55 protein-coding genes and 1 rRNA gene (1 of these 56 cut by a window edge) are annotated in these 56368 nt (G+C 55.0%); 40 read left to right on the forward strand and 16 right to left on the reverse strand.

Annotation, left to right across the window (positions count from 1 at the left end; all coding sequences use genetic code 11):
* Positions 1-130 precede the first annotated feature (130 nt).
* Both rrf and ACMVME_RS18200 read left to right on the forward strand, forming a co-directional pair.
* Positions 131-246: ribosomal RNA gene (gene rrf / locus ACMVME_RS18195) — 5S ribosomal RNA — on the forward strand.
* 255 nt (positions 247-501) lie between these two features.
* Positions 502-1797 carry an MFS transporter gene (locus ACMVME_RS18200; protein ID WP_068794878.1) on the forward strand — a complete coding sequence of 432 codons (1296 nt, stop codon included), beginning with the start codon at positions 502-504 and terminating at the stop codon, positions 1795-1797.
* On the opposite strand, the gene ACMVME_RS18205 is transcribed toward ACMVME_RS18200, so the two are convergent.
* The 5 genes from ACMVME_RS18205 to trxC form a co-directional block, all read right to left on the reverse strand.
* A complete protein-coding gene (locus ACMVME_RS18205; protein ID WP_020882992.1) occupies positions 1794-2117 on the reverse strand; it encodes a YfiM family lipoprotein in 324 nt (107 codons plus the stop codon). The two genes, ACMVME_RS18200 and ACMVME_RS18205, sit on opposite strands and share 4 nt — an antisense overlap.
* Positions 2118-2162: 45 nt before the next feature.
* Positions 2163-3518 carry a CDP-diacylglycerol--serine O-phosphatidyltransferase gene (gene pssA / locus ACMVME_RS18210; protein ID WP_414743477.1) on the reverse strand — a complete coding sequence of 452 codons (1356 nt, stop codon included), beginning with the start codon at positions 3516-3518 and terminating at the stop codon, positions 2163-2165.
* 110 nt (positions 3519-3628) lie between these two features.
* Positions 3629-6292 (reverse strand): bifunctional acetate--CoA ligase family protein/GNAT family N-acetyltransferase, encoded by a 2664-nt coding sequence (locus ACMVME_RS18215; RefSeq protein WP_025203442.1) that lies wholly within the window; start codon positions 6290-6292, stop codon positions 3629-3631.
* Positions 6293-6327: 35 nt separating this feature from the next.
* The gene (gene tapT / locus ACMVME_RS18220; RefSeq protein ID WP_020882995.1) at positions 6328-7026 is read right to left on the reverse strand and encodes a tRNA-uridine aminocarboxypropyltransferase; all 699 of its coding nucleotides are present in this window, start codon (positions 7024-7026) and stop codon (positions 6328-6330) included.
* 69 nt (positions 7027-7095) lie between these two features.
* Entirely contained in the window at positions 7096-7515 is a 420-nt protein-coding gene (gene trxC, locus ACMVME_RS18225) for a thioredoxin TrxC (protein ID WP_014171226.1), read from the reverse strand.
* A gap of 204 nt (positions 7516-7719) precedes the next feature.
* Between trxC and ACMVME_RS18230 the strand changes: the two genes are divergently transcribed.
* Complete coding sequence (locus ACMVME_RS18230; protein ID WP_068794877.1) at positions 7720-8805, forward strand: tRNA/rRNA methyltransferase; 1086 nt, start codon at positions 7720-7722, stop codon at positions 8803-8805.
* Between the two features lie 45 nt (positions 8806-8850).
* Here ACMVME_RS18230 and ung read toward each other — a convergent pair whose 3' ends face one another.
* Positions 8851-9540 (reverse strand): uracil-DNA glycosylase, encoded by a 690-nt coding sequence (ung, locus tag ACMVME_RS18235; RefSeq protein WP_025203444.1) that lies wholly within the window; start codon positions 9538-9540, stop codon positions 8851-8853.
* Positions 9541-9854: 314 nt separating this feature from the next.
* Between ung and grcA the strand changes: the two genes are divergently transcribed.
* Entirely contained in the window at positions 9855-10238 is a 384-nt protein-coding gene (gene grcA / locus ACMVME_RS18240; RefSeq protein ID WP_013098327.1) for an autonomous glycyl radical cofactor GrcA, read from the forward strand.
* 53 nt (positions 10239-10291) lie between these two features.
* On the opposite strand, the gene srmB is transcribed toward grcA, so the two are convergent.
* On the reverse strand, positions 10292-11620 hold the full coding sequence (gene srmB, locus ACMVME_RS18245) for an ATP-dependent RNA helicase SrmB (RefSeq protein WP_020882998.1): 1329 nt from the start codon (positions 11618-11620) through the stop codon (positions 10292-10294).
* 132 nt (positions 11621-11752) lie between these two features.
* Between srmB and trmN the strand changes: the two genes are divergently transcribed.
* Positions 11753-12490, forward strand: coding sequence for a tRNA(1)(Val) (adenine(37)-N(6))-methyltransferase TrmN (gene trmN, locus ACMVME_RS18250; RefSeq protein WP_032680478.1), 738 nt, complete (start codon positions 11753-11755; stop codon positions 12488-12490).
* Here trmN and nadB read toward each other — a convergent pair.
* Positions 12475-14094: an L-aspartate oxidase gene (gene nadB / locus ACMVME_RS18255; RefSeq protein WP_020883000.1), complete on the reverse strand. Its 1620-nt coding sequence runs from the start codon at positions 14092-14094 to the stop codon at positions 12475-12477. The genes trmN and nadB overlap by 16 nt on opposite strands.
* Positions 14095-14518: 424 nt before the next feature.
* Here nadB and rpoE point away from each other — a divergent pair, with 424 nt between their 5' ends.
* The 11 genes from rpoE (at position 14519) to acpS (ending at position 23890) form a co-directional block, all read left to right on the forward strand.
* A complete protein-coding gene (gene rpoE / locus ACMVME_RS18260) occupies positions 14519-15094 on the forward strand; it encodes an RNA polymerase sigma factor RpoE (protein WP_006176728.1) in 576 nt (191 codons plus the stop codon).
* A 31-nt stretch (positions 15095-15125) separates the two neighbouring features.
* Positions 15126-15776 carry an anti-sigma-E factor RseA gene (gene rseA / locus ACMVME_RS18265; RefSeq protein WP_025203448.1) on the forward strand — a complete coding sequence of 217 codons (651 nt, stop codon included), beginning with the start codon at positions 15126-15128 and terminating at the stop codon, positions 15774-15776.
* Positions 15776-16729, forward strand: a complete 954-nt coding sequence (rseB, locus tag ACMVME_RS18270; protein WP_047955969.1) for a sigma-E factor regulatory protein RseB — start codon at positions 15776-15778, stop codon at positions 16727-16729. The genes rseA and rseB overlap by 1 nt, the downstream gene beginning before the upstream one ends.
* Entirely contained in the window at positions 16726-17202 is a 477-nt protein-coding gene (rseC, locus tag ACMVME_RS18275; protein WP_014171217.1) for a SoxR-reducing system protein RseC, read from the forward strand. The genes rseB and rseC overlap by 4 nt, the downstream gene beginning before the upstream one ends.
* A gap of 185 nt (positions 17203-17387) precedes the next feature.
* Positions 17388-19187 carry a translation elongation factor 4 gene (lepA, locus tag ACMVME_RS18280; RefSeq protein ID WP_014171216.1) on the forward strand — a complete coding sequence of 600 codons (1800 nt, stop codon included), beginning with the start codon at positions 17388-17390 and terminating at the stop codon, positions 19185-19187.
* Between the two features lie 15 nt (positions 19188-19202).
* Positions 19203-20177: a signal peptidase I gene (gene lepB / locus ACMVME_RS18285; protein WP_014171215.1), complete on the forward strand. Its 975-nt coding sequence runs from the start codon at positions 19203-19205 to the stop codon at positions 20175-20177.
* A 222-nt stretch (positions 20178-20399) separates the two neighbouring features.
* Positions 20400-21080 carry a ribonuclease III gene (rnc, locus tag ACMVME_RS18290; protein ID WP_003860711.1) on the forward strand — a complete coding sequence of 227 codons (681 nt, stop codon included), beginning with the start codon at positions 20400-20402 and terminating at the stop codon, positions 21078-21080.
* On the forward strand, positions 21077-21982 hold the full coding sequence (gene era / locus ACMVME_RS18295; protein WP_014171212.1) for a GTPase Era: 906 nt from the start codon (positions 21077-21079) through the stop codon (positions 21980-21982). The genes rnc and era overlap by 4 nt, the downstream gene beginning before the upstream one ends.
* An 11-nt stretch (positions 21983-21993) precedes the next feature.
* Positions 21994-22701 (forward strand): DNA repair protein RecO, encoded by a 708-nt coding sequence (gene recO / locus ACMVME_RS18300; protein ID WP_014171211.1) that lies wholly within the window; start codon positions 21994-21996, stop codon positions 22699-22701.
* 77 nt (positions 22702-22778) lie between these two features.
* Positions 22779-23510, forward strand: coding sequence for a pyridoxine 5'-phosphate synthase (gene pdxJ, locus ACMVME_RS18305; RefSeq protein ID WP_014171210.1), 732 nt, complete (start codon positions 22779-22781; stop codon positions 23508-23510).
* Entirely contained in the window at positions 23510-23890 is a 381-nt protein-coding gene (acpS, locus tag ACMVME_RS18310) for a holo-ACP synthase (protein ID WP_014171209.1), read from the forward strand. Before pdxJ ends, acpS begins: the two co-directional genes overlap by 1 nt.
* Here acpS and ACMVME_RS18315 read toward each other — a convergent pair.
* Together ACMVME_RS18315 and ACMVME_RS18320 are read right to left on the reverse strand one after the other, a co-directional pair.
* The gene (locus ACMVME_RS18315) at positions 23887-24147 is read right to left on the reverse strand and encodes a YfhL family 4Fe-4S dicluster ferredoxin (protein WP_020883006.1); all 261 of its coding nucleotides are present in this window, start codon (positions 24145-24147) and stop codon (positions 23887-23889) included. The genes acpS and ACMVME_RS18315 overlap by 4 nt on opposite strands.
* A gap of 56 nt (positions 24148-24203) precedes the next feature.
* Complete coding sequence (locus ACMVME_RS18320) at positions 24204-25052, reverse strand: MurR/RpiR family transcriptional regulator (RefSeq protein WP_014171207.1); 849 nt, start codon at positions 25050-25052, stop codon at positions 24204-24206.
* A 118-nt stretch (positions 25053-25170) separates the two neighbouring features.
* On the opposite strand from ACMVME_RS18320, the gene murQ reads away from it, so the two are divergent.
* Genes murQ through tadA form a run of 4 tightly spaced genes read left to right on the forward strand, consistent with a single transcriptional unit; the run spans position 25171 to position 28640 of the window.
* Positions 25171-26064 carry an N-acetylmuramic acid 6-phosphate etherase gene (gene murQ, locus ACMVME_RS18325; RefSeq protein ID WP_014171205.1) on the forward strand — a complete coding sequence of 298 codons (894 nt, stop codon included), beginning with the start codon at positions 25171-25173 and terminating at the stop codon, positions 26062-26064.
* 11 nt (positions 26065-26075) lie between these two features.
* The gene (locus ACMVME_RS18330; RefSeq protein ID WP_025203450.1) at positions 26076-27437 is read left to right on the forward strand and encodes a PTS transporter subunit EIIC; all 1362 of its coding nucleotides are present in this window, start codon (positions 26076-26078) and stop codon (positions 27435-27437) included.
* 3 nt (positions 27438-27440) lie between these two features.
* Positions 27441-28076 (forward strand): phosphatidylglycerophosphatase C, encoded by a 636-nt coding sequence (gene yfhb, locus ACMVME_RS18335; RefSeq protein ID WP_414743464.1) that lies wholly within the window; start codon positions 27441-27443, stop codon positions 28074-28076.
* A 24-nt stretch (positions 28077-28100) separates the two neighbouring features.
* Positions 28101-28640 carry a tRNA adenosine(34) deaminase TadA gene (gene tadA / locus ACMVME_RS18340; protein WP_068794876.1) on the forward strand — a complete coding sequence of 180 codons (540 nt, stop codon included), beginning with the start codon at positions 28101-28103 and terminating at the stop codon, positions 28638-28640.
* Here tadA and mltF read toward each other — a convergent pair.
* A complete protein-coding gene (gene mltF / locus ACMVME_RS18345) occupies positions 28528-30078 on the reverse strand; it encodes a membrane-bound lytic murein transglycosylase MltF (protein WP_068794875.1) in 1551 nt (516 codons plus the stop codon). The genes tadA and mltF overlap by 113 nt on opposite strands.
* 267 nt (positions 30079-30345) lie before the next feature.
* Here mltF and purL point away from each other — a divergent pair, with 267 nt between their 5' ends.
* The 5 genes from purL (at position 30346) to glnB (ending at position 38699) form a co-directional block, all read left to right on the forward strand.
* Complete coding sequence (gene purL / locus ACMVME_RS18350) at positions 30346-34233, forward strand: phosphoribosylformylglycinamidine synthase (protein WP_068794874.1); 3888 nt, start codon at positions 30346-30348, stop codon at positions 34231-34233.
* A 534-nt stretch (positions 34234-34767) separates the two neighbouring features.
* Positions 34768-36195: a two component system sensor histidine kinase QseE/GlrK gene (gene qseE, locus ACMVME_RS18355; protein WP_025203453.1), complete on the forward strand. Its 1428-nt coding sequence runs from the start codon at positions 34768-34770 to the stop codon at positions 36193-36195.
* Position 36196: 1 nt separating this feature from the next.
* Positions 36197-36946, forward strand: a complete 750-nt coding sequence (gene qseG, locus ACMVME_RS18360; RefSeq protein ID WP_025203454.1) for a two-component system QseEF-associated lipoprotein QseG — start codon at positions 36197-36199, stop codon at positions 36944-36946.
* A complete protein-coding gene (glrR, locus tag ACMVME_RS18365) occupies positions 36943-38280 on the forward strand; it encodes a two-component system response regulator GlrR (RefSeq protein ID WP_014171196.1) in 1338 nt (445 codons plus the stop codon). The genes qseG and glrR overlap by 4 nt, the downstream gene beginning before the upstream one ends.
* Positions 38281-38360: 80 nt before the next feature.
* Entirely contained in the window at positions 38361-38699 is a 339-nt protein-coding gene (glnB, locus tag ACMVME_RS18370) for a nitrogen regulatory protein P-II (RefSeq protein ID WP_003860685.1), read from the forward strand.
* 95 nt (positions 38700-38794) lie between these two features.
* Here the strand turns inward: glnB and hmpA are convergent, their stop codons facing one another.
* Positions 38795-39985, reverse strand: a complete 1191-nt coding sequence (gene hmpA / locus ACMVME_RS18375; RefSeq protein ID WP_068794873.1) for an NO-inducible flavohemoprotein — start codon at positions 39983-39985, stop codon at positions 38795-38797.
* Positions 39986-40289: 304 nt separating this feature from the next.
* Here hmpA and glyA point away from each other — a divergent pair, with 304 nt between their 5' ends.
* Entirely contained in the window at positions 40290-41543 is a 1254-nt protein-coding gene (gene glyA, locus ACMVME_RS18380) for a serine hydroxymethyltransferase (RefSeq protein WP_020883014.1), read from the forward strand.
* Between the two features lie 54 nt (positions 41544-41597).
* Here glyA and ACMVME_RS18385 read toward each other — a convergent pair whose 3' ends face one another.
* Entirely contained in the window at positions 41598-42020 is a 423-nt protein-coding gene (locus ACMVME_RS18385) for a DoxX family protein (RefSeq protein ID WP_014171191.1), read from the reverse strand.
* A 173-nt stretch (positions 42021-42193) separates the two neighbouring features.
* On the opposite strand from ACMVME_RS18385, the gene ACMVME_RS18390 reads away from it, so the two are divergent.
* Complete coding sequence (locus ACMVME_RS18390; protein ID WP_020883016.1) at positions 42194-43333, forward strand: 3-phenylpropionate MFS transporter; 1140 nt, start codon at positions 42194-42196, stop codon at positions 43331-43333.
* Here the strand turns inward: ACMVME_RS18390 and csiE are convergent, their stop codons facing one another.
* Positions 43334-44611, reverse strand: coding sequence for a stationary phase inducible protein CsiE (gene csiE / locus ACMVME_RS18395; RefSeq protein WP_014171189.1), 1278 nt, complete (start codon positions 44609-44611; stop codon positions 43334-43336).
* A 125-nt stretch (positions 44612-44736) separates the two neighbouring features.
* Here csiE and ACMVME_RS18400 point away from each other — a divergent pair, with 125 nt between their 5' ends.
* Both ACMVME_RS18400 and ACMVME_RS18405 read left to right on the forward strand, forming a co-directional pair.
* Positions 44737-45375 carry a DUF1007 family protein gene (locus ACMVME_RS18400; protein WP_020883017.1) on the forward strand — a complete coding sequence of 213 codons (639 nt, stop codon included), beginning with the start codon at positions 44737-44739 and terminating at the stop codon, positions 45373-45375.
* Entirely contained in the window at positions 45366-46346 is a 981-nt protein-coding gene (locus ACMVME_RS18405; protein WP_025203459.1) for a nickel/cobalt transporter, read from the forward strand. The genes ACMVME_RS18400 and ACMVME_RS18405 overlap by 10 nt, the downstream gene beginning before the upstream one ends.
* A gap of 52 nt (positions 46347-46398) precedes the next feature.
* Here the strand turns inward: ACMVME_RS18405 and suhB are convergent, their stop codons facing one another.
* Positions 46399-47202 (reverse strand): inositol-1-monophosphatase, encoded by an 804-nt coding sequence (suhB, locus tag ACMVME_RS18410; protein WP_020883019.1) that lies wholly within the window; start codon positions 47200-47202, stop codon positions 46399-46401.
* Between the two features lie 130 nt (positions 47203-47332).
* On the opposite strand from suhB, the gene trmJ reads away from it, so the two are divergent.
* The 11 genes from trmJ (at position 47333) to sseB (ending at position 56008) form a co-directional block, all read left to right on the forward strand.
* A complete protein-coding gene (trmJ, locus tag ACMVME_RS18415) occupies positions 47333-48061 on the forward strand; it encodes a tRNA (cytosine(32)/uridine(32)-2'-O)-methyltransferase TrmJ (RefSeq protein ID WP_032669904.1) in 729 nt (242 codons plus the stop codon).
* 165 nt (positions 48062-48226) lie between these two features.
* On the forward strand, positions 48227-48718 hold the full coding sequence (iscR, locus tag ACMVME_RS18420; RefSeq protein WP_020883021.1) for a Fe-S cluster assembly transcriptional regulator IscR: 492 nt from the start codon (positions 48227-48229) through the stop codon (positions 48716-48718).
* Positions 48719-48837: 119 nt separating this feature from the next.
* Positions 48838-50052 (forward strand): cysteine desulfurase, encoded by a 1215-nt coding sequence (gene iscS / locus ACMVME_RS18425; RefSeq protein ID WP_020883022.1) that lies wholly within the window; start codon positions 48838-48840, stop codon positions 50050-50052.
* 23 nt (positions 50053-50075) lie between these two features.
* Entirely contained in the window at positions 50076-50462 is a 387-nt protein-coding gene (gene iscU / locus ACMVME_RS18430; protein ID WP_003860661.1) for a Fe-S cluster assembly scaffold IscU, read from the forward strand.
* Positions 50463-50475: 13 nt separating this feature from the next.
* Positions 50476-50799, forward strand: a complete 324-nt coding sequence (gene iscA, locus ACMVME_RS18435) for an iron-sulfur cluster assembly protein IscA (protein ID WP_003860659.1) — start codon at positions 50476-50478, stop codon at positions 50797-50799.
* A 76-nt stretch (positions 50800-50875) separates the two neighbouring features.
* Positions 50876-51391, forward strand: a complete 516-nt coding sequence (hscB, locus tag ACMVME_RS18440) for a co-chaperone HscB (RefSeq protein WP_014171181.1) — start codon at positions 50876-50878, stop codon at positions 51389-51391.
* A gap of 14 nt (positions 51392-51405) precedes the next feature.
* The gene (gene hscA, locus ACMVME_RS18445; protein WP_020883023.1) at positions 51406-53256 is read left to right on the forward strand and encodes a Fe-S protein assembly chaperone HscA; all 1851 of its coding nucleotides are present in this window, start codon (positions 51406-51408) and stop codon (positions 53254-53256) included.
* Position 53257: 1 nt separating this feature from the next.
* Positions 53258-53593, forward strand: a complete 336-nt coding sequence (gene fdx / locus ACMVME_RS18450) for an ISC system 2Fe-2S type ferredoxin (protein ID WP_014171179.1) — start codon at positions 53258-53260, stop codon at positions 53591-53593.
* 1 nt (position 53594) lies between these two features.
* A complete protein-coding gene (iscX, locus tag ACMVME_RS18455) occupies positions 53595-53795 on the forward strand; it encodes a Fe-S cluster assembly protein IscX (protein ID WP_014171178.1) in 201 nt (66 codons plus the stop codon).
* 53 nt (positions 53796-53848) lie between these two features.
* Entirely contained in the window at positions 53849-55135 is a 1287-nt protein-coding gene (pepB, locus tag ACMVME_RS18460) for an aminopeptidase PepB (RefSeq protein ID WP_020883024.1), read from the forward strand.
* Between the two features lie 96 nt (positions 55136-55231).
* Positions 55232-56008, forward strand: coding sequence for an enhanced serine sensitivity protein SseB (sseB, locus tag ACMVME_RS18465; RefSeq protein ID WP_068794871.1), 777 nt, complete (start codon positions 55232-55234; stop codon positions 56006-56008).
* A gap of 17 nt (positions 56009-56025) precedes the next feature.
* On the opposite strand, the gene ACMVME_RS18470 is transcribed toward sseB, so the two are convergent.
* Positions 56026-56368, reverse strand: the final stretch of a protein-coding gene (locus ACMVME_RS18470) for a MurR/RpiR family transcriptional regulator (protein WP_014171175.1). The gene runs 428 nt beyond the window's last position; 343 of the gene's 771 nt are visible here — the last part of the coding sequence; its start codon lies off the right edge, out of view — the gene reads right to left on this strand; its stop codon occupies positions 56026-56028.

The following is a 56368-nucleotide window of genomic DNA, read 5'->3' on the forward strand; positions in this document are numbered from 1 at the left end:
TCGGGTGTGTAAGCGCAGCGATGCGTTGAGCTAACCGATACTAATGAACCGTGAGGCTTAACCTTACAACGCCGAAGATGTTTTGGCGATGAGAGAGACGATTTTCAGCTGATACAGATTACAGAATTTGCCTGGCGGCTTTAGCGCGGTGGTCCCACCTGACCCCATGCCGAACTCAGAAGTGAAACGCCGTAGCGCCGATGGTAGTGTGGGGTCTCCCCATGCGAGAGTAGGGAACTGCCAGGCATCAATTAAAAGAACCCCGTACCGTATGGTGCGGGGTTTTTTGCTTTGGGTTTTTCCCGCAGCCGGAGACGGCATCAGACTGTATACCGCCACACCAGCCAACGACCCTTAGTCTTTATCCTATAACTTACCTTGCTAACAGAAAATGTGATCTTACTCTCAATGTTATTTATAACAAAATAATAACATTTGCTTTACAAGATCGTGAGTTCTCAGGACTCAGCATGCCGTTTTTATGGCAGGAGCATAATCACAATGACAGAAAGCATAACATCGAACGGGACGCTGGCTGCCAGTGATTCCCGTAGAAGGGTATGGGCAATCGTCAGTGCCTCTTCAGGGAACCTGGTGGAATGGTTCGACTTTTACGTCTACTCATTCTGTTCACTTTACTTCGCACATATCTTCTTCCCGTCCGGAAACACCACCACACAGCTTCTGCAAACGGCTGGCGTATTTGCTGCGGGCTTCTTAATGCGCCCCATTGGTGGATGGTTGTTTGGACGGATCGCAGACCGTCGAGGACGTAAGGCATCCATGCTGATTTCGGTCTGCATGATGTGCTTTGGCTCGCTGGTGATCGCCTGTCTCCCCGGTTATGACGCTATCGGGACATGGGCGCCGGCTCTTTTGCTACTGGCTCGTCTGTTCCAGGGACTTTCTGTTGGAGGAGAATACGGTACCAGCGCCACTTACATGAGTGAAATTGCCCTTGAGGGCCGGAAAGGGTTTTACGCCTCTTTCCAGTACGTCACGCTTATTGGTGGCCAGCTTCTGGCCATTCTGGTGGTGGTTATTCTGCAGCAGGTCCTTACCGACAGCCAGCTTCATGAGTGGGGATGGCGAATTCCTTTCGCGATGGGCGCTGTACTGGCGGTCGTCGCACTCTGGTTGCGTCGTCAGTTGGATGAAACCTCGCAAAAAGAGGTCCGGGCGCTGAAGGAGGCGGGGTCGTTTAAAGGGCTGTGGCGTAACCGCAAAGCTTTCCTGATGGTTCTCGGGTTCACCGCGGGCGGTTCTCTCAGCTTTTACACCTTCACCACCTACATGCAAAAATATCTGGTGAACACCACGGGCATGCACGCCAACGTCGCCAGCGCTATCATGACCGTCGCGTTGTTCGTCTTTATGCTGATTCAGCCACTTATTGGCGCGCTCTCCGATAAAATAGGGCGTCGCACGTCAATGCTGATTTTTGGCGGCATGTCCGCGTTATGTACTGTTCCCATTTTAACTGCGCTTCAGCACATTTCCTCACCGTATGCCGCTTTTGGTCTGGTCATGCTGGCGATGGTCATTGTCAGTTTTTACACATCGATCAGTGGGATCCTGAAGGCTGAGATGTTCCCGGCACAGGTACGCGCTTTGGGGGTAGGGCTTTCTTATGCGGTCGCCAATGCGCTGTTCGGTGGCTCTGCGGAGTACGTCGCGCTGTCGCTTAAATCATGGGGAACGGAAACAACCTTCTTCTGGTACGTGACGGTGATGGGGGCACTGGCCTTTATTGTCTCCCTGATGCTGCATCGAAAGGGTAAAGGTATTCGTCTCTAATAGCGAGCCATCTGCCACACGGCATAGCCGGTCGTGGCACCGGCTACGTCCCAGGCAAAGTCTTTCCAGCTCCAGCCGCTCCCCGCGGGGCGGCTATCCCACAGTTCTTTTGAAGCCCCAAGGCTTACAGAGAACATCAGGCCGATTGCCGCACTACGATCCCGACTGTACCCTTGATGTTGTGCATACTCATTACCGGCAGCGGACAACATCGCGGAGGCGAGAAAGTGTTGCGCTTTATCCTGCCCGGACCAGCTATCGTTAGCCATGTGGCTACAGCCACTGAGAAAGAGAGCACTCAGCAAGAGAAGAACACGCATTAGCGGACTCCAAAAAAAAGCCCTGTCGCTGACAGGGCCTGGACATCACAGAATACGGCTGATAAGTCTGTCAATACGGATTCGACGCAGGCGACGAATAAGCTTGCGGACTTTCACCGGGTAATCGGCAATGCTCTGCAGTTCACGGTAATGCTGAACCACAGTGGTATGCGTGCGAATAAGCTCAAGCTCACGTTCACGACTGGTCGCTAACTCATGTTTCGGGTCATGGATCAGGATGGCATTTTCGAGATCCAGACGCCAGGCGCGAGGGTTCAGGTTATTGCCCGTAAGCAGCATCCATTCATCATCGACCCACATCCCTTTCAGATGATAACTGTTGTCTTCATCTTTCCACAGACGCACGACCAGCTGGTCAGTGTTAACGTAATACTGTAAACGGCTCAGGAAACGGCGCAGGTTAATCTCATAGAGATAAGGGAGGGCACCGATAATCTTGAACGGTTGATCTTCAGGAATAAAGAAGTCGTTAGCCGTTTTGTCACCGACGATAATTTCAACTTTTTTACCATCACGCAGCAGCTGAATGATATTACGCACCAGCACGGCGGGAAGGTTGAAGTAAGGGGTGCAGATGATGAGTTTCTGCTCCGCACACGGCATCAGGTGGAAAATCGTTTTGTTCAGCAAGCTTGATTTGCCTAACCCCACCAGCGGTGTAACAGATAGCTCTTCGTTATTGGCATCGCCCTGGAAATGGTAGACCGCATCACGCAGTTCCTGGCGGAACGCGCGGATATCATTTTTAATTTCCGGGCTTTTAGGACGGTGTGGATCGTCAAGACGATTTACGCCGCGACCCTGTACTAAGTTCTTATCAACCCAGTTAAACATGATATCCGCCATCTGCGGATTACGAACCAGATGATAACGGTCATATCGATATTTATCGAGCTGATGAAGGTAAACATCATTCAGGCTCGCGCCGCTGTACAGCACGCTGTCATCAATGATGAACCCTTTAAAATGAAGGACGCCGAGCGCTTCTCGGGTATTTACAGGTACGCCGTAAACGGGCACATCGACGCCAGGATTTTCCTGCGCCGTGCGGCAATACCAGTCAGCATTGGTGTTTGAAGCAGCAGCGCCTATACGGCCACGCTGAGCGCGGTGCCAGTCGACCAGCACGCGAACATCCAGTTCCGGACGTTGACGCTTGGCTTCATAGAGCGCATTTAAGATCGCGCGCCCACCTTCATCTTGTTCAAGATACAGGGCCACAATGCAAATGCGACGCGTGGCACTGGCAATCTTTTCCAGAAGCGTCTCCCGAAATTGGGCGGGAGCGTAAAAGAACTCTACATCATCAACTGACTGAGAAATCTTCGGTAGTTGAGCAAGGTGTTGTTGATGTTTATTACGCTTAAATTTTGACAACATCACAGTGCGTTTCTTCTCTGTTCATTGAAGGGTTGTCTGTACCATGCAAACAACATAAGCGGACAATGATACCACCAGTCCCGTCCAAAGTGGGTAACATTTCCAGTAGCTTACTCGGCTTTATCCGCTGATATCAGGCTCAGGGATAAGGCCACAATACCTTCGTCCAGCTGAATATCAACGTCAAATCCAAGTTTTCGCGCCAGGGTCACCATACCGCGATTGTTAGGCATAGTAATGCCATTGAGGCGTAACAATCCGTGATCTCGCGTATAACTGATGAGTTTTTCCAGCAGCCGTCGCCCCAGACCCAACCCTTTCAGATCGGAGCGCACCAGCACAGCAAACTCCGCATCAACATTATCCGGGTCGGAAATAGCACGCGTAACGCCGAGGATCTCATCGCCCTTATCGGAACGACGAACGGCGACAAATGCCATTTCTCGATCGTAGTCGATCTGGGTCATATTGGCTAAATCATCGTGGGTAAATTCGTTGATTTCGCTAAAATAGCGATAGTAAAGATCCTCTTTCGTTACCTGAGAGATGAACGTGCGCAGCTGCGGTTCATCTTCCGGCAGGATAGGGCGGAACAACGCGCGCTCTCCGTTTTTCATCTCCACCCACTCCTCCAGTTGCAGAGGATACGGGCGGATCGCAAGGCGGCTCTCTCTGTCACCCTCGAAAGGCGCGATATCCAGCGTGACGTCCAGGGCCGTAAACTCACTGCCGGAGGCGAGCAGCGGGTGGATGTCCAGCCGCTGGATCTCCGCGCAATCAACAATCAGGTTAGACACCTGCACCAGGAACTGACTCAACCCGGCAATATCAAGAGGGCGCAGCGCGCTTCGGCCCCGGATTTTTTTGCTTTTGATGGCCTGAATGATCAGATAGCGCGCCAGGTTCATGTTCAGTGGTGGCAAAGCCACGACCGCCTGCTCCTCAGGACGCCACTCGACGCCGCCTTCCCCCAGCATGATAAGCGGGCCAAAGACAGGATCGTATTCAACCACCACGCGCAGCTCCTGAGCGCCCGCGCGATTAGCCATGCTTTGCACCAGCAGCCCGTGGATCCGCGCCTGAGGCCAGGCCATTTTGACCCGGTCGAATATGGCATCAGCGGCTTGCTGTACCTCGGTCGCAGTCCGCAGGTATAACATCACTCCCTGGACATCAGACTTATGCGGGATATCCGGTGAGCGAAGCTTGAGGGCAACGGGATAGCCAATCTGTTCGGCAATATGCACGGCTTCGGCGCTGTCGCCGGCAATCCAGGTGGGCAGGGTTTGCATCCCGTAACTGCCCAGAATCGGCTGCACTTCGTGCGTATCAAGCGAGGTGGCTCCCTCTTCGATAGCCTGCTGTAAAAGCCGATGAACATCGGCGGTGTTCGCCGTCAGGTTACCCGGTAAAGCCGGGGTTTCACGGAGCTGCTTCTGGTTGCGGCGATACTCAACCATATGCATAAACGCCGTAATCGTGCCTTCCGGAGTGCGGTAGGTGGGCAGACCGGCTTCACTGAACAGGCGTCGTGCCTCCTGGGAAGAGAACTCACCGCACCAGTTGGTCAGCAGAGTGACATATTTACCACGAGGATGGTTCCGGACGGCGTCAATCAGTGCGCGCGCGCTTTCACTCCCGGGAGCGACCGCGCTGGGGGAGTGAATAATCATCAGCGCGTCGAAATCCTGGCTATCCAGTAAAAGGGAGATCGCCCTGATATAGTGATCGCTACTTGCGTCATCGCGCAAATCGAGGGGATTGCCTGGGCTAACGCTTGCCGGCAGCGCCTCTTTCAGGCGTTGTAGCGTCTCCTCACCCAGGGTGGCCAGCTTGCCATTGCGCAGCCACAGTTCATCCAGTGCAAGTGCGGCAGGAGCCGCGCCATTACTGACAATCATTAACTTCTCACCGCGTAATGGACGCATATGGCTTAACGTCTCGACGGCGGAAAAAAGCTCGTGTGTATCCTGAACCCGTAACAAACCTGCGCGTTGAATCGCGGCATCCCAGGCGGGATCCATGCCGGAATGCGACTGCAGCAGACGCTGGGCGGCGGGGCTACGCCCGCTTTTGATCACCAGAATCGGTTTGTTACGGGACGCGCTACGGGAAGCTGATACAAAACGACGGGCGTCGCTCAGGTGCTCAAGATAAAGAAGAATGGCGCTGGTTTTGCTGTCGCGAGCCAGAAAATCGAGCAGTTCATCAACGTCGATGTCCAGGCTGTCACCCAGAGCAATGAAGTAGGAAAACCCCATCTCACGCTGTTGCGCCCAGTCGAGGATCGTGTTCGATACCGCAGCCGATTGCGAAATGAAAGCGAGTTTGCCTTTGCGGATAGGGACCGGGGAGAAGCTGGCATTCAGCCCCTGCCACGGGGCGAGCAGGCCCAGACTGTTTGGCCCAAGAATGCGCATCTGGTAGCGACTGGCGCATGCCAGAAGCTCCGGCTGCTGTTCGGGCGGAGACGAGAGAATAATGCAGGTTTTACATCCTTTCCTGCCGAGCGACTCCAGCAGGGCTGGATTACGTTTCGCATTTGTACACAGGATGGCAAGGTCCGGTATGAAAGGCAGGCTCTGCACGTCCGGCCATGCCAGCACCCCCTGAACAGCCTTATAGGCAGGCGTAACGGGCATGACGGGGCCATTAAATCCGCCAGCCAGCAGGTTACGCATCATCAGATAGCCTGCGCGATCCGGTTTCATTGATGCGCCGATAACGGCAATGGATTTAGGACGAAGTAGCGCTTCTAACCCTCGCTGGCTCATGCAGGCCTCCTGTGAATGCAAGCGACCTGATGATTTTAAACGTTTTCTGTCTCAGTTGCTGTGACGCTGCCCTTATGAACGGTTTTTCCTGCCAGGTAACGTTCACGAAAGCGGGAGAAATGGCTCCCCAGCGCACCTGCCGCGACGGTATCTCCCGCTAAATCCAGAAGGGCAATCGCCACTTCAGCAGTACAGTACTGCCCGTCAGCATGCGCTTCTCGCAGGCGGTAGGCCGAGACGCGGGAAAGGTCGACCGAAATCACCGGCAATGAATCGAGATAAGGACTTTTGCGGAACATTTTTCGCGCTTCGGTCCAGGTTCCGTCTAGCATAATAAACAGCGGCGGTTTACCAGATGGCGGTGCCGAAAGCACCTGGCGATCTTCGCCAGCATACGAGGCCGGAAATACGACCATTGGTTGATAGTCCGGGTTTGCCACTAAGTCGAGCAGGGCTTGAGGCGGTTCCGTGCGTGACCACTGAAATGCCGCGGTATCCGGCAGAATGTCGGCAATAAGGCGTCCGGTATTGCTGGGTTTCATTGGTTCGGTATCGAACATGACCAGGCAAAAACGACTCTTCGCGGTGCTCGGCGCAAGGGTCTCGCACAGACAAACTTTTAGCGGCAGCAGACAACGCTGACAGCGGCGAACACGATTGCCGCGGGCAAGAAAAGGGCGAGTCGCGCGGGCCAGGCGTGCGGCGCGCAGTTGAAGAACAGCGTTATCAGTCATGGGCGAAGTGCAGGAAAAACCCTATTTTCGCAGAGGAAGGAACGGGGCACAAGATGCGCCCCGTTAATGTTACAACGATTCGTTTAACCAGCTATCAAACGGTGCTTTAGGAACGGCACCGTTAAGCATGTCGATCACTTCACCATTTTTGAAAATCATGATGGTTGGGATGCTGCGAATGCGAAAGCGTGCGCTCAGCTCACGTTCTGCTTCGGTATTGACCTTAACAAAACGCATTTTGCCGCTACGTTCTTCGGCAACATCTTCGAAGACTGGCGCGAAGCTACGGCACGGACCACACCACGGTGCCCAAAAATCGACAACCACCGGAAGATCGTCCTTGAGGAGTTTGTCCAGCGTAGCACCCGTAGCGTTGATAACATCGCCATCAAACAGTTCATGGCCACAACGCCCGCATTTCGCACCATCTTCAATCCGATCGTCCGGAATGCGATTAAGAGCCTGACAGTTGGCACATACGGTATTCATAACTAACCTCTGATAGAGCCGTGGGACAGCGGCAGAATGCCGATAATGTTTCTAATATGTTACATATTATCATTCAGCCTGTTTGAAACGACAATGCGTTTTATTCAATGAGAACAATAGTCACAGGCTTTTGTACGAATTTATGGCTATGAGCTTGCACATCGGGTAATCTGCGCGCTTCGCGCAGCGCTGGTGGAGAAAAGCATGAACGACGAAATGAAAAACAAAAGCGGCAAGGTCAAAGTGATGTATGTCCGCAGTGATGATGACTCTGATAAACGCACCCAAAATCCGCGTACCGGAAAAGGTGGCGGGCGTCCGGCGTCTTCTCGTGCAGACGGTGGCCGTCGCCCCGCCCGCGATGACAGAAATAACCGCGGTGATGACCGCAAACGTGATGACCGCAAGCGTGACGATCGCAAACGCGATGATTTCTCGCGCGAGGGTTCATCACCCTGGCGTACCGTTTCTCGCGCCCCTGGTGATGAGGCGCCTGAAAAAGCCGATCACGGCGGCATCAGCGGGAAAAGCTTTATTGACCCGGAAGTGCTGCGCCGTCAGCGTGCAGAAGAGACCCGAGTCTATGGCGAGAACGCCTGCCAGGCGCTGTTCCAGAGCCGTCCTGAGTGCATCGTTCGCGCATGGTTTATCCAGAGCGTAACCCCGCGCTTTAAAGAAGCGCTGCGCTGGATGGCGGCAAACCGTAAAGCCTACCATGTGGTGGATGACGCTGAGCTGACGAAAGCATCAGGCACTGAACACCACGGTGGCGTGTGCTTCCTGATCAAAAAACGTAACGGGACTACCGTACAGCAGTGGGTTAGCCAGGCGGAAGCCGATGACTGCGTGCTGGCGCTTGAAGATGTGGGCAACCCGCATAATCTGGGCGCAATGATGCGTAGCTGCGCGCACTTTGGCGTGAAAGGCGTGCTGTTACAGGATGCCGCGCTGCTGGAATCGGGTGCCGCGATCCGTACCGCAGAGGGCGGGGCAGAGCATGTTCAGCCGATCACCGGCGACAGCGTTCTGGATGCTATTGAGCAGTTCCGTAATGCGGGATATGTCATCGTCACAACCTCCAGCCATGCCGCTACGCCGCTGTTTAAAGCAACACTGCCGCGTAAAATGGTACTGGTGCTGGGTCAGGAGCGTGATGGCCTGTCGGATGCTGCGCTTTCCAGCGCGGATCTGAGCGTCTCTATCGACGGTACAGGCAATGTTGAAAGTCTGAACGTTTCCGTTGCGACTGGCGTACTGCTGGCGGAATGGTGGCGTCAGAATAAAGCATAATACTGTGCGTCGGATGTGCCCGCTAAAACGGGCACATCCGCTGCGTTACTCACTCTCAGCCGGTAACACTGGCATCCAGTCAATTGGCGTTTCGCCACGTTTTTCCAGCCACTCGTTCGCCAGAACAAAATGATTACAACCAAAGAAACCACGATGCGCTGACAGCGGTGACGGATGCGGTGCCTTCAGGACATGATGACGCTGCCTGTCGATAATCGCCCCTTTCTTCTGCGCGTGGGAACCCCACAGTAAAAACACCACCCCTTCACGATGCTCGTTGATAAGGCTGATGACTTTATCGGTAAAGGTTTCCCAGCCCAGGCTGGCGTGAGAATGTGCCTGACCGGCACGTACGGTGAGTACCGTATTCAGTAACAGCACGCCCTGGCGCGCCCAGCTTTCCAGATAACCATGAGTGGGCCGGGTAAACCCGGGCACGGTCTTTTCGAGTTCTTTGTACATGTTCAGAAGCGAAGGGGGGATAGCAACCCCAGGACGTACAGAGAAAGCAAGCCCGTGAGCCTGTCCCGGTCCGTGGTAAGGATCCTGACCGAGGATAACAACTTTCACATCGCTGAGTTCGGTATAGCGAAACGCGTTGAAAACATCTTTTTGTGGCGGATAAATCGTCTGGCCAGACTGCCGCTCTGCCGCAACGGTGCTGAGGGTGTTAATAAAATAGGGCTGCTGTTTCTCTTCTGCCAGCACATCGTGCCAGGTCAACGGTGTCGTCATCTCGCTCTCCTGCGAATCACATTCTGCGCCTAGCTTAACCGCTAAAACCCGGGGTGCAAAATCCCAGGCATAAAATCACCGTAAGTCATTCAATTTATTTTGAATAGATGCGAAAGGAGTTGAGCTGGCAAAGCAATGAAATTGATCTGGAGCAATAAAATCAAACCACACTCTTTGTGTGGTTGGTGTTTTTGTTGATTTAAATCAATAAATGACCGGGGTGCGAGTGATATATATACACACAAGAAACAATGGTTTTACCAATTGGCCGCGCGAGGCCGACACCAGTTAATGTAGCCTAAGGGAGGCAATACATGATTACAGGTATCCAGATTACTAAAGCTGCAAATGACGACCTGCTCAACTCTTTCTGGCTGCTGGACAGCGAGAAAAATGAAGCGCGCTGTGTAGTAGCGAAAGCGGGTTTTGCTGAAGATGAAATCGTTCCAGTGAACAAACTGGGCGAAATTGAATACCGTGAAATCCCAATGGAAGTAAAACCGGAAGTGCGCGTTGAAGGTGGTCAGCACCTGAACGTGAACGTGCTGCGTCGTGAAACGCTGGAAGATGCGGTTAAGCACCCGGAAAAATACCCACAGCTGACCATTCGTGTATCAGGTTATGCAGTACGTTTTAACTCTCTGACCCCGGAACAGCAGCGCGACGTTATTGCGCGTACCTTTACTGAAAGCCTGTAAGGTTTCAGTCTCGGGGGTGGAATAAAAAAGCCGGGGTTTTCCCCGGCTTTTTTTTACTCTTCAGTTTTCGTCTCTGGTGCGGCAGAGCTTGGTTTACGGCGCTTACCAATATTCTTGGTATCGCGGTGGCGCTGCTTCACGCGCGGCTTCTCTTTTTCTTTCTCTTTTTTCTCAGCACGTTTTGCGAGCGCTTTTTTAGACGGTTTGCCCGTCATTTTTTCACTCGGTGCACGTGTGGTCGGGCGAAGCTCATCAATAACGCGTGCTTTCAGTGGCTCATCAACGTAGCGGCCAATTTTCTGCAGCAGCAGGTAGTCATGCGCTTCGACCAGAGAGATCGCGATACCTTTGCGTCCGGCACGGCCGGTACGGCCAATGCGGTGCAGATAGGTGTCGCCGCTGCGTGGCATATCGAAGTTAATGACGTGACTGACGTCCGGAATGTCGATCCCGCGTGCAGCAACGTCTGTTGCGACCAGCACGTTCACGCGACCATCAGTCAGACGTTTAATCCCTTCGGTACGCTTAACCTGCGCCATCTCGCCTTCGAGATAGCAGTTATTGATTCCGGCATTACGCAGCATTTCAGCCAGTTCATGCACACGCTCGCGCTTACGCACAAAGACGATGGTACGGGTGGCATCGTCCTGCTTCAGCAGGTGCTTAAGTAACTCAACCTTGTGTTCAAGGTTATCTGCACGGTAATACCACTGGTGGATCTTCTTGCGTTCGCGCGTGGACGGCGTCGCGGAAACTTCCACCGGATCTTCCAGCAGGCGCTCTGCGAAGTCTTTGATCGCGTCCCCTTCAAGGGTGGCAGAGAACAGCATCGTCTGGTTACGCCAGCGCGTCTCACCCGCGATATGTTCGATATCCTGCGCGAAGCCCATGTCCAGCATGCGGTCAGCTTCATCCAGAATCAGTGTTTCTACCGCGCGGCAGTCGAAGTTCTCTTCTTTAATGTACTGCAGCAGGCGACCGGTCGTCGCAACGACGATGTCCTGGTTTTCGCTGAACACTTCGGCGTGGTTCATATACGCAACGCCGCCAGTGATCGTGGCGATATCCAGATGGGTATTGGCCGCCAGCTCGCGGGCGTGATCGGCAACCTGCATCGCCAGCTCACGCGTCGGCGTCAGGATCAAAATACGCGGCGGGCCTGATTTTTTACGTGGAAAATCGAGCAGATGCTGCAACACAGGCAGCAAGTAAGCTGCTGTCTTCCCCGTGCCGGTTGGCGCAGAACCGAGCACATCGCGGCCCTCAAGCGCAGGCGGAATGGCCGCTGCCTGAATGGCGGTCGGGCGTGTAAAGCCTTTGCTCTCAAGTGCATTGAGCAGGCTTTCATCGAGTTCAAGTTCGGAAAAAGTCGTTACAGTCATGTTCTACCTCTGTGTGGGGCGCTGATTATAGACGTTACGGCTGTAATCTTCATCTGTTTGTATGGATATCGCTTTGCGGCCACTTCGCTTTCCCCTATGCTACTCCAGTTTCACTTAGAAGGTTGCCCTGACATGTCTCAACTCAAAGCGCAGTTGCGCCGCGATGGTTTTACGTTTAAACAATTTTTTGTCGCTCACGATCGCTGTGCCATGAAAGTCGGTACAGACGGTATTTTACTGGGTGCCTGGGCACCTGTCGCAGGTGTAAAGCGTATTCTGGATATTGGGACGGGCAGCGGGCTGTTGGCGCTGATGCTGGCGCAACGTACCGAAGCGCATGTCACCATAGATGCGGTGGAGCTTGATGCACAGGCGGCGGAGCAGGCGAGTGAAAATGCGGCTGAATCTCCGTGGGCCGCCCGGATTAACGTAGAATGTGCAGATGTGCTCGACTGGACGCCGGAGCAAACCGCGCGTTACGACCTGATTGTCAGTAATCCTCCCTACTACGCGCCCGGTGTTGAGTGCGGAACGCCTGAGCGTGAACAGGCCCGTTATACCGGCTCCCTCGACCATAAGGCGCTGCTGATCAGTGCCGCAGAACTTATTTCAGAAGAGGGTTTTTTCTGCGTGGTTCTGCCAGAAAGCACCGGCAATGCGTTTATTGGCATAGCGCAAGAGATTGGCTGGAAATTACGTTTACGCACCGATATTGCAGATACCGAAGGGCGATTGCCGCACCGTGTGCTGCTGGCGCTCTCACCCAAAGAAGGTGAATGCTTTAACGACCGAATGGTGATCCGTGGGCCAGACCAGCGTTATTCCGAAGATTACACCGCTCTGACCCAGGCGTTTTATCTGTTTATGTGAACCTGCGGGGAGAGGATCGACGGGCCGGACTCGGCCAGTTGATCGGGGTAGTCGAGGGTATAGTGCAAACCGCGGCTCTCTTTGCGCATCATCGCGCAGCGAACAATCAATTCGGCAACCTGAACCAGATTGCGCAGCTCCAGCAGATTATTGGATACGCGGAAATTGGCATAATATTCATCGATTTCCTGCTGCAGCATCGTGATACGGCGTAATGCGCGTTCAAGACGTTTCGTGGTCCGCACAATCCCGACGTAGTCCCACATAAACAGCCGCAGTTCGTGCCAGTTATGCTGAATAACGACCAGCTCATCCGGGTTCTCCACGCGGCTTTCATCCCAGGCAGGCAGGTTTTCAGTCTGACGGGCGTAAGGCATGCGCTTCGTGATATCTTCCGCGGCAGACCAGCCGTAAACCAGACACTCCAGCAATGAGTTCGACGCCATCCGGTTCGCGCCATGAAGCCCGGTATAACTTACTTCACCGATAGCATACAGGCCATCCACGTCGGTGCGACCGTGATCGTCAACCATTACGCCCCCGCAGGTATAGTGGGCGGCAGGCACGATAGGCACCGAATCGCGGGTTAAATCAATCCCCAGACCCAGCAGCTTTTCGTAGATCATCGGGAAATGCTGGCGGATAAACTCTGCCGGCTTATGGCTGATGTCCAGATACATGCAGTCCACGCCAAGACGCTTCATTTCATGGTCGATGGCGCGGGCAACGATATCGCGCGGTGCCAGCTCGCCCCTGGGGTCAAAGTCCGGCATAAAGCGGGAGCCGTCAGGACGTTTCAGGTATGCGCCTTCACCGCGCAGGGCTTCCGTCAACAGGAAATTACGCGCCTGAGGATGGAACAGGGCGGTCGGGTGAAACTGGTTGAATTCAAGGTTTGCCACGCGACAACCGGCGCGCCAGGCCATGGCGATCCCGTCTCCGGAGGCAATATCGGGGTTGGTGGTATACTGATACACTTTGGATGCACCGCCAGTCGCCAGCACTACGGCCTTCGCCTGACAGGTCTCAACCTTCTCTTTATTGCGATTCCAGACCCAGGCACCCACGACACGACGCGTACCCGGAAGGCCAATCTTGTCGGAAATAATCAGGTCAACGGCATTGCTGCGCTCAAGGACCCGAATGTTAGGATGGCTGAGGGCTTTGCTGACCAGCGTGGTTTCGACTTCTTTACCGGTAGCGTCTGCGGCATGCAGGATACGGCGGTGGCTATGCCCGCCTTCGCGGGTCAGGTGGTAGCTCTCTTCACCGTTTGGCTGTACCTGTGTATCAAATAATACGCCCTGATCGATTAACCACTGCACGCAATGACGGGCATTACTGGCCACAAACTCTGCGGCATGTGCATCCACGATCCCGGCCCCGGCAATCAGCGTATCGTCGACATGCGACGCAATGCTGTCTGTCTCATCAAACACGGCGGCAATACCGCCCTGGGCATAAAACGTAGAACCTTCACTTATCGGCCCTTTGCTCAGAACGATAACGCTCTGATGTTCGGCCAGACGCAGTGCCAGGGAGAGACCGGCAGCGCCGCTACCGATGATCAGTACATCACAATGCAGTTCAGGTGTTGTGTTCATGATTTTTGTTTAATTTACTAAACAGTGTTTGGTCAGAATAGCATCCGAATGCGAGATATCGCACGTTTTTTTTGATGTGAGTTGTAACCGCTAAACTCGAGGCGGAGGATTAAAACCACGTAAAAGAAAGAAAATATTTTGCGAAGCAGATCGTTAGCGTCAGATTTTGTGGTGAAATAAAGACTGGGTTGCGTTACTCTTCTGGCGGGAAAAGAGATGTTTCTTGTCATAAAGTGGTGCGTATCGTGAACAGACTTATAATGAGAGAAAATGAACAGTCTGCGGCGCGATGAACAAAAACAAAGGCGTTACGGAACTTATTGAAGATCAGACACTCTAATTCGGTGCTTGCTCAAAGTGCGGTTTTTTAAGAGTGGCGTTTCGATAACGCGTGGAATTTAGGTTTGGGGAGACATTACCTCGGATGAGCGAGCAGTTAACGGACCAGGTCCTGGTTGAACGGGTCCAGAAGGGAGATCAGAAAGCCTTTAACTTACTGGTGGTGCGCTACCAGCATAAGGTGGCGAGCCTGGTTTCCCGCTATGTACCGTCAGGCGATGTGCCTGATGTAGTACAAGAGTCTTTTATTAAGGCCTATCGCGCGCTGGATTCATTCCGGGGAGATAGTGCTTTTTATACCTGGCTGTACCGTATTGCGGTCAATACGGCAAAGAATTATCTGGTCGCTCAGGGCCGCCGTCCGCCTTCAAGTGATGTGGACGCAATCGACGCCGAAAACTTCGAAAGTGGCGGTGCGCTGAAAGAAATTTCGAACCCTGAGAACTTAATGTTGTCAGAAGAACTGAGACAAATCGTTTTTCGCACGATCGAGTCGCTCCCGGAAGATTTACGCATGGCAATTACGTTACGGGAGTTGGATGGTCTGAGCTATGAAGAGATAGCCGCCATCATGGATTGTCCGGTCGGCACGGTACGTTCACGTATTTTCCGTGCGCGAGAAGCAATTGATAATAAAGTTCAACCGCTTATCAGGCGTTGACGATAGCGGGATACTGGAAAAGGTATTAGGCATGCAGAAAGAAAAACTTTCCGCTTTAATGGATGGTGAAACGCTGGATAGTGAGCTGCTCAATGAGCTGTCTCATTCTCCCGAAATGCAAGAGACCTGGGAGAGTTACCATCTCATCCGTGACACCCTTCGCGGTGACACCGGCGAGGTTCTCCATTTCGATATCTCAGCTCGCGTGATGGCGGCCATTGAAAATGAGCCTGTCCGTCAGACCACTCCGCTGATTCCTGAAGCTCAACCTGCGCCTCACCAGTGGCAGAAAATGCCGTTCTGGCACAAGGTGCGTCCGTGGGCCAGCCAGCTCACCCAAATGGGTGTGGCTGCATGCGTATCGCTTGCAGTTATCGTTGGCGTCCAGCACTATAATACTCAGTCTGAAACTAATCAGCAGCCAGAAGCGCCAGTGTTCAACACACTGCCGATGATGGGCAAAGCCAGCCCGGTAAGTTTGGGTGTTCCGGCTGATGCATCCGCCAGCGGCGGCCAGCAACAGCAGGTTCAGGAGCAACGCCGTCGCATTAATGCGATGTTGCAGGATTACGAGTTGCAGCGTCGTCTGCACTCTGAACAGCTTCAGTTTGAGCAGGCACAAACCCAGCAAGCGGCTGTGCAGGTGCCCGGAAACCAAACTTTAGGAACGCAATCGCAGTAATGAAGCAACTTTGGTTCGCCATGTCTCTGATGGCGGGTAGCCTGTTCTTCTCTGCCAACGCCTCGGCTGATGTTTCATCCGGGGCGTTGTTGCAGCAAATGAATCTGGCCAGCCAGTCACTCAATTACGAGTTGGCATTTATCAGTATCAATAAGCAGGGCGTCGAGTCGTTACGATACCGCCATGCCCGTCTTGATAACCAGCCGCTCGCCCAGCTTTTACAGATGGATGGCCCGCGTCGGGAAGTTGTCCAGCGTGGTAACGAAATCAGTTATTTCGAACCCGGTCTGGAGCCTTTCACGCTGAATGGCGATTATATCGTCGATTCTCTGCCATCGCTTATCTACACCGACTTCAAACGTCTTGCGCCATACTATGATTTCATTTCAGTAGGGCGTACGCGCATTGCTGACAGACTGTGTGAGGTGATCCGCGTTGTTGCCCGTGACGGAACGCGCTACAGCTATATCGTCTGGATTGACGCCGAGACCAAGCTGCCAATGCGTGTAGACCTGCTTGACCGTGATGGTGAAACGCTGGAACAGTTCCGCGTTATCTCCTTTAGCGTGAACAATCAGGTGGGTAATAGCATGCAGAATCTGGCGAAAGCCAGCCTGCCGCCGTTGCTTTCTGTACCGGCGGGTGATTCCGTCAACTTCAACTGGGTTCCTTCCTGGATCCCGCAAGGGTTTAGCGAAGTCTCCAGCAGCCGCCGTCAACTGCCAACCATTGAAACACCGGTTGAATCGCGTCTTTATTCCGATGGTTTGTTCAGTTTCTCGGTGAACATTAACCGCGCATCGGCAAACAGTTCTGAACAAATGCTTCGTACCGGACGTAGGACGGTCAGCACCACGGTTCGCGATAACGCAGAGATCACCATTGTGGGTGAATTACCGCCACAAACGGCGAAGCGTATTTCCGACAGCATTAAATTCAGGACTGCACAATGATTAAAGAGTGGGCTACGGTCGTATCGTGGCAGAATGGCATTGCGCTGGTGAGCTGTGATGTTAAGGCCTCATGCAATAGCTGTGCTTCCAGAGCCGGTTGCGGTAGCCGCGTGCTGAATAAGCTCGGGCCGCAAACCTCGCATACCATTTCCGTGCCAAGCGATCGGCCGCTGATGGTGGGGCAAAAGGTGGAGCTGGGAATTGCAGAAGGTAGCTTGCTCACGTCCGCCATGTTGGTTTATCTCTCTCCGCTGGTGGGGCTGTTTGTTATGGGCGGCGTATTCCAGATGCTGTTTGGTACCGATGTGGCCGCCATGTGTGGTGCGGCATTGGGCGGCGTAGGGGGATTCTGGCTGGCCAAAGCTCTCTCCCCGAAGCTTGCCGCACGCGAAGAGTGGCAGCCTGTTATTCTCAGCGTTGGGCTGGCACCCGACCAGCTTCGTGTTGAGACGCTCTCTTCTGAGGCCCGGTGATCCATCGGGCTTTGTCCTTTTTTACGTCCTAAAACAGAAAACGTCATTTCTTCACGCTATACCTGGCGCTAAGTACATTTCCAGGTAACGGGGATGTAGTGTAGAATGCGGCGTTTTCGCACTGAAAAACGTCAGGCTAAGAACAGCGGCCTCCAGGAATTCGTAAGGCATAATTATTTAACTATATGAAGAACATACGTAACTTTTCGATCATTGCTCACATTGACCACGGTAAGTCGACGCTGTCTGACCGTATTATCCAGATTTGCGGTGGCCTGTCTGATCGTGAAATGGAAGCCCAGGTTCTGGACTCCATGGACCTGGAACGCGAACGCGGTATCACCATCAAAGCGCAGAGCGTTACGCTTGATTACAAAGCGGCTGATGGCGAAATCTACCAGCTGAACTTTATCGACACCCCAGGCCACGTTGACTTCTCCTATGAAGTTTCACGCTCGCTGGCGGCCTGTGAAGGCGCGCTGCTGGTTGTGGATGCCGGGCAGGGCGTTGAAGCCCAGACCCTGGCAAACTGCTACACCGCGATGGAAATGGATCTCGAGGTTGTGCCGGTTCTGAACAAAATTGACCTGCCAGCTGCCGATCCTGAGCGTGTAGCGGAAGAGATTGAAGATATTGTCGGCATCGACGCGACCGATGCGGTGCGCTGCTCCGCTAAAACGGGCGTGGGCGTGACCGACGTGCTGGAACGCCTGGTGCGTGATATCCCGGCACCAGAAGGTGACCCGGATGCCCCGCTGCAGGCGCTGATCATCGACTCCTGGTTTGATAACTACCTGGGCGTTGTCTCACTGGTGCGTATTAAAAACGGCACCATGCGTAAAGGCGACAAAATCAAGGTAATGAGTACTGGTCAGGTTTACAACGCTGACCGTCTGGGTATCTTCACGCCAAAACAGGTTGACCGTACCGAGCTGAAATGTGGCGAAGTAGGCTGGCTGGTCTGCGCCATTAAAGACATCCTCGGCGCGCCAGTGGGCGATACCCTGACCGGTGCACGTAACCCGGCAGACAAAGCGCTGCCAGGCTTTAAAAAGGTTAAACCGCAGGTTTACGCGGGTCTGTTCCCGGTCAGCTCTGACGACTATGAAAACTTCCGTGATGCGCTCGGCAAGCTGAGCCTCAACGATGCTTCCCTGTTCTATGAACCAGAAAGCTCTACGGCGCTGGGCTTCGGCTTCCGCTGCGGCTTCCTTGGTCTGCTGCACATGGAGATCATCCAGGAGCGTCTGGAGCGTGAATACGATCTGGATCTGATCACCACGGCACCGACCGTTGTGTACGAAGTGCAGACCACCAACAAAGAGATCGTCTACGTCGATAGCCCGTCCAAGCTGCCGCCGCTGAACAATATCGAAGAACTGCGCGAGCCCATTGCAGAGTGTCATATGCTGCTGCCGCAGGAGTTCCTGGGTAACGTTATTACGCTGTGTATTGAGAAGCGTGGCGTACAGACCAACATGGTTTACCACGGTAATCAGGTTGCGCTGACGTACGAAATCCCTATGGCGGAAGTGGTCCTCGACTTCTTCGATCGTCTGAAGTCTACCTCTCGTGGCTATGCGTCACTGGATTACAACTTCAAACGCTTCCAGGCGTCTAACATGGTGCGTGTGGACGTGCTGATTAACGGCGAGCGTGTGGATGCGCTGGCACTGATCACTCACAACGACAATGCGCCATACCGTGGCCGTGAGCTGGTTGAGAAGATGAAAGAGCTGATCCCGCGTCAGCAGTTTGATATCGCGATTCAGGCCGCCATCGGTAACCACATTATTGCCCGTTCTACTGTGAAACAGCTGCGTAAAAACGTTCTGGCGAAATGCTACGGCGGTGACGTCAGCCGTAAGAAAAAGCTGCTGCAGAAACAGAAAGAAGGTAAGAAGCGTATGAAGCAGGTCGGTAACGTCGAACTGCCGCAGGAAGCATTCCTTGCCATCCTTCATGTTGGTAAAGACGGCAAATAACCCTAAGGAGTTGGCATGGCGAACATGTTTGCCCTGATTCTGGTCATTGCTACCCTGGTGACAGGTTTGTTGTGGTGTCTGGATAAGTTTATTTTCGCCCCAAAACGCCATGAACGTCAGGCTGCCGCACAGGCAGCCACTGGCGATGGGCTGGACGCGAAAACCCTGAAGAAAGTCGGCCCGAAACCGGGCTGGCTGGAAACCGGGGCATCGGTATTTCCGGTGCTGGCGATTGTGCTGGTTGTCCGCTCGTTTATTTACGAGCCGTTCCAGATCCCGTCTGGTTCAATGATGCCAACGCTGCTGATTGGCGATTTTATTCTGGTTGAGAAGTTTGCCTACGGGATTAAAGATCCGATCTACCAGAAAACGCTGATCGAAACCGGTCATCCGAAACGTGGCGACATCGTGGTGTTTAAATACCCGGAAGATCCGCGTCTGGATTACATCAAGCGTGCAGTGGGTCTGCCGGGTGATAAAGTCACCTACGATCCGGTGGCGAAAGAAGTTACCGTTCAGCCTGGCTGCAGCTCCGGTACCGCGTGTGAAAACGCGCTGCCAATCACTTACTCAAACGTTGAGCCAAGTGATTTTGTGCAGACCTTTGCTCGCCGTAACGGCGGTGAAGCGACCAGCGGTTTCTTCCAGGTGCCCAAAGGCGAGACCAAAGAGGACGGTATTCGCCTGGTTGAACGTAAAGAGACGCTGGGTGATGTGACCCACCGTATCCTCACCGTGCCAATCGCGCAGGATCAAGTGGGGATGTACTACCGGCAGCCGGGCCAACAGCTGGCCAGCTGGATCGTACCACCGGGACACTACTTCATGATGGGTGATAACCGCGATAATTCCGCGGACAGCCGTTACTGGGGCTTTGTGCCGGAAGCGAATCTGGTAGGTAAAGCGACCGCTATCTGGATGAGTTTTGAGAAGCAGGAAGGCGAATGGCCGACCGGCGTTCGCCTGAATCGTATCGGCGGGATCCATTAATTCTCATTAAATGAACGCGTAGCCGCGTTAATTAGCGGCTACGTGAATTATTTCAGCGATAAATCTCTTTGGACTAACGACATCCCCTGTCGTTGTGTATAGAATATTCCCCCGAAGTTTAAGGTTGGCCCTGCAAGGGTGCCACGGCACACGAAACCGCGTTGGTCTTCTCAGGTCGGTTTCGTGTGCTGCATTTTTGACGCATTCATTTACTGGTATCGCATGAACCCCATCGTAATTAATCGGCTTCAACGGAAGCTGGGCTACACTTTTCATCATCAGGAGTTGTTGCAACAGGCATTAACCCACCGCAGTGCCAGCAGCAAGCATAATGAGCGCCTCGAGTTCCTGGGTGACTCTATTTTAAGTTTCGTGATCGCGAATGCGCTTTATCATCGTTTCCCACGTGTGGACGAAGGTGATATGAGCCGCATGCGCGCGACGCTGGTTCGGGGGAATACCCTGGCGGAAATCGCTCGTGAATTTGAACTGGGCGAATGTCTGCGACTTGGGCCGGGTGAACTGAAAAGCGGCGGCTTCCGTCGTGAATCTATTCTTGCCGACACGGTCGAAGCATTAATTGGTGGTGTGTTCCTGGACAGCGATATTCAGACCGTAGAAAAGCTGATCCTTAACTGGTATCAAACCCGTCTGGACGAAATCAGTCCGGGCGATAAACAAAAAGATCCGAAAACGCGTCTGCAGGAATATTTGCAGGGTCGCCACCTCCCGCTGCCATCCTATCTGGTGGTGCAGGTGCGGGGCGAAGCGCACGATCAGGAATTTACCATCCATTGCCAGGTCAGTGGCCTGAGTGAACCGGTGGTCGGCACAGGTTCTAGCCGTCGTAAGGCTGAACAGGCTGCCGCCGAACAGGCGTTAAAAATGCTGGAGCTGGAATGAGCGAAGAAAAAACGTATTGCGGGTTTATTGCCATCGTCGGACGTCCGAACGTTGGCAAATCTACCCTGTTGAATAATCTGCTTGGGCAGAAAATTTCCATTACTTCCCGTAAGGCGCAGACCACGCGTCACCGCATCGTCGGTATCCACACGGAAGGCGCCTATCAGGCGATCTACGTTGATACCCCGGGCCTGCACATGGAAGAGAAGCGCGCCATCAACCGCCTGATGAACAAGGCGGCGAGCAGCTCGATTGGCGACGTAGAGCTGGTGATTTTCGTGGTGGAAGGCACCCGCTGGACGCCTGACGACGAAATGGTGCTGAACAAACTGCGCGACGGTAAAACGCCGGTGATCCTTGCGGTCAACAAAGTGGACAACGTGCAGGAAAAAGCCGATCTGCTGCCGCACCTGCAGTGGCTGGGAAGCCAGATGAACTTCCTTGATATCGTCCCGCTGTCTGCCGAGACCGGTCTGAACGTCGATACCATCGCAGGCATCGTGCGCAAACATCTGCCGGAAGCGATTCATCACTTCCCGGAAGATTACATCACCGATCGTTCTCAGCGCTTTATGGCCTCTGAGATCATCCGTGAAAAACTGATGCGTTTCCTTGGCGCGGAACTGCCGTACTCCGTAACGGTTGAGATTGAACGTTTTCAGACCAACGAACGCGGCGGCTATGACATCAACGGCCTGATCCTCGTTGAGCGTGAAGGGCAGAAGAAGATGGTGATCGGCAACAAAGGTGCCAAGATCAAAACCATCGGCATTGAAGCGCGCAGAGACATGCAGGACATGTTTGAAGCCCCGGTTCACCTTGAACTGTGGGTGAAGGTGAAATCAGGCTGGGCCGATGATGAGCGTGCATTGCGCAGCCTCGGTTACGGCGACGACGTCTAAGACTGAACATCGTGGATGGATGGCAGCGTGCCTTTGTCCTCCATAGCCGTCCGTGGAGCGAGACCAGCCTTATGCTGGACGTTTTCACGGAAGAGTCGGGCCGTGTGCGCCTTGTTGCTAAAGGCGCACGTTCCAAACGCTCCGGCCTGAAGGGCGCCTTACAGCCTTTCACTCCGCTGCTGGTACGCTTCGGCGGGCGTGGGGAAGTCAAAACCCTGCGCAGTGCCGAAGCCGTCTCTCTGGCGCTCCCCCTTTCTGGTATCACGCTGTACAGCGGTCTCTATGTCAACGAACTCATCTCACGTGTTCTGGAGCATGAGACTCGCTTCTCTGAACTTTTCTTTGATTACCTGCACTGTATCCAGGCGCTGGCCGGCGCTACCGGTACGCCCGAACCTGCCCTGCGTCGTTTTGAGCTGGCGCTGCTTGGACACCTGGGCTATGGGGTCGATTTTTTGCATTGTGCAGGGAGCGGAGACGAGGTAGAGGATGCGATGACCTATCGCTACCGTGAAGAAAAAGGCTTTATCGCCAGCGTCGTGATAGATAACAGCACCTTTACCGGGCGACAGCTTAGAGCGCTGTATGCGCGTGAGTTTCCCGATCAGGATACCCTTCGCGCAGCAAAACGCTTTACCCGGATTGCGCTCAAGCCGTATCTTGGCGGCAAGCCCTTAAAGAGCCGCGAATTGTTCAGGCAGTTTATGCCGAAACGTTAACGTATCAGACCCTCGCTCCAGCCCTCTCACTGAGGGAGAGGGAGGCAGGGACACGAACTAAAATACCGAGGATTGTCATGGCTGAATTACTGTTAGGCGTCAACATTGATCACATCGCCACGCTGCGTAATGCACGCGGCACGGCTTATCCCGATCCGGTTCAGGCGGCGTTCATCGCTGAGCAGGCTGGCGCCGATGGCATTACCGTTCACCTGCGTGAAGACCGCCGTCATATTACCGACCGCGATGTGCGCATTTTGCGTCAGACGCTGGATACCCGCATGAACCTGGAGATGGCGGTCACGGAAGAGATGCTGACGATTGCCTGCGAGACGAAGCCGCATTTCTGCTGCCTGGTACCGGAAAAACGTCAGGAAGTGACCACCGAAGGGGGCCTGGACGTGGCGGGTCAACGCGACAAAATGCGTGATGCCTGCAAGCGTCTGGCTGAGGCGGGTATCCTGGTCTCTCTGTTCATCGACGCCGATGTAGCACAGATCAAAGCGGCTGCCGAAGTGGGCGCGCCCTATATTGAAATTCATACCGGCTGTTACGCTGATGCGAAAGACGAAACTACGCAGGCCAAAGAGCTGGAGCGTATCGCCAATGCGGCCACCTATGCCGCGAGCCTGGGGCTGAAAGTTAACGCCGGGCATGGCCTGACCTACCATAACGTCAAGGCCATTGCAGCCCTGCCAGAAATGCATGAGCTGAATATCGGCCACGCTATTATTGGCCGTGCGGTAATGAGTGGCCTGAAAGAGGCGGTCTCAGAAATGAAACGCCTGATGCTGGAAGCGCGTCAGTAATGGCTATTCTGGGCTTAGGCACCGATATCGTTGAAATAGCCCGCATTGAAGCGGTGATCGCCCGTAGCGGCGATCGCCTGGCACGACGCGTGTTGAGCGATAACGAATGGGCCATCTGGGAGACGCATCAGCAGCCGGTACGTTTTCTGGCCAAGCGCTTTGCCGTCAAAGAGGCGGCAGCCAAAGCCTTCGGCACCGGTATTCGTAACGGTCTGGCGTTTAATCAGTTTGAAGTGTTTAACGATGAGCTGGGTAAACCGCGCCTGCGTTTATGGGGTGAGGCGCAAACGCTGGCAGAGAAACTCGGCGTAAATCACATGCACGTGACGCTCGCCGATGAACGCCACTACGCCTGCGCGACGGTGATTATCGAAAGTTAAAGTTTGTCCGCGTGATGCAGCAGGACAAACTTATCCCAAAGCTGCTCTTCGCTCTCGACGTGTGCCGGATCCTTCAGGATGGTATTGGGGATTGGGCACACTTTCTGACAGGTCGGCGTTTCGTAGTGGCCGATGCATTCAGTGCAGCGGTCGCTGTTAATCTCATAAATGCTCTCGCCCATCGAAATCGCCTGGTTCGGGCATTCCGGTTCGCACATATCGCAATTGATGCATTTTTTGGTGATTAACAGCGCCATCAGGAAATTCTCAGAAACAACACAAACAGGGCGGGCATTATACGCTCATTACCTGTTCAAACCAGTTTTTTTACCAGCTCTTCACTGTGCCGGATACGCTCTGGCGCGTGCTCCAGATCCTGTTGCACCAGGGCCATAAACAGCAGGTCGGTCAACATCATTTGCGCACTTGTCGAGGAGATCGCCGCGCTGCGCGTGGCCTGCTCTTCCGCGATCGTATATAAACAGCGCGTAGCCCGCTGCTGCAGCGCGTTGGGAGTAAACCCGGTGATGGCCAGAATCTTACCGCCTACGCGTAAGGCTTCATCGGTAGCCATATTGATCTCACGGCGTTCGCCGGAATAGGAGATCGCCAGCAGCAGATCGTTAGCATCCATCGCCTGCACGGTCGCCAGCAGGGCGTGCATATCCTGCTCGACAATGGCGTTGTAACCTATTTTTGTCAGCTTCCAGCCAAAGTTACGTGCCACCAGTCCGGATGCGCCTATCCCGGTCAAAATAATACGTCGCGCTGCACGCAGCATCGCAACGCTTTCCAGTAATTTTTCTTCGGTATTCACATCAAGGGTGGCATGCATGGCCGCGACATTCTCTTTGATGAGCTTCTCTCCCACCAGACGCATCGGGTCATCGCCACGAATCTGATTATGCACCGGCATCGACTGCGGATTGGGGTTACTCACCAGCGCTTCGCTAATCGCCAGCTTGAGAGCCGGGAAGCCTTTAAAGCCAATCTTCTGGGCAAATTTCACCACGCTCGACTGGCTCACTCCGGCCTCACTCGCCAGCTGCTGCGAGCTGAGATGGCGGGCATGGTCGGGCTGAGAGAGCAGAAAATCCGCCAGCTTTTTATCGCTTTGAGCAAAGCCTGCATAGCGCTGGCGAATGCGAATTAAACAGTTCATAGGTTCTCCTGGCGAAATTGTGATTGTCTGCGCAAATACGAATTTTGCTCGCCTGAATGAATTTTATATTCCATTATAGTGAGATTATTATGAATTAAAAATTCTTGAGGTACAAAAGATGAATCTTGGCTCACTTGTTTCTGAAACGCGTAACCCACAAACCATGGATCTGGATGCGCTCAGCACCCTGGAGCTGGTTAACCGTTTTAATCAACAGGATACGCTGGTCGCGCAGGCAGTGAAAGAGACATTACCGGAGGTGGCGAAAGCTGTCGATGCGGCGGCGGAAGCACTGAAGGCCGGTGGTCGCATTATCTACATGGGCGCCGGAACCAGCGGGCGTCTTGGTGTGCTGGATGCCTCTGAATGTCCGCCAACGTTTGGTGTGCCGCACGGTCTGGTGGTCGGGTTGATTGCTGGCGGCCCTGGCGCGCTGCTGAAAGCCGTGGAAGGAGCGGAAGACAACAAACAGCTCGGCGAGGATGACCTGAAGGGGCTAAATCTGACCGCTCAGGATCTGGTTGTTGGGCTGGCGGCCTCCGGGCGTACGCCGTACGTTATCGGCGGTCTGGAGTATGCCAACAAGACGGGCTGCACCACGGTGGCGATTTCCTGTAATCCTGGCTCGCCGATTGCGCAGGTCGCTGCTATCGCTATCTCTCCGGTTGTCGGCCCGGAAGCGTTAACCGGTTCTACGCGTCTGAAATCCGGCACCGCGCAAAAGCTGGTGCTCAACATGATCTCCACTGGCGCGATGGTGAAGTTTGGCAAGGTTTATCAGAACCTGATGGTGGATATGCAAGCGACCAACGTCAAGCTGGTGGACAGAGCCTGCCGTATGGTCATGGAGGCGACGGGAGCAAGCCGCGAAGAGGCGGAAGCGGTACTGAAACAAACCGATCACGATGTTAAACCGGCCATTCTGATGATCCTGAGCGGACTGGACGCTGCGGCCGCCAGAGCAAGGCTCAATGCCCATAACGGGTTCTTACGGGCGGCATTAGAAAACTAACAGAGGCGTGTATGGACAAAACAGCAGCGCTCGCCAGCGATATCCTGCAGGGGATCGGTGGGGAAAAAAATATTCAGCGTCTGGAAAACTGCATGACGCGCGTGCGCGTCGAGGTGCATAACGACGAGCAGCTTGATGTGCCGCGTCTGAAGCAGCTTTCCGGCGTGAGTGGTTACGTTAAACAGGGGCAACAGCACCAGCTGATTGTCGGGCCGGGAAAGGCGGCGCAGGTTGTGGATGCCATGCGTGCGCTGATGGTCGGCGGCGAGAGCGTGGCGATCGATGACGTCGAACGTACGAAGGCGCAGGCAAAGGCCCGATACAAAGCCCCCATGAGCGATGCGCTGCGACAACTGGCCAACGTCTTTATTCCGCTGATCCCGGCGTTTATTGCCTCTGGCTTAATCACCGGGATCATCAATATTCTTAAGCGTCCGGATATCGTAGGGGACTTCGCGACCCACTACCCTAATTTATTAGGCATTCTCGGTATTTTCGGCAGCGCCGTGTTTGCCATTATGAACATTCTGGTGGGGGTCAACACCGCGAAGGTCTTTGGCGGCTCGCTGGCCATGGGCGGGGTGATGGCAGGTATTCTGTCCAGCCCACAACTGGCGCAGATAACCCTGTTTGGTGAGGCGCTCCAGCCTGGACGCGGCGGGGTGATTGCCGTGCTGCTGGTGGTCATCCTGATGTGCTGGATCGAGAAGAAACTGCGCACTCTCCTGCCTGGATCAATTGAGCTGATCCTCAATCCACTGTTAACGACGTTAATCACCGGCAGCGTGGCTATTGTGGCGTTACAACCGCTGGGGGGCTGGATCTCTGAGGCCATCGCCCATGGCGCATCGCTGGCTATCGATCGCGGCGGTCTGTTAGTGGGTGCCGTGCTGTCAGGCACCTTCTTGCCGCTGGTACTGACCGGTCTGCATCAGGGGCTGGTGCCGATCCACGTCGAGCTGGTGCAGGCGCACGGTTACAACGCGCTGCTGCCCATCCTGTCGATGGCTGGCGTGGGGCAGGTCGGGGCGGCGATTGCCGTACTGATGAAAACCCGCAACGCGCGGCTGAAAAAAGTGATCAAAGGTGCGTTGCCGGTCGGATTACTCGGAATTGGCGAGCCGCTGATTTTCGGCGTCACGCTGCCGCTGGGGAAACCGTTCCTCGGTGCTTGCCTGGGAGGGGCGGTAGGCGGAGCGCTGATCAGCTACTGGAAAGTGGCAACGGTGATCACCTTCGGGATCTCCGGGCTGCCGCTGGCGCTCACCATCGTGACCGGAAAAGTTATGCTCTATCTGTTAGGCTATCTGGTAGCGGTGATCGCCGGGTTCCTGTTTACCTGGCTGTTAGGATTCAACGATCCAGAGGAGTAAGGTTTGGCAAATCACGAGCGTCGCGTTGTTTTTTTCGACCTGGACGGTACGCTGCATCAGCAGGATATGTTTGGTAAGTTTATGCGCTACCTGCTGCGGCGTCAGCCTTTGAATGCGCTGCTCGTATTACCACTCTTACCCGTTATTGGCATTGCGCTGTTGCTAAAAGGTCGGGCAGCGCGCTGGCCAATGAGCCTGTTGCTCTGGGGCTGTACCTTTGGACGCAGCGAAGCGCGGCTTAAACAGCTTCAGCAGGATTTTGTGCACTGGTTTCGCGGGCATGTGACCGCGTTTCCGGTTGTTCAGGCAAGGCTCACCAGCTATCTCGACGCGAACGATGCCGACATCTGGTTGATTACCGGATCCCCGCAAGCGCTGGTGGAACAGGTCTATTATGATACTCCGTGGCTGCCGCGGGTGAATCTTATCGCCACGCAAATTACCCGCGGGTACGGTGGATGGGTACTGACCATGCGCTGCCTGGGACATGAAAAGGTGGTGCAACTGGAGAAGCGAATCGGTACGCCACTGCGTCTTTATAGCGGCTACAGCGACAGCAAGCAGGACAACCCGCTGCTCTATTTTTGCCAGCATCGCTGGCGCGTCACGCCCGCAGGCGAACTTCAGCAACTCGAATAGTCTTATCTATAGCGGGTGTGTATAATGCCGCCCGCTTTTAGACTGGAGTATCAACCGTTGTGCAACCCTGAACGCGATCATGAATACTGGATGCGCCATGCGCTTACGCTTGCCCAGCGCGCCTGGGACGAGGGGGAAGTGCCCGTGGGTGCTGTGCTTGTCCACAATAACCAGGTGATAGGGGAAGGGTGGAACCGCCCGATTGGCCGTCACGATCCGACTGCGCACGCTGAAATCATGGCCCTTCGTCAGGGCGGAATGGTGCTGCAAAACTACCGTCTGCTTGATACCACGCTGTATGTCACGCTTGAGCCGTGCGTTATGTGTTCCGGCGCGATGGTGCATAGCCGTATCGGCACGCTGGTCTTTGGCGCGCGGGATGAAAAAACCGGAGCGGCCGGTTCGCTGATGGACGTACTGGGACACCCGGGAATGAACCACCAGGTGCAGACTATCGGTGGGGTACTTGCACCAGAGTGTGCGGGGCTATTAAGTGATTTCTTTCGAATGCGCCGTCAGCAGAAAAAGCAACAAAAGGCAGAATTGAAGTTGTCGGGCGACTAAGTTCGTCCGGTGCCACCACCGGATAACTCTGGGCCAGTTGGTTTGCTTCTGCCGCCTCTTTTTCCTTCTCCAGCAGATAACCCACCAGGCTAATCTGATATTTACGGATATTTTCCACGTAGGCGTAGGCTTCATGCCCGCGTGCGTAACCGTAGGTCAGCTTGTTGTACCACGGCTTCTGGCTCAACAGCGGCAGGCGCTGTTTTACGTCTGACCAGCTGTCCGGGTTACCTTTCGTTTTCGCCGTCAGCGCGCGCGCGTCAAGCATGTGCGCATAACCCATGTTGTAGGCTGCCAGCGCAAACCAGATCCGTTCCTCTTCAGGCACCGTCTCCGGCACTTTGCCCATCATGTCCTGCAGATACCGTGCGCCGCCGCTGATGCTCTGTTCTGCATCGGTACGGTCAGTCAGCCCAAGGCTCTGAGCGGTATTTTTAGTGAGCATCATTAAGCCGCGAACGCCAGTGGGCGAGGTGGCCTGAGTATCCCAGTGGGATTCCTGATAAGAGATCGCTGCCAGTAATCGCCAGTCGATCTCCTGGGCATACTTTTCAAATAACGGCTGCAGGTCTGGCAGCACGCTATCGACCGCGCGCAAGAAGCTTCGGGTGTCGACGTAATCAAAATCGTCACCGTGGCCGAGGTATTTCTCTTCCAGACGCGCCAGCGTACCGTCTTCATTGATGGTGTTGAAGAAATCAAGCATCGCCGCAGAGAGGGTCTGATCGTCATCAAGCTGGCTAAACCAGGTCACCGGCTGTTCGTCTGTCACGTCCAGCGCCACCGCGATTTCGGGGTGCACGCGCTGGAAAAGGCTGATCGCGACCGAATCAGCGATGGTGTAGGGCAGTTTTTTATCTTTTACCTGGTCCAGCAGCTCAGTCGTGCCGAGCTTAGGATCAACCGTCCAGCTCAGGTCCGGGAATTTCTTCTCCTTGAGCTCACGCAGATCGTCAATCACGACGTGACCCGGGGCGATGGTCAACTGTTGTGCATTAATCGCCGCCAGCGTTCGCGGGCGCAGGCTCCCGACCCGGTAGACCAGCTGTTGCGAAACGGAGTAGTAGGTTGGGCCTGGCTGATAGTTCTTGCTGCGCTCGCTGTTGTACACCAGCCCGGCCGCAAGGATATCGGCATCGTTGTTATCCAGGTCATCAAACAGCTGGCTGATATTCTGACGAACGGTAATTTTGAGCTTCACGCCAAGATAGTCGGCAAACTGCTGCGCCAGTTCATAATCCAGGCCAATCGTTTTGCCGTTAATGTCGCTGTAAATCAGCGGCGAGTTGAGGGTACTGACGCGCAATTCCCCCCGCTCCTGTATGGCGGCGATACGGTTTTCGGCTTTACCGAACCAGGGGATGGAAGGCCAGAGGGCCACTGCCAGCAGCAACGTTACAATGCCGATGAGCAGATAATTAATCTTTAATTTTTTCAATTAGTTAATTCTCTGCGACGCCGGGTGCCTCAGTATGCTGTAGCCATGTTAAGAATAAGGTTTGCCATTGAATGAGCGGCATTTTGCGTAAAGTTACGCCACTTGGCAACAAATTAGAGAGAGAGGTCACATCTATTGTTAAACGTAAACGTTGATTTTATTTCGACGCAAACGGTTTCGTCGACGCTCAGGATTCTCTATAATGACGCCCGTTTTCCCCCCTTGCGCACACTGTAAGCGCCCCGGCGCTTCGAAGACGAGAGACTTATGATGGAAATTCTGCGTGGTTCGCCTGCACTGTCTGCCTTCCGTATCAATAAACTGCTGGCACGTTTTCAGGCAGCCGACCTTCCGGTAAGCAATATTTACGCTGAGTATGTCCATTTTGCTGACCTGAATGCACCCCTGAATGCAGAGGAGCGAGTACAGCTGGAACGCCTGCTCAAATATGGTCCAAGCCTGAGCAGCCATACGCCAACCGGCAAACTGATCCTTGCGACGCCTCGTCCAGGCACCATCTCCCCCTGGTCTTCCAAAGCCACCGACATCGCCCACAACTGTGGTCTGAACCAGATTAACCGTCTGGAGCGCGGCGTGGCGTACTACGTTGAAGCCTCTACCCTGACCGATGCGCAGTGGCAAACCGTTGCCGCTGAGCTGCACGACCGCATGATGGAGAGTGTCTTTGCCTCTCTGGACGATGCGCAGAAACTCTTCTCCCACCATCAGCCTGCGCCGGTACAGAGCGTCGATTTGCTGGGGCAGGGCCGTCAGGCGCTGATTGACGCCAACCTGCGTCTCGGTCTGGCACTGGCAGAAGATGAAATTGACTACCTGCAGGATGCGTTTGTTAAGCTGAACCGCAACCCGAACGACATCGAACTTTACATGTTCGCTCAGGCAAACTCTGAGCACTGCCGTCACAAGATTTTCAACGCCGACTGGATTATCGACGGTGAAGAGCAGCCGAAGTCGCTGTTCAAAATGATCAAAAACACCATGGAAAAAACGCCTGACCACGTGCTGTCTGCTTACAAAGACAACGCCGCGGTGATGGAAGGTTCTGACGTGGGCCGCTTCTTCGCCGATCGCGAAGCAGGGCGCTATGATTTCCATCAGGAGCCGGCGCATATCCTGATGAAAGTCGAAACGCATAACCACCCGACGGCGATCTCGCCGTGGCCGGGTGCGGCGACCGGGTCTGGCGGGGAAATCCGCGACGAAGGCGCAACCGGACGGGGGGCTAAACCAAAAGCCGGTCTGGTCGGTTTCTCCGTCTCCAACCTGCGCATCCCGGGCTTTGAACAGCCGTGGGAAGAAGATTTCGGCAAGCCGGAACGTATTGTGACCGCGCTGGATATCATGACCGAAGGCCCACTGGGCGGGGCGGCGTTCAACAATGAATTTGGACGTCCTGCGCTGAACGGTTACTTCCGTACCTACGAAGAGAAAGTGGAGAGCCACAACGGCGAAGAGCTGCGCGGCTATCACAAACCGATCATGCTGGCTGGCGGGATCGGTAACATTCGCGCCGATCACGTGCAAAAAGGCGAGATCGTAGTCGGTGCGAAGCTGATCGTTCTGGGTGGCCCGGCAATGAACATCGGCCTGGGCGGCGGGGCTGCCTCCTCTATGACCTCCGGTCAGTCTGATGCGGATCTCGATTTTGCATCCGTACAGCGTGATAACCCGGAGATGGAACGCCGTTGCCAGGAGGTCATTGACCGCTGCTGGCAGCTGGGTGATGCCAACCCCATCCTCTTTATTCACGACGTAGGCGCGGGCGGTCTGTCCAACGCCATGCCGGAGCTGGTCAGTGACGGTGGTCGTGGCGGTCGTTTCAACCTGCGCGACATCCTGAGTGATGAGCCAGGCATGAGCCCGCTGGAAATCTGGTGTAACGAATCCCAGGAACGTTATGTTCTGGCCATCGCTGCCGATCAGCTGCCGCTGTTTGACGAGCTGTGCCGCCGCGAGCGTGCCCCGTATGCCGTCATCGGTGAAGCGACCGAAGCGCTGCACCTGTCCCTGAGCGACACCCATTTCGACAACCAGCCGATCGATCTGCCGCTGGACGTGTTGCTCGGTAAAACGCCGAAGATGACCCGCGACGTTGAGACCCGTAAAGCAGCTGGCAAAGCGCTGGATCGTCAGGGCATTACCGTGGCTGACGCGGTCAATCGCGTTCTGCACCTGCCGGCCGTGGCGGAGAAAACCTTCCTGGTCACCATCGGCGACCGTACCGTGACCGGTATGGTGTCGCGCGATCAGATGGTTGGCCCGTGGCAGATCCCGGTGGCTAACTGTGCCGTCACCACCGCGAGTCTCGACAGCTACTATGGTGAAGCGATGGCGCTGGGCGAACGTACCCCGGTCGCTCTGCTGGACTTCGCCGCGTCTGCTCGCCTTGCCGTTGGTGAAGCACTGACCAACATTGCCGCAACGCAGATTGGCGACATTAAACGTATCAAACTTTCCGCGAACTGGATGGCCGCAGCGGGCCACCCGGGCGAAGATGCGGGCCTGTATGAAGCCGTGAAGGCGGTGGGTGAAGAGCTCTGCCCGGCGCTCGGCCTGACCATTCCGGTGGGTAAAGACTCCATGTCGATGAAGACCCGCTGGCAGGAGGGTAACGAGCAGCGCGAGATGACCTCTCCGCTGTCGCTGATCATCTCCGCGTTTGCCCGCGTAGAAGACGTGCGCCATACCGTGACGCCACAGCTGGTGACTGAAGATAACGCCCTGCTGCTGATTGACCTGGGTAAAGGCCATAACGCACTAGGAGCGACCGCGCTGGCGCAGGTTTATCGTCAGCTGGGTGATAAGCCGGCAGATGTGCGTGATGTGGCGCAGTTAAAAGGTTTCTACGACGCCATCCAGGCCCTGGTGGCACAGCGTAAACTGCTGGCCTACCACGACCGTTCCGACGGCGGCCTGCTGGTTACTCTGGCTGAGATGGCCTTCACCGGCCACTGCGGTGTCGAAGCGAACATCGCGACGCTGGGCGAGGATCGTCTGGCGGCGCTGTTTAACGAAGAACTGGGCGCGGTGATTCAGGTGCGTGCCGCAGATCGTGACGCGGTTGAAAGCGTACTGGCTCAGCACGGCCTGGCAGACTGCGTGCATTATCTGGGTAAAGCCGTGCAGGGCGACCGCTTTGTCATTGAAGCGGATGGCCACGCGGTGTTCAGCGAGAGCCGTTCTACACTGCGTATGTGGTGGGCTGAAACCACCTGGCAGATGCAGCGCCTGCGTGACAACCCGGAGTGTGCCGATCAGGAACACAACGCGAAGGCTAACGACAACGATCCTGGCCTGAACGTGAAGCTCTCCTTCGACATCAACGAAGATATCGCCGCGCCGTACATTGCGACCGGCGCGCGTCCGAAAGTGGCCGTACTGCGTGAGCAGGGCGTCAACTCCCACGTTGAGATGGCTGCTGCCTTCTACCGTGCGGGTTTTGATGCCATCGACGTTCACATGAGCGACCTGCTGGCCGGGCGTACCGGTCTGGAAGATTTCCAGGCGCTGGTCGCCTGCGGTGGTTTCTCTTACGGCGACGTGCTGGGTGCAGGTGAGGGTTGGGCGAAGTCCATCCTCTTCAACAGCCGTGTCCGCGACGAGTTTGAAACCTTCTTCCACCGTCCGCAAACGCTGGCGCTGGGCGTATGTAATGGCTGTCAGATGATGTCCAACCTGCGCGAGCTGATCCCCGGTAGCGAAGCCTGGCCGCGCTTTGTGCGTAACCAGTCCGACCGCTTTGAAGCGCGTTTCAGCCTCGTGGAAGTGACCCAAAGCCCGTCTCTGCTGCTGCAGGGCATGGTAGGGTCGCAGATGCCAATCGCCGTTTCCCATGGCGAAGGCCAGGTTGAAGTGCGCGATGCAGCTCATCTGGCTCAGCTTGAAAGCAAAGGTCTGGTGGCGCTGCGCTTTGTCGATAACTTCGGCAAGGTGACAGAATCCTACCCGGCTAACCCGAACGGTTCGGTGAACGGTATCACTGCGGTGACCAGCGAAAGCGGTCGTGCGACCATTATGATGCCGCACCCGGAACGAGTGTTCCGTACCGTGAGCAACTCCTGGCACCCGGAAAACTGGGGCGAGGACAGCCCGTGGATGCGTATCTTCCGTAATGCGCGTAAACAGCTAGGTTAAGCGTACCGCTACTCCCACAGCAGGCCCGGTGCGCGAAAACGCCACCGGGCTTTTTTGTGCCTGTCGCAAAACCGCGACAATCCGCTATTCGTGGTGTCTCCAAAAGGAGACATTTAACTCATTGAATTGTATAGGGTGTGGTGGGTTGTCGTTAAGGTGTTGCTTTTTAGCGACACTTAGCCTGGAAATCATTCAGCGGGAAATTAACGGCATAATTGCATAAAATACATAAATATCAACAAGATAATTTATTGTTATGCATTATGGCACGAGTGTTGCATAATATTAATCAGTGGCTCATTCACCTTCTTATGTCAGCCCCTTCGGGACGTGCTACATAAACTTCGAATGACGCACAAAAAGGTGCCTGCCGTCCAACTACTGATCATAGCGTTGCTTTATCAGGCCAGGGCGAAACGTCGAGTTAGGCACCGCCTCATTCCATGACAAAGCCGGGTTTTTACCCGGCTTTGTTGTATCTGAAGGGCAGACTCAGTTACGCTCTCCTTAAACCCCGATAAAGAGAGTAATGCGTTGAAACGCTGGCCCGTTTTTCCTCGTTCCCTGCGACAGCTTGTCATGATGGCCTTTCTGCTGATCCTGCTGCCTTTGCTGATCCTGGCATGGCAGGCGTGGCAGAGTCTCAACGCGCTCAGTGCGCAGGCGGCACTGACTAACCGCACGACGCTGATCGACGCCCGACGCAGTGAAGCGATGACTAACGCCGCGCTGGAGATGGAACGCAGCTATCGCCAGTACTGCGTGCTCGACGATCCTACTCTGGAAAAGGTCTATCAGAATCAACGTAAACGCTACAGTGAAATGCTGGACGCCCATGCAGGGGTGCTGCCGGACGATAAGCTTTATCAGGCGTTACGTCAGGATTTGAACGATCTGGCGCAACTGCAGTGTAAGAACAGTGGCCCGGATGCCGCAGCGGCTGCCCGTCTGGAAGCCTTTGCGAATGCCAATACCGAGATGGTGCAGTCTACCCGCACGGTTATCTTCTCTCGCGGGCAACAGCTGCAGCAGGAGATTGCGGAACGTGGCCAGTTCTTTGGCTGGCAGGCGCTGGTGCTGTTCCTCGTCAGCCTCGGCCTGGTTCTGCTCTTTACCCGCATGATCATCGGCCCGGTGAAGGGTATCCAGCGCATGATTAACCGCCTGGGCGAGGGGAAGTCTCTCGGGGATACGGTCGCCTTTAAAGGTCCTCGCGAGTTGCGCTCCGTTGGCCAGCGCATTATCTGGCTTTCTGAACGTCTGGCATGGCTGGAATCCCAGCGCCATCAGTTCTTGCGCCATATTTCCCATGAGCTTAAAACGCCGCTTGCCAGCATGCGAGAAGGAACGGAACTGCTGGCGGATGAAGTGGCGGGGCCGCTTACGCCCGAACAGAAAGAGATTGTCGACATCCTGGATGCCAGCAGCCGCAATCTGCAAAAGCTGATTGAGCAACTGCTGGACTACAACCGCAAGCTGGCGGATGGCGCGGTGGTGCTGGAAAACGTTGATATTGCGCCGCTGGTGGATATGGTGATCTCCGCCCATAGCTTGCCAGCAAGAGCTAAAATGATGCATACCGGGGTGGAGCTCAGTGAGCCAACCTGCCTCGCGGAACCGATGCTGTTGATGAGCGTTCTGGATAATCTTTACTCCAATGCGGTGCACTATGGTACTGAATCCGGTAACATTTATATCCGAAGTTATACGAATGGTTCACGGGTGTTTATTGACGTCGCTAACACCGGCACTCCAATCCCTGATGACGAAAAAACCATGATCTTTGAACCCTTTTTCCAGGGAAGTCATCAGCGGAAAGGGGCGGTAAAAGGAAGTGGGCTGGGCCTGAGTATTGCCCGGGACTGCATACGACGCATGCAGGGTGAGCTGAAAATTGCCACGGACGAACGGTCAGATGTTTGCTTCCGTATTGAACTGCCCCTGAGCCGGAAAAATCAATGAAATGAATCTATGCCTGGTGAGTATGTCACACGTCTTTTCCCGCGCCGTGCGCGCGGTGTTTTCCAGCAATATGTTTCGCCTGAGCCTGCCCTGTTTATTTCTGGCGGGCTGTGTTTCCCATGTGCCGCAAAGTGCGATTAGCGATAAACAACAAGATAAATGGCCAGATAATCAGCTGGCAGATTTCCTGTCGACCCGCTGTGACGACATCTGGAACCTGTCGGGGCATGACGTCGAGAGCAATCCGCTGTTCTGGCTACGTGGAATAGATTGCGCCCAGCGTCTGGCGCCGGTTGAGGCGCGCTCGCAAGCGGCGATGCTCAATGACGATACCTGGCAGGACGCGTTCAAGCGTGGAATTTTACTCGCGGATGCGAAAATCACCCCCGTTGAGCGTCGCACCAACGTCACGCGGCTGGACACGTTTGTTGGAAATCTTCCGGCGCAGGTGCGCCCGGTGTATCAGCTCTGGCGTGATGGTCAGGCGTTGCAACTGCAGTTGTCTGAAGAGCGTTTTCGCTACAGCAAATTACAGCAATCCACCGACAGCGAGCTTGATACGCTGCGCCAGCAGGAGCAGCACTTGCGTGCTCAACTGGATACCACGACGCGCAAGCTTGAAAACCTGACCGACATCGAAAGACAGCTCTCGACGCGTAAACCGGCCGGAAATTATCTGCCTGATGCGCCAAAAGGGTCAGCCGCGACGCCAGACGGTGATGCGCAGAAACAAGAGGATGTGAAGCCATGACAAGCCGAAAACCTGCCCATCTCTTACTGGTGGATGACGATCCGGGGCTGTTAAAGCTGCTGGGGATGCGTCTGGTCAGTGAAGGCTACAGCGTGGTGACGGCGGAAAGCGGGCAGGAGGGGCTGAAAGTCCTGAGCCGCGAGAAGGTTGATCTGGTGATTAGCGACCTGCGAATGGATGAAATGGATGGCCTGCAGCTGTTCGCGGAGATCCAGAAGCAGCAGCCTGGCATGCCGGTGATCATCCTGACGGCGCATGGATCGATTCCGGATGCCGTTGCCGCGACGCAGCAGGGGGTATTCAGCTTCCTGACCAAGCCGGTAGATAAAGATGCCCTCTATAAGGCTATCGACAGCGCGCTTGAGCACGCGGCTCCGTCGAATGATGAAGCGTGGCGGGAGTCTATCGTCACCCGCAGCCCGATTATGCTGCGTCTGCTCGAACAGGCCCGGATGGTGGCGCAGTCAGACGTTAGCGTGTTGATTAACGGCCAGAGCGGTACCGGGAAAGAGATCCTTGCCCAGGCTATCCATAACGCCAGCCCGCGCAGCAAAAACGCCTTTATCGCGATTAACTGTGGTGCGCTTCCTGAACAACTGCTTGAGTCTGAACTGTTTGGTCATGCCCGCGGGGCGTTCACCGGGGCGGTGAGCAGCCGGGAAGGGCTTTTCCAGGCGGCAGAAGGCGGCACACTTTTCCTGGACGAGATTGGCGATATGCCGGCACCGCTGCAGGTCAAATTGCTGCGTGTTTTGCAGGAGCGAAAAGTGCGCCCCCTCGGCAGTAACCGCGATATCGATATTAACGTGCGTATCATTTCGGCCACGCACCGCGATTTACCAAAAGTCATGGCGCGCAACGAGTTTCGTGAAGATCTCTACTACCGTCTGAACGTGGTGAACCTGAAAATTCCGGCACTGGCCGAGCGGGCGGAAGATATTCCGCTGCTGGCAAACCATCTTTTGCGCCAGGCGGCCGATCGGCATAAGCCTTTTGTCCGGGCGTTTTCCACCGATGCGATGAAACGGCTGATGGCTGCAAGCTGGCCGGGCAACGTGCGCCAGTTGGTGAACGTTATTGAACAGTGCGTGGCGCTGACCTCGTCACCCGTCATTAGCGACGCGCTGGTGGAGCAGGCGCTGGAAGGGGAAAACACCGCGCTGCCGACGTTTGCAGAAGCGCGTAATCAGTTCGAACTGAACTATCTGCGCAAGCTCCTGCAGATAACCAAAGGCAACGTAACCCATGCGGCGCGTATGGCCGGGCGCAACCGTACCGAGTTCTACAAGCTGCTCTCCCGCCATGAGCTGGAAGCAAACGATTTTAAAGAGTAGTACCGCAAAATCTGAATGAGTATGATACTGTGAGCAACCGATTACGAAGCAGCTTACAGGCAAGAGTTTAAGGACCCACCATGAAAAAGATTGATGCGATTATTAAACCTTTCAAACTGGATGATGTGCGTGAAGCGCTGGCGGAAGTGGGCATCACCGGGATGACAGTGACGGAAGTGAAAGGTTTTGGTCGCCAGAAGGGCCACACCGAACTTTACCGTGGCGCAGAGTACATGGTGGACTTTCTGCCAAAAGTGAAAATTGAAATCGTGGTGAGCGACGATATCGTGGATACCTGTGTGGATACCATTATCCGTACGGCGCAGACCGGCAAAATTGGCGACGGTAAAATCTTCGTCTTTGATGTGGCACGCGTGATCCGTATCCGTACCGGTGAAGAAGACGACGCCGCGATTTAATCGTCAGTACCTGATTCCTGATTCAGCCGGGTGGCGCTATGCTTACCCGGCCTGCAAAAACTCACCGGCCGGGAAAGTGTAGCGCCATCGGGCGATTACAGTACTTTATGCGGCCCAAAACATTCGTAATGAATGTTGTCTTTATTCACGCCCAACTCCACCAGCTGCTTCGCGGCATACTGCATAAACGCGACCGGTCCGCAGACATAAAACTGCATCTCCGGCGCGCTGAATGCCCCTTCGTGCTGACTCAAATTCATCAGACCTTCGCTGTCAAAGCGTGCGGCTGCACGGTCGGCATCCGTCGGCAGACGATACCAGGTATGGGCGGTAAAGCGTGGCAGACCGGAAGCCAGCGCATTCACTTCATCGGCAAACGCGTGCACTTCACCGTTCTCGGCGGCGTGGAACCAGTTTACCTGCGCGCTGTGGTTTGATTTAGCGAGGGTGTCGAGCATCGCCAGCATTGGCGTCTGGCCCACCCCGGCTGAGATCAAGGTGAACGGCGTATTCGCCTCAACCGCCATAAAGAAATCGCCCGCAGGCGCGGCCAGATGAACCACATCACCCACGTTAGCCTCGTTATGCAGCCAGTTTGATACCTGGCCGCCATCTTCGCGTTTTACGGCAATGCGATAACGTTTACCGTCTGGTTTGCGGGTCAGGGAGTACTGGCGAATCTCCTGGTGCGGGAAACCTTCAGGCTTCAGCCACACGCCCAGATACTGTCCCGGCTGATAATCAGCGACCGGCTTGCCATCCACCGGCTCGAACTCAAAACTGGTGATGAGCTGGCTGCGCGGCGTTTTCTCGACGATGCGGAAAGCGCGGGTACCTTCCCAGCCGCCTGTCTTACTGGCGTTTTCGCTGTAGATCTGTGCTTCACGGTTAATGAACACGTTTGCCAGCACGCCGTAGGCTTTTCCCCACGCGTCCAGCACCTCCTGACCCGGGCTAAACATCTCATCCAGTGTGGCCAGCAGATGGCCGCCGACGATGTTGTACTGCTCGGGTTTGATCTGGAAGCTGGTGTGCTTCTGCGCAATTTTTTCCACGGCAGGCAGCAACGCCGCCAGATTTTCGATATTACTGGCGTAGGCTGCGATGGCGTTGAACAGGGCTTCGCGCTGATCGCCGTTACGCTGGTTGCTCATGTTGAAAATCTCTTTCAACTCCGGGTTATGCGTAAACATACGATCGTAGAAATGGGCGATGAGTTTCGGGCCGGTTTCGACCAGCAGGGGAATAGTGGCTTTAACTGTGGCGATGGTTTGAGCGTCGAGCATAGCAGCGTCCTTCAGTGGTGTTTTTAATAATGTATTTTAAATGCATCTTATAAAAAATACCCCTGCGTTGTAAATGGTTCTTTGCAACGTGAAAAATATGCATCACAAACCTGAAAAGAAATCCGTTGAAAATGATGAGGGCTTTATTCCTCAAACCCTTGCGTGGCGGGTAGGAAAACGTTTGCGTAAAATCGTTTGTCAAGACCTGTTATCACAGAACTAATCAGTTATACTGTTGCCCGTCGTCCAACAGGACTGCCTTTTCAGGCCAAAATTTTATTGTTAGCTGAGTCAGGAGATGCGGATGTTAAAGCGTGAAATGAACATTGCCGATTATGATGCCGAACTGTGGCAGGCTATGGAGCAGGAAAAAGTACGTCAGGAAGAGCACATCGAACTGATCGCCTCCGAAAACTACACCAGCCCGCGCGTAATGCAGGCGCAGGGTTCTCAGCTGACCAACAAATACGCTGAAGGTTACCCGGGCAAACGCTACTACGGCGGTTGCGAGTACGTTGATATCGTTGAGCAACTGGCCATCGATCGCGCTAAAGAACTGTTTGGCGCCGACTACGCTAACGTACAGCCGCACTCTGGCTCTCAGGCTAACTTCGCGGTCTACACCGCGCTGCTGCAACCGGGCGATACCGTTCTGGGTATGAACCTGGCGCAAGGCGGCCACCTGACTCACGGCTCTCCGGTTAACTTCTCTGGCAAACTGTACAACATCATTCCTTACGGCATTGATGAGTCCGGTAAAATTGACTACGAAGACATGGCGAAGCAGGCGCAGACCCACAAACCGAAGATGATTATCGGCGGTTTCTCTGCTTACTCCGGTATCGTTGACTGGGCAAAAATGCGTGAAATCGCAGACAGCATCGGTGCTTACCTGTTCGTTGACATGGCGCACGTTGCCGGCCTGATTGCTGCAGGCGTTTATCCGAACCCGGTTCCGCATGCTCACGTTGTGACCACCACCACGCACAAAACCCTGGCGGGCCCACGCGGTGGCTTGATCCTGGCGAAAGGTGGCGACGAAGAGCTGTACAAAAAGCTGAACTCTGCCGTATTCCCAAGCGCGCAGGGCGGCCCACTGATGCACGTTATCGCGGCGAAAGCGGTGGCGCTGAAAGAAGCGATGGAGCCAGAGTTTAAAGTTTACCAGCAGCAGGTTGCTAAAAACGCCAAAGCGATGGTGGAAGTCTTCCTGAACCGCGGTTACAAAGTGGTTTCCGGTGGTACTGAGAACCACCTGTTCCTGCTGGACCTGGTTGATAAAAACCTGACCGGTAAAGAAGCTGACGCTGCCCTTGGCCGTGCCAACATCACCGTGAACAAAAACAGCGTGCCAAACGATCCGAAGAGCCCGTTCGTGACCTCCGGTATCCGTATCGGTTCTCCGGCTGTTACTCGCCGCGGCTTTAAAGAAGCGGAAGTGAAAGAGCTGGCAGGCTGGATGTGTGATGTTCTGGACAATATCAATGACGAAGCGGTTATCGAGCGCGTTAAAGGTAAAGTTCTGGAAATCTGCGCACGCTTCCCGGTATACGCATAATCTTTCTGTTTTGCAGAAATAAAAAAGGCCGCGATTGCGGCCTTTTTTTATGGGTTAACGCCGGTCAAGGGAGAGTGCTCCCGGTCCCACTATCGCCAGTAAAATAAACGCTCCGGCAATACTGATATTCTTGTAGAAGTTAATCATATTCGGCATGACGGCATCACCGGTCATATCCCAGTAGTGGTGGCCGATAATCGCGGTACCCAGCGTGTAAAATACAAAGAGTACGGCAACAGGGCGGGTGAAAAAGCCCAGCACGATCAGGATGGCGGCAGGCACCTCCATTACCACCGCAATAATGGCCGCCAGCATGGGCATGGGTGTACCCAGCGACGTCATATATTGTACGGTCCCGCTAAACCCCGTCAGTTTTGGATAGCCGAAGATAATAAACAGTACGACAAGCGCGATACGACCTATTAACAGCAACAGGTGACGTGCCTGGCCGAAATCTAAATAGCGAAGTGAGTTCATGGCAGAAATACCTCTGCAAGTGGAGTAATTTAAACGTAATACACATTTTCATTCCCTGCCATAAGTCAGATGACTGCACAATATGTTAAATTTTCGTTAATTTATAGCAGGCTATCGACTTGCTTAATTTTTGTATTCTCGCCAGACTATGGCCTCCATTTCGGGAGGGATTCATGGTCTTGCATTCCACGCGCTGGCTGGCGCTCAGTTATTTCACCTATTTCTTTAGCTACGGTATTTTTCTGCCTTTCTGGAGCGTCTGGCTCAAGGGGATCGGCCTGACGCCCGAGACCATAGGTATCCTGCTTGGCGCTGGTCTGGTGGCACGTTTCCTGGGAAGCCTGCTGATCGCACCGCGCGTCAGCGATCCCTCCTTGCTGATTAAGGCGGTACGCATTCTGGCGCTGTTGACGCTGGTCTTTGTCGCCTGTTTCTGGGTGAGCCACCAGTTTGCATGGCTGATGGTGGTGATGGTCGGTTTTAACCTCTTTTTCTCGCCGCTGGTTCCGCTGACGGATGCCCTGGCAAACACCTGGCAAAAACAGATAACGATGGATTATGGCCGCGTGCGGCTGTGGGGCTCAATTGCCTTTGTCATCGGCTCTGCACTGGTAGGTAAACTGGTTAGCCTTTACGATTACCGTGCGATCCTTGCGCTGCTGAGTATCGGTATTGCCTCCATGCTGCTGGGGATGCTGTTGCGTCCATCGGTAATGCCGCAAGGTGAGAGCCGTCATCAGGAAAGCGCCGGCTGGCCGGCCTGGCGAAGCCTGGTGGCACAAAGCTGGCGTTTCCTGGCCTGCGTCTGTCTGCTGCAGGGCGCGCACGCGGCGTACTATGGTTTCAGCGCCATCTACTGGCAGGGGGCAGGATACTCCGCATCTGCAGTGGGTTACCTGTGGTCGCTCGGTGTGGTCGCTGAAGTGATTATCTTCGCGCTGAGCAAAAAGCTGTTTCGGCGCTTCGGCGCGCGCGATCTGCTCCTGCTTTCTGCAGTCTGTGGTGTTATACGGTGGGGCATTATGGGCTGGACGACGGAACTGCCGTGGCTGATCGTGGCGCAAATTCTGCACTGCGGCACCTTCACGGTATGTCACCTGGCGGCCATGCGCTATATCGCCGCGCGTGAAGGCGGGGATGTCATTCGGTTGCAGTCGGTTTATTCGGCGGTGGCGATGGGCGGCAGCATTGCGGTGATGACGGTCTTTGCGGGCTTCCTTTACCAGCATCTGGGACACGGGGTCTTCTGGGTCATGGCGCTTGTCGCCCTACCGGCGATGTTCGTTCGTCCTAAAGTCGCCGCGCGCGCCTAGCTACGATTCCAGCATGGCGCGAATATGTTCTTGCTGCTGCGTGTTCAGCGTCTCAACGGCGTGGATCAGCGGTGGTGAGAACAGGGGCAGGGCGGTCGGATAAGGGGTGATGACCAGCGCCGCTTCGCGCGGTGCCCCCTCTTTCTGATAGGCCTGCAGCGTCTGATATCGAATGTTGAGCGGCAGCAACGTCAATTCGCGCAGTTGCTGCTCAATCACGTCCTCACAGGATTTATCCTCTCCCGTCAATAACACCACCTGCTTCTCATGCAGATCGGTCTCCTGCATCAGCCAGGCGCCGAAAATGACCGCCACCAGGCTCATCTCTTCATCAGAAAAACGCAGCCCGAATTCCGCTTCAAGCTCAAACAACGCCTCTTTGGTAGTGCGTAACAGGCGGGGATAGAGACGATGGATCTCTTCCGGCAGGCTATTGTCGATGCCTATCTCAAACAGCGAACGGTCCAGCGCCTGGGCCAGATGAATATAAAGCTGGTCGGTCAGCCCCTGTTCATCGCTAAAGTTCATCCCGGTTTGCGCCCGAAAACGGGCGACCATGCGCACAATTGCCCGGCGCAGACGCTGATCCTGCTGATGCTTATCAAGCACAGGGTCAGGGGTGCGCAGCATCATAAAAAGCAGTGCAAGAAACAGTTGTTCATCGCTGTGGGTCCCTTGTGGCACGCGGCGTTTCCAGTGACGAACAATCTCCTGAGCGGTGAAATATTCCCCTCTTGATTGCGTCCAGTTACGCTGCACCGATGAAAACTGCGGGGTATTCCCCAGATGATGCTGCATCAGGCAATACTGCAGATAGAGCTGTAAAAACTGTACGTCCCGGCAATCAAACGGCCGCTGAAGCTTACGCGAGCAGAAGCTGATCAACGCCCGCAGATTGGTATCGTCATAGAGAGGACGGGCAATGCCCTGCTGTTTAAGCGCGGTTTTCAGCGCGGGGGTAAACTGATGCGAAACGAATTGCGGACACAGCCGCATAGCCCTGCGCAGCCAGTGCAAAAGGCATAAACGTTGATTCAGGGCTGAGCCTTCAATCCGGTAGCTGCCGTCATGGTACGTGACGATGTCGAGCCGGTGATAGCGCTGGATTTCATCGCGCGTCTCGGCTATATCTTGCCGTGCCATAGCGTCGTCCACGCCATTGGCAGCGATAATGCTCTGTGCGGTAACGGCAGCATCGGGCAGGTAAAGCATTAAAAGCACCTGGCAGCGGCGCTGCGAACTGGAAAGCACAGATGGAATTTCAAGCGTCGTCATCATCTGTCGGGTATCCAGTGGGAATGTTTGATAAGAATAGCTAAAGGATGGGCGCTGAAAAGCGCGCCGGCAGGCCTTTCACTCAGGATTGCTGGCGAACATCACAGAATTTATGACGTGAGGAATTGATGCAAACAGTTAAACAAAGCGCAATGGCGTTATTTTTGACGGTGATCCCCTTTGCTGTCGTCGCGCATCCTCACAGTTTTATCAGCCTGAAAACCGAGCTGGTAACGGACGGAACGCAGCTCAGTGGCCTGAAAATGCGCTGGACGATGGATGAAATCACCTCGGCTGACCTGCTGTACGATGCCGGGAATGCAAAACCCGGGGATGAAATCTGGAAAAAGCTGGCGGCGGAAGTGATGGCCAACGTGCTTGGTCAGCACTATTTCACCGAGTTCTGGCACAACGGACAAAAAGTGAAATTTATGAATCGGCCGACGGAATATGGCATGACCCGCGACGGACATCAGGCTGTACTGACGTTTGTCCTGCCGCTGGCGCATCCGCAGCCGTTGGCTGGGCAGACCTATACGTTTTCCACCTTTGATCCCACTTACTATGTCGATATGCATTACGCAGAGGAGAGTGATGTGACGCTACCGGCAGCCCTGCAAAAAACCTGCACGATGGCAATGCACACGCCAAAACCGAGCGAAGAGACGCTCAATTTTGCGGTCTCTCTCGATAAAGAAGATGCCCCACCCGAAGACATGGAGCTGGGTAAACAGTTCGCACAGCAGGTGACGTTGCAATGTCAGTGATCGCATCTCCGGCACGAAAATCACGCCGCTGGCTTCATCTCTGGCCGCTGGCGCTCTTTTTGCTGCTGGCCGTGTGCGGCGCGTTGTGGCTATGGCACGCCTGGCCGCAGGTGATGATGAAAAGCATTGTCTGGCAGCGCGAGGTCAACCAGCAGATGAGTGGCTTACTGAAGGCGGTGGCGGAAAACCCGACGAAGGCAGGCGGTTCTCTTTTGGCCTTCAGTTTTCTCTACGGTGTCCTGCATGCGCTGGGGCCGGGACACGGCAAAATCGTGATCGCGACCTGGCTTGCGACTCATCCGTCCAGGCTCAAATCAAGCATCGGGTTGACCCTCGCATCTTCGCTGCTTCAGGGCGGCGTGGCGATTGCGCTGGTGGTGGTCGTCCTGTCGTTATTACGCCTTCCTGCTCGTCAGCTGCATATCAGCAGTTTCTGGCTGGAGAAGGGCAGTTACGCGCTGGTCGGTGTGCTGGGGCTGCTCCTGTGCTGGCGGGCATTGAAAAAACTGCGGGCTTTGCTGCACAAACCCCAGTTCAGGGCTTTTACGCCGCACCATGAACACACTGCGAACTGCGGCTGTGGGCATCAGCATCTGCCGACGCAGGCGCAGTTGCAGAACGGTGATGACTGGCGAGCGCGGCTGATGGTTGTGCTCTCAATGGGCATGCGTCCGTGTTCAGGGGCAATCATGGTGCTGCTGTTCAGTAAGGTGATGGGTGTATTTGGCTGGGGAATGCTCTCGGCATTGGCCATGGCGGCCGGGACGTCACTCACGATTTCGTCACTGGCACTGCTGGTGCACAGTTTCCGTCAACTGGCGGTCAAACTCAGCGGCAATAAAACGCCGGTGCTGTGGCGGCAGGTCGGATGGACAACGCTCGCGCTGGCGGGCGGGATGATTCTGCTGGTGGCTGCGGTAACGATGTGGATGAGCGCGGTGCCGGTGGGAAGGGGATTAAGGCCGTTTTAGTCAGGTACAGCATGGTGCCCTTTCCCGGCGGGAGAGGGCACCGCAGGCTGGATTAACGCTTCAGCGCGTCGCTCAGCTCATCACGCATGTTTGCCAGCATGGCTTTAACAACACGTGGGTTACCTGCAACGATGTTGCCGGTCGTCAGATGGTTGTGGCCGCCGGTGAAATCGCAAACAATGGCGCCTGATTCACGCGCGATCAGCTCGCCCGCTGCAAAATCCCACGGCTTCAGTGACAGCTCAAAGTAACCGTCAACGCGACCGGTAGCCACATAGGCCAGGTCCAGCGCGGCAGAACCGGTGCGACGGAAGTCCGCGCATTCGGTGAACAGTTTGCCCAGAATATTCATGTAAGTGGTTGCGTGCTGCTTCGCCTTGAACGGGAAGCCGGTCGCCAGAATGGTACCGTCGAGGTCGCGTGCATTGCTGCAGCGCAGACGGTAGCCGTTCAGCTGCGCGCCCTGACCGCGGGTCGCGGTGAACAGTTCGTTACGCATTGGATCGTAAACCACGGCGACTTCAGTACGACCTTTAATGCGTACTGCGATAGACACGGAGAAGTGTGGCAGACGTTTGACGAAGTTGGTGGTGCCATCCAGTGGATCGATAACCCATTGAACATCCTGATCGGTACCTTCAAGTTCACCGCTTTCTTCGGTGATGATGGTGTGCTGCGGGTAAGATTTGCGGATGGTATCGATAATAATCGCTTCAGCGGCTTTATCGACGTTGGTTACGAAATCATTGCTGCCTTTCTGGCTGGTTTCAACAGAATCTGGCGTTTCGTAGTGTTTGGCAATTACATTACCCGCCTTGCGCGCTGCGCGCACGGCGATGGTCAGCATCGGATGCATCGGTCTCTCTCACTGGATGTTAAAGAACGGGAAAATCGGCGCAGAGTATAGCAGCGAGATCGGAATATGTCTCTCGTTTATGATAATATGGCCGAATATTCTTCAGACACAGAATCCAGACATTAAAACTATGCTGCAAAACATTCGAATCGTGCTGGTCGAAACATCGCACACTGGCAATATGGGCTCCGTAGCCCGCGCTATGAAAACCATGGGCTTAACGAACTTGTGGCTGGTTAACCCACTGGTGAAACCCGACTCACAGGCTATCGCTCTGGCTGCGGGCGCCAGCGATGTCATTGGTAACGCGCAGATCGTGGATACTCTGGACGAAGCCCTGGCAGGGTGCAGTCTGGTGGTTGGGACCAGCGCCCGCTCCCGTACACTGCCGTGGCCGATGCTGGATCCGCGTGAATGCGGTCTGAAAAGCGTCTCTGAAGCCGAACAGGCTCCTGTAGCGCTGGTGTTTGGCCGTGAACGCGTGGGCCTGACCAACGATGAACTGCAGAAGTGCCATTACCACGTAGCCATTGCCGCTAACCCGGAATACAGCTCCCTGAACCTGGCAATGGCCGTTCAGGTGATTGCCTATGAAGTGCGTATGGCGTGGCTGGCGACGCAGGAAAAAGCAACGGCAGAGCCGCAGGAAGAGGCCGTCTACCCGCTGGTGGACGATCTGGAGCGCTTCTATGGTCACCTGGAGCAGACCCTGCTCTCTACCGGTTTCATCCGTGAAGGTCACCCGGGGCAGGTAATGAACAAGCTGCGCCGCCTGTTTACCCGTGCACGTCCGGAAAGCCAGGAACTGAACATTCTGCGCGGGATTCTGGCGTCGATTGAGCAAAAGAATAAAGAGTAGTGCCCATCCTGGTGATACGGCACGGAAGGTTAAATACCTGACTAAAACAGTCAAGTAAATAGTTGACCATTTTAGTCAGGAATGTCAGACTTGGCCCTGCTATGCAATACCCCCATTTTACTATAAAAAACCCCGGGCAGGGGCGAGTTTGAGGTTAAGTAAGACATGAGACTGACATCTAAAGGGCGTTATGCCGTGACCGCGATGCTGGACGTTGCGCTCAACTCCGAAGCGGGCCCGGTTCCGTTGGCTGATATTTCTGAACGACAAGGGATCTCCCTCTCCTATCTGGAGCAGCTGTTCTCCAGACTGCGTAAAAATGGACTGGTTTCCAGCGTTCGTGGCCCAGGCGGCGGTTATCTGCTGGGTAAAGACGCGGGCAGTATTGCAGTTGGCGAAGTGATCAGTGCCGTTGACGAATCCGTTGATGCGACCCGTTGCCAGGGTAAAGGCGGCTGCCAGGGCGGCGATAAGTGCCTGACCCACGCGCTGTGGCGCGACCTGAGCGATCGTCTGACCGGCTTCCTGAACAACATCACCTTAGGTGAACTGGTAAATAACCAGGAAGTTCTGGATGTCTCTGGCCGTCAGCACAGCCAGGACTCCCAACGCAGCACCCGCGGGCAGGACGCGATCGACGTCAAATTACGCGCGTAATAAAAAGATAAGTATTTCAGAATCAGGCCGGAGCGTTCGCTCGCTCCGTGTACTCGGTCGTACATCCAGCCGGTTGCCTGATTCCTTGCATTGAAGCGATGTACGGAGTTTATAGAGCAATGAAATTACCGATTTATCTCGACTACTCCGCAACCACGCCGGTGGACCCGCGTGTTGCCGAGAAAATGATGCAGTGTCTGACCCTGGACGGAAACTTTGGTAACCCAGCTTCCCGTTCACACCGTTTTGGCTGGCATGCTGAAGAGGCGGTAGATATCGCCCGTAATCAGATTGCTGACCTGGTGGGTGCCGACCCGCGTGAGATTGTATTCACCTCCGGTGCGACCGAATCCGATAACCTGGCGATCAAAGGTGCGGCCAACTTTTATCAGAAAAAAGGCAAGCACATCATCACCAGCAAAACCGAACACAAAGCCGTGCTGGATACCTGCCGTCAGCTCGAGCGTGAAGGTTTCGACGTGACTTACCTGGCACCACAGAGCAACGGTATTATCGACCTGAAAGAGCTCGAAGCGGCCATGCGTGATGACACCATTCTGGTTTCCATCATGCACGTAAACAACGAAATCGGCGTTGTGCAAGATATCGCGACCATCGGCGAAATGTGCCGTGCGCGCGGTATCATCTACCACGTAGACGCCACCCAGAGCGTGGGCAAACTGCCTATCGATCTGAGCCAGCTGAAAGTGGACCTGATGTCCTTCTCCGGCCACAAAATCTATGGCCCGAAAGGTATTGGTGCACTGTACGTTCGTCGTAAACCGCGTATCCGCATCGAAGCACAGATGCACGGTGGCGGTCACGAGCGCGGTATGCGTTCCGGTACGCTGCCTGTTCACCAGATCGTGGGTATGGGCGAAGCTTACCGTATTGCGAAAGAAGAGATGGAAACCGAGATGGCGCGCCTGCGCACGCTGCGTAACCGTCTGTGGGATGGCGTGAAAGATATGGAAGAAGTGTATCTGAACGGCGATCTCGAACAGGGCGCACCAAACATTCTCAACGTCAGCTTCAACTATGTTGAAGGTGAATCGCTGATTATGGCGCTGAAAGACCTGGCGGTTTCTTCCGGTTCTGCCTGTACGTCTGCAAGCCTGGAGCCATCCTACGTGCTGCGCGCACTGGGCATGACTGACGAGCTGGCACACAGCTCTATCCGTTTCTCTTTAGGTCGTTTCACTACCGAAGAAGAGATTGACTACACCATCAAGCTGGTTCGCAACTCCATCGGTCGTCTGCGTGACCTTTCTCCACTGTGGGAGATGTTCAAGCAGGGCGTGGATCTGAACAGCATTGAATGGTCACATCACTAATCGGTACATAAGGAGAATTCAACATGGCATACAGCGAAAAAGTTATTGATCATTACGAGAACCCGCGCAACGTTGGCTCTTTTGACAACAGCGACGAAAGCGTAGGTAGCGGTATGGTCGGTGCGCCAGCGTGTGGCGACGTGATGAAGCTGCAGATTAAAGTCAACAATGAAGGTATCATTGAAGACGCGCGCTTCAAGACCTACGGCTGCGGTTCTGCTATCGCCTCCAGCTCCCTGGTCACCGAATGGGTGAAGGGCAAGTCTCTGGACGAAGCACAGGCAATCAAGAACACGGATATTGCTGAAGAACTCGAACTGCCACCCGTGAAAATTCACTGTTCTATCCTGGCAGAAGACGCGATCAAAGCCGCCATTGCGGATTACAAAAGCAAACGTGAAGCAAAATAATTGAGGTTTGAGTATGTCGATTACCCTTAGCGACAGCGCTGCCGCGCGAGTAAGCTCTTTTCTGGCGAACCGTGGTAAAGGCTTTGGCCTGCGACTGGGCGTACGTACCTCCGGCTGTTCTGGTATGGCTTACGTACTGGAGTTTGTTGACGAACCGGCGTCTGATGACACCGTATTTGAAGACAAGGGCGTGAAGGTGGTGGTCGATGGCAAAAGCCTGCAATTCCTCAATGGCACTCAGCTGGACTTTGTAAAAGAAGGCCTGAACGAAGGGTTCAAATTCACGAACCCGAACGTCAAAGACGAGTGTGGTTGCGGCGAAAGCTTCCACGTTTAACCGCGCGTCATCCGAAACCCCACCGCAGGACTCCTGTGCGTGGGGTTTGTTCTAACAGGCTACCCCTGAGATTGTTATGGATTACTTCACTCTCTTCGGACTACCCGCTCAATACCCGATTGATCTCCAGGCGCTGACGATCCGCTTCCAGGATCTGCAGCGTCAGTATCATCCGGATAAATTCGCCAGTGGTACTCAGTCAGAGCAATTGGCTGCGGTATCGCAATCTGCGACCATCAATCAGGCCTGGCAGACGCTGCGCCATCCACTGTCTCGCGCTGAGTATCTGCTCTCGCTTCATGGCTTTGATCTGGCGAGTGAACAGCACACCGTGCGTGATACGGCGTTTTTGATGGAACAGCTGGAACTGCGTGAAGAGCTGGATGAGATTGAACAGGCCAAAGATGAAGCGCGTCTGGAAAGCTTCATCAAGCGCGTAAAAGGCATGTTCGATACCCGCCATCAACTGATGGTGGAGCAACTGAACAACGAGACCTGGGATGTGGCGGCAGACACTGTGCGCAAACTCCGTTTTCTCGATAAACTGCGAAGCAGTGCTGAACAACTCGAAGAAAAGCTGCTCGATTTTTAATTTCGGAAGCAATTATGGCCTTATTACAAATTAGTGAGCCTGGCTTAAGTGCCGCACCACACCAGCGTCGTCTGGCGGTAGGTATTGATCTGGGCACCACCAATTCTCTCGTGGCGACCGTGCGAAGCGGCCAGGCGGAAACGCTGGCTGACGAGCAGGGCCGTCATCTGCTGCCTTCCGTGGTCCACTACCAACAGCAGGGCCACGCGGTTGGCTACGACGCACGCGCGAACGCCGCGCGCGATCCGGCGAACACCATCAGTTCCGTAAAACGCATGATGGGCCGCTCCCTCGCCGATATTCAGACCCGTTATCCGCATCTGCCGTATCAGCTGCAGGCCAGTGAAAACGGCCTGCCAATGATTGCCACGGCAGCGGGGCTGCTGAACCCGATCCGCGTTTCTGCTGATATCCTCAAAGCGCTGGCGGCGCGTGCTACGGCAACGCTCGGTGGCGATCTCGATGGCGTGGTCATTACCGTTCCGGCCTACTTTGATGATGCTCAGCGTCAGGGCACCAAAGACGCGGCGCGTCTGGCGGGACTGCACGTTCTGCGCCTGCTGAACGAACCGACGGCGGCCGCCATTGCCTACGGCCTGGACTCCGGTCAGGAAGGGGTGATTGCGGTTTACGATCTGGGTGGCGGGACCTTTGATATCTCTATCCTGCGCTTAAGCCGTGGGGTGTTTGAAGTGCTGGCTACCGGCGGTGATTCTGCGCTGGGTGGCGATGACTTCGACCATCTGCTGGCCGATTTCATTCGTGAACAGGCGGGTATTCCCGATCGCAGCGATGCACGCGTGCAGCGTGAACTGCTGGACGTGGCCATCGACGCGAAAATCGCGCTGAGCGATGCGCAGTCTGTCACCGTCAACGTGGCGGGCTGGCAGGGGGAAATCACCCGGGAACAGTTTAACGACCTGATCGCGCCTTTGGTGAAACGCACTCTGCTGGCCTGCCGTCGCGCACTGAAAGATGCGGGCGTTGAGGCTGACGAGGTGCTGGAAGTGGTCATGGTTGGCGGCTCCACGCGCGTACCACTGGTGCGTGAACGGGTGGGTGAATTCTTTGGCCGCACGCCGCTGACGTCCATCGACCCGGATAAAGTGGTTGCCGTGGGCGCGGCTATCCAGGCGGATATTCTGGTCGGCAACAAGCCGGACAGCGAGATGTTGCTGCTGGATGTTATTCCGCTCTCCCTGGGTTTAGAAACCATGGGAGGACTGGTGGAGAAAGTCATTCCGCGTAACACCACCATTCCGGTGGCGCGCGCGCAGGAATTCACCACCTTCAAAGACGGCCAGACCGCGATGTCCATCCATGTGATGCAGGGCGAGCGCGAGCTGGTGCAGGACTGTCGTTCACTGGCGCGCTTTGCGCTGCGCGGTATTCCTGCGCTCCCTGCGGGCGGTGCGCATATTCGCGTTACCTTCCAGGTGGATGCGGACGGCCTGCTGAGCGTCACGGCGATGGAGAAATCCACCGGCGTTGAGTCGTCTATCCAGGTGAAGCCGTCCTACGGCCTGACCGATGGTGAGATCGCCTCCATGATTCAGGATTCAATGAGCTACGCCGAACAGGATGTGAAGGCGCGTATGCTGGCAGAACAGAAAGTTGAAGCCGCACGCGTGCTGGAAAGTCTGAACGGTGCGCTCGCTGCCGACGCCGCGCTGTTAAGCGCCGCTGAGCGTCAGGTGATTGACGAGGCTGCCGCGCGCTTAAGCGCAGTGGCCGAAGGCAATGATGCTGATGCAATAGAAGAAGCCATTAAAAACGTTGATAAACAAACCCAGGACTTTGCTGCTCGCCGCATGGACAAATCTGTCCGCGTCGCGCTGAAAGGCCAGTCCGTGGACGAGGTTTAATATGCCAAAGATTGTTATTTTGCCTCATGCGGACCTCTGTCCGGATGGTGCTGTTCTGGAAGCGAAGACCGGTGAGACCATTCTCGATGTTGCCCTGCGTAACGGTATCGAAGTGGAACACGCCTGTGAAAAATCCTGTGCCTGCACAACCTGCCACTGCATCGTGCGTGAAGGTTTTGACTCTCTGGCCGAGAGCACCGAAGATGAAGACGACATGCTGGATAAAGCATGGGGTCTGGAGCCAGACAGCCGTTTGAGCTGCCAGGCTCTGGTGACCGATGAAGATCTGGTCGTGGAATTCCCACGCTACACCATCAACCACGCACGCGAGCACTGATATGGGACTGAAGTGGACTGACAGCCGTGAAATCGGCGAAGCGCTCTACGACGCTAACCCGGATCTCGATCCTAAAACCGTACGCTTCACCGATATGCATCAGTGGATCTGCGATTTAGACGATTTTGACGACGATCCAAACGCATCCAATGAAAAAATTCTGGAGGCGATTCTGTTAGTCTGGTTAGATGAAGCAGAATAAATCACCTTACGGGCTGCCTTCAGGCGGCCCGTTTGCTAATAAGGATAAATAAAATGACCGAAGCGATGAAGATTACGATCTCGAATCAGCCTGCTGACGCGCGCTGGGGCGAGAAAGCCACCTACAGTATCAACAACGACGGTATTACCCTGCACCTGACTGGCAACGATGATTTGGGTCTGATCCAGCGCGCGGCGCGCAAAATTGATGGTCTGGGCATTAAACATGTCACCCTGGACGGCGAAGGCTGGGATATCGACCGCAGCTGGGCATTCTGGGCGGGTTACAAAGGACCGAAAGGCAGCCGTAAAATCGAGTGGGCGACGCTCGACGAAGCGGGTCAGAAAGAGCTGGAAAGCCGTCTGACCATTATCGACTGGGTGCGCGATACCATTAACGCCCCGGCAGAAGAGCTGGGTCCTGAACAACTTGCGCAGCGCGCCGTTGACCTGCTGTGCGGCGTGGCCGGCGACAAAATGTCTTACCGCATCACCAAAGGTGAAGACCTGCGCGAGCAGAACTATATGGGGATCCACACCGTGGGTCGCGGTTCCGAGCGTCCTCCGGTATTGCTGGCGCTGGATTACAACCCAACCGGTGATAAAGCAGCACCGGTATTTGCCTGCCTGGTCGGGAAAGGCATCACGTTCGATACCGGCGGTTACAGCCTGAAGCAGAGCGCGTTCATGGACTCCATGAAGTCCGATATGGGCGGTGCAGCAACCATCACCGGCGCGCTGGCGTTTGCCATTACGCGCGGTCTGAACAAGCGCGTGAAGCTTTACCTGTGCTGTGCGGACAACATGGTGAGCGGTAATGCCTTTAAGCTCGGCGACATCATTCGCTACCGTAACGGTAAAAACGTGGAAGTGATGAACACCGACGCGGAAGGTCGTCTGGTGCTGGCTGATGGTCTCATCGACGCGTCTGCGCAGAAGCCAGAGCTGATTATCGACATGGCGACCCTGACCGGTGCGGCGAAAACCGCGCTGGGCAACGACTACCATGCGCTGTTCAGCTTTGACGACAAACTGGCAGCCCGTCTGCTGGCAAGCGCGGCCGCGGAGAACGAACCGTTCTGGCGTCTGCCGCTGGCCGAATTCCACCGCAGCCAGCTGCCGTCTAACTTCGCCGAACTGAACAATACCGCGAGCGCAGCCTATCCGGCGGGTGCGAGCACGGCGGCCGGCTTCCTGTCTCACTTCGTTGAGAACTATCACGAAGGCTGGTTGCACATCGACTGCTCCGCAACCTACCGTAAAGCGGCCGTTGAGCAGTGGTCTGCAGGGGCAACGGGACTGGGCGTGCGTACTATCGCGAACCTGCTGACTGCCGAGTAATTGTCTTTGTCCGGCGGCGCTGTGCTTGTCCGGGCCTACGGTTTTGTAGGCCTGTTAGCCTTGCGCCAGCCGACATTATCTTGAAGTAGCCAAACTATGTCTGAAACGAAAAACGAATTAGAAACTCTGCTGGAACAGGCGGCGACCGAACCTGCCCACCGTCCGGCATTTTTCCGCACGTTGCTGGAGTCCACCGTCTGGGTTCCGGGTGCCGCAGCGGAAGGCGAACAGGTTGTTGAAGACAGCGCGCTGGACCTGCTCCACTGGGAGAAAGACGACGGCACGTCGGTGATCCCGTTCTTCACTTCGCTGGAAGCGCTGCAGCAGGCTGTTGAAGACGAGCAGGCGTTCGTGGTGATGCCGGTGCGCACTCTCTTCGAAATGACGCTGGGCCAGACCTTGTTCCTCAACGCCAAACTGCCAACCGGGAAAGAGTTCACCCCGCGTGAAATCAACCATCTGATTGGCGAGGAGGGCAACCCGCTCAGTACGCAGGAAGTGCTGGAAGGGGGCGAAACGCTGCTGTTGTCTGAAGTAGCCGACCCCCCTGCGCAGATGATTGATTCGCTGACCACGCTGTTCAAAACCCTCAAACCCGTGAGGCGCGCGTTCCTCTGCTCTGTTAAAGAGAGCACGGATGAACAGCCGGTACTGCTGATTGGCATTGAAGCAGACAGCGATATCGAGGAGATTATTCAGGCTGCGGGCAGTGTTGCCACCGATACGCTACCGGGTGATGAGCCGATCGATATCTGCCAGGTGAAGAAGGATGAGAAGGGCATCAGCCACTTTATTACCGAGCACATCACGCCGTTTTACGAGCGTCGATGGGGCGGATTCCTGCGCGATCTCAAAACCACCCGCATTATCTGATTACGCGGGGTGATTTTTCACCCCGTCGCTTCCAGCAGCAGTAAATCCATCAGCAGGACCAGATTCGACTCAAACGACGTCACGCCAGCGGCTTCTGCGGCGTAATGTACCGCCTCGTCATATAAGGCAAAGTGCAAATCTGCCATTCCCGCCAGCGTATTGGCCGAAGCGCGCGTAAAAGCCACGACCGTCATACCCACGTTTTTCGCGATCCGCGCTTTATCCAGCACCTGTTCGGTTTCACCGCTGCGTGAGACGGCGATAAACACCTGATACCGCGCAGCGTTGCTGAGGAAAATGTTTCGGCTATCGCCCGGCCCGGAAATAAACGCCGTTTTGCCCAGCACCTGCAATTTCTTG

This window comes from Enterobacter cloacae complex sp. 2024EL-00711 (assembly GCF_047529885.1).
Classification (GTDB): domain Bacteria; phylum Pseudomonadota; class Gammaproteobacteria; order Enterobacterales; family Enterobacteriaceae; genus Enterobacter; species Enterobacter ludwigii.

What these genes read in the sequence shown, in the direction of transcription:
- fdx (WP_014171179.1), top strand. Translation starts at nt 53,258, where the DNA reads ATGCCAAAGATTGTTATTTTGCCTCATGCGGACCTCTGTCCGGATGGT.
- ACMVME_RS18205 (WP_020882992.1), bottom strand. Translation starts at nt 2,117, where the DNA reads ATGCGTGTTCTTCTCTTGCTGAGTGCTCTCTTTCTCAGTGGCTGTAGC.
- acpS (WP_014171209.1), top strand. Translation starts at nt 23,510, where the DNA reads ATGGCTATTCTGGGCTTAGGCACCGATATCGTTGAAATAGCCCGCATT.
- iscA (WP_003860659.1), top strand. Translation starts at nt 50,476, where the DNA reads ATGTCGATTACCCTTAGCGACAGCGCTGCCGCGCGAGTAAGCTCTTTT.
- qseG (WP_025203454.1), top strand. Translation starts at nt 36,197, where the DNA reads ATGAATCTATGCCTGGTGAGTATGTCACACGTCTTTTCCCGCGCCGTG.
- ACMVME_RS18320 (WP_014171207.1), bottom strand. Translation starts at nt 25,052, where the DNA reads ATGAACTGTTTAATTCGCATTCGCCAGCGCTATGCAGGCTTTGCTCAA.
- rnc (WP_003860711.1), top strand. Translation starts at nt 20,400, where the DNA reads ATGAACCCCATCGTAATTAATCGGCTTCAACGGAAGCTGGGCTACACT.
- pepB (WP_020883024.1), top strand. Translation starts at nt 53,849, where the DNA reads ATGACCGAAGCGATGAAGATTACGATCTCGAATCAGCCTGCTGACGCG.
- hscB (WP_014171181.1), top strand. Translation starts at nt 50,876, where the DNA reads ATGGATTACTTCACTCTCTTCGGACTACCCGCTCAATACCCGATTGAT.
- lepB (WP_014171215.1), top strand. Translation starts at nt 19,203, where the DNA reads ATGGCGAACATGTTTGCCCTGATTCTGGTCATTGCTACCCTGGTGACA.
- iscR (WP_020883021.1), top strand. Translation starts at nt 48,227, where the DNA reads ATGAGACTGACATCTAAAGGGCGTTATGCCGTGACCGCGATGCTGGAC.
- glnB (WP_003860685.1), top strand. Translation starts at nt 38,361, where the DNA reads ATGAAAAAGATTGATGCGATTATTAAACCTTTCAAACTGGATGATGTG.
- rseC (WP_014171217.1), top strand. Translation starts at nt 16,726, where the DNA reads ATGATTAAAGAGTGGGCTACGGTCGTATCGTGGCAGAATGGCATTGCG.
- ACMVME_RS18230 (WP_068794877.1), top strand. Translation starts at nt 7,720, where the DNA reads ATGAACGACGAAATGAAAAACAAAAGCGGCAAGGTCAAAGTGATGTAT.
- hmpA (WP_068794873.1), bottom strand. Translation starts at nt 39,985, where the DNA reads ATGCTCGACGCTCAAACCATCGCCACAGTTAAAGCCACTATTCCCCTG.
- era (WP_014171212.1), top strand. Translation starts at nt 21,077, where the DNA reads ATGAGCGAAGAAAAAACGTATTGCGGGTTTATTGCCATCGTCGGACGT.
- csiE (WP_014171189.1), bottom strand. Translation starts at nt 44,611, where the DNA reads ATGATGACGACGCTTGAAATTCCATCTGTGCTTTCCAGTTCGCAGCGC.
- ACMVME_RS18400 (WP_020883017.1), top strand. Translation starts at nt 44,737, where the DNA reads ATGCAAACAGTTAAACAAAGCGCAATGGCGTTATTTTTGACGGTGATC.
- ACMVME_RS18385 (WP_014171191.1), bottom strand. Translation starts at nt 42,020, where the DNA reads ATGAACTCACTTCGCTATTTAGATTTCGGCCAGGCACGTCACCTGTTG.
- pdxJ (WP_014171210.1), top strand. Translation starts at nt 22,779, where the DNA reads ATGGCTGAATTACTGTTAGGCGTCAACATTGATCACATCGCCACGCTG.
- srmB (WP_020882998.1), bottom strand. Translation starts at nt 11,620, where the DNA reads ATGACTGTAACGACTTTTTCCGAACTTGAACTCGATGAAAGCCTGCTC.
- iscU (WP_003860661.1), top strand. Translation starts at nt 50,076, where the DNA reads ATGGCATACAGCGAAAAAGTTATTGATCATTACGAGAACCCGCGCAAC.
- murQ (WP_014171205.1), top strand. Translation starts at nt 25,171, where the DNA reads ATGAATCTTGGCTCACTTGTTTCTGAAACGCGTAACCCACAAACCATG.
- tadA (WP_068794876.1), top strand. Translation starts at nt 28,101, where the DNA reads ATGCCGCCCGCTTTTAGACTGGAGTATCAACCGTTGTGCAACCCTGAA.
- purL (WP_068794874.1), top strand. Translation starts at nt 30,346, where the DNA reads ATGATGGAAATTCTGCGTGGTTCGCCTGCACTGTCTGCCTTCCGTATC.
- ACMVME_RS18330 (WP_025203450.1), top strand. Translation starts at nt 26,076, where the DNA reads ATGGACAAAACAGCAGCGCTCGCCAGCGATATCCTGCAGGGGATCGGT.
- rpoE (WP_006176728.1), top strand. Translation starts at nt 14,519, where the DNA reads ATGAGCGAGCAGTTAACGGACCAGGTCCTGGTTGAACGGGTCCAGAAG.
- suhB (WP_020883019.1), bottom strand. Translation starts at nt 47,202, where the DNA reads ATGCATCCGATGCTGACCATCGCCGTGCGCGCAGCGCGCAAGGCGGGT.
- ACMVME_RS18390 (WP_020883016.1), top strand. Translation starts at nt 42,194, where the DNA reads ATGGTCTTGCATTCCACGCGCTGGCTGGCGCTCAGTTATTTCACCTAT.
- sseB (WP_068794871.1), top strand. Translation starts at nt 55,232, where the DNA reads ATGTCTGAAACGAAAAACGAATTAGAAACTCTGCTGGAACAGGCGGCG.
- ung (WP_025203444.1), bottom strand. Translation starts at nt 9,540, where the DNA reads ATGACGACACCGTTGACCTGGCACGATGTGCTGGCAGAAGAGAAACAG.
- nadB (WP_020883000.1), bottom strand. Translation starts at nt 14,094, where the DNA reads ATGAACACAACACCTGAACTGCATTGTGATGTACTGATCATCGGTAGC.
- ACMVME_RS18200 (WP_068794878.1), top strand. Translation starts at nt 502, where the DNA reads ATGACAGAAAGCATAACATCGAACGGGACGCTGGCTGCCAGTGATTCC.
- rseB (WP_047955969.1), top strand. Translation starts at nt 15,776, where the DNA reads ATGAAGCAACTTTGGTTCGCCATGTCTCTGATGGCGGGTAGCCTGTTC.
- pssA (WP_414743477.1), bottom strand. Translation starts at nt 3,518, where the DNA reads ATGTTGTCAAAATTTAAGCGTAATAAACATCAACAACACCTTGCTCAA.
- iscX (WP_014171178.1), top strand. Translation starts at nt 53,595, where the DNA reads ATGGGACTGAAGTGGACTGACAGCCGTGAAATCGGCGAAGCGCTCTAC.
- trmJ (WP_032669904.1), top strand. Translation starts at nt 47,333, where the DNA reads ATGCTGCAAAACATTCGAATCGTGCTGGTCGAAACATCGCACACTGGC.
- tapT (WP_020882995.1), bottom strand. Translation starts at nt 7,026, where the DNA reads ATGACTGATAACGCTGTTCTTCAACTGCGCGCCGCACGCCTGGCCCGC.
- trmN (WP_032680478.1), top strand. Translation starts at nt 11,753, where the DNA reads ATGTCTCAACTCAAAGCGCAGTTGCGCCGCGATGGTTTTACGTTTAAA.
- ACMVME_RS18315 (WP_020883006.1), bottom strand. Translation starts at nt 24,147, where the DNA reads ATGGCGCTGTTAATCACCAAAAAATGCATCAATTGCGATATGTGCGAA.
- ACMVME_RS18215 (WP_025203442.1), bottom strand. Translation starts at nt 6,292, where the DNA reads ATGAGCCAGCGAGGGTTAGAAGCGCTACTTCGTCCTAAATCCATTGCC.
- lepA (WP_014171216.1), top strand. Translation starts at nt 17,388, where the DNA reads ATGAAGAACATACGTAACTTTTCGATCATTGCTCACATTGACCACGGT.
- rseA (WP_025203448.1), top strand. Translation starts at nt 15,126, where the DNA reads ATGCAGAAAGAAAAACTTTCCGCTTTAATGGATGGTGAAACGCTGGAT.
- grcA (WP_013098327.1), top strand. Translation starts at nt 9,855, where the DNA reads ATGATTACAGGTATCCAGATTACTAAAGCTGCAAATGACGACCTGCTC.
- hscA (WP_020883023.1), top strand. Translation starts at nt 51,406, where the DNA reads ATGGCCTTATTACAAATTAGTGAGCCTGGCTTAAGTGCCGCACCACAC.
- glrR (WP_014171196.1), top strand. Translation starts at nt 36,943, where the DNA reads ATGACAAGCCGAAAACCTGCCCATCTCTTACTGGTGGATGACGATCCG.
- ACMVME_RS18405 (WP_025203459.1), top strand. Translation starts at nt 45,366, where the DNA reads ATGTCAGTGATCGCATCTCCGGCACGAAAATCACGCCGCTGGCTTCAT.
- glyA (WP_020883014.1), top strand. Translation starts at nt 40,290, where the DNA reads ATGTTAAAGCGTGAAATGAACATTGCCGATTATGATGCCGAACTGTGG.
- trxC (WP_014171226.1), bottom strand. Translation starts at nt 7,515, where the DNA reads ATGAATACCGTATGTGCCAACTGTCAGGCTCTTAATCGCATTCCGGAC.
- iscS (WP_020883022.1), top strand. Translation starts at nt 48,838, where the DNA reads ATGAAATTACCGATTTATCTCGACTACTCCGCAACCACGCCGGTGGAC.